General features: G+C 68.7%; 53 protein-coding genes and 1 pseudogene (1 of these 54 only partly in view). 24 read left to right on the top strand and 30 right to left on the bottom strand.

Annotated features, from left to right (window positions below):
• On the bottom strand, positions 1-703 hold the 5' portion of the coding sequence (locus tag AB0O34_RS02350) for an MFS transporter (RefSeq protein ID WP_363911706.1). Its footprint begins 578 nt before the window's first position; only the first 703 of its 1,281 coding nucleotides appear in the window; the start codon lies at positions 701-703; its stop codon lies off the left edge, out of view.
• 140 nt (positions 704-843) lie between these two features.
• Between AB0O34_RS02350 and AB0O34_RS02345 the strand changes: the two genes are divergently transcribed.
• Positions 844-1,332: an NUDIX hydrolase gene (locus AB0O34_RS02345; protein WP_363911704.1), complete on the top strand. Its 489-nt coding sequence runs from the start codon at positions 844-846 to the stop codon at positions 1,330-1,332.
• Positions 1,333-1,757: 425 nt separating this feature from the next.
• Positions 1,758-2,936: a UDP-N-acetylglucosamine--N-acetylmuramyl-(pentapeptide) pyrophosphoryl-undecaprenol N-acetylglucosamine transferase gene (locus AB0O34_RS02340; RefSeq protein ID WP_363911702.1), complete on the top strand. Its 1,179-nt coding sequence runs from the start codon at positions 1,758-1,760 to the stop codon at positions 2,934-2,936.
• 439 nt (positions 2,937-3,375) lie between these two features.
• Here AB0O34_RS02340 and AB0O34_RS02335 read toward each other — a convergent pair whose 3' ends face one another.
• A complete protein-coding gene (locus AB0O34_RS02335; RefSeq protein WP_363911700.1) occupies positions 3,376-3,954 on the bottom strand; it encodes a hypothetical protein in 579 nt (192 codons plus the stop codon).
• A 717-nt stretch (positions 3,955-4,671) separates the two neighbouring features.
• Here AB0O34_RS02335 and AB0O34_RS02330 point away from each other — a divergent pair.
• From AB0O34_RS02330 to AB0O34_RS02320, 3 genes and pseudogenes are all read left to right on the top strand, one after another.
• Positions 4,672-5,322 carry a hypothetical protein gene (locus AB0O34_RS02330; RefSeq protein WP_363911698.1) on the top strand — a complete coding sequence of 217 codons (651 nt, stop codon included), beginning with the start codon at positions 4,672-4,674 and terminating at the stop codon, positions 5,320-5,322.
• Positions 5,322-5,747 (top strand): hypothetical protein, encoded by a 426-nt coding sequence (locus AB0O34_RS02325; protein WP_363911696.1) that lies wholly within the window; start codon positions 5,322-5,324, stop codon positions 5,745-5,747. The genes AB0O34_RS02330 and AB0O34_RS02325 overlap by 1 nt, the downstream gene beginning before the upstream one ends.
• Before the next feature lie 521 nt (positions 5,748-6,268).
• Positions 6,269-6,409: pseudogene (locus AB0O34_RS02320) on the top strand (glycosyltransferase); the annotation flags it as partial.
• A 45-nt stretch (positions 6,410-6,454) separates the two neighbouring features.
• Here AB0O34_RS02320 and AB0O34_RS02315 read toward each other — a convergent pair.
• Positions 6,455-8,731: a cellulose binding domain-containing protein gene (locus AB0O34_RS02315; protein ID WP_363911694.1), complete on the bottom strand. Its 2,277-nt coding sequence runs from the start codon at positions 8,729-8,731 to the stop codon at positions 6,455-6,457.
• Positions 8,732-9,114: 383 nt separating this feature from the next.
• Between AB0O34_RS02315 and AB0O34_RS02310 the strand changes: the two genes are divergently transcribed.
• On the top strand, positions 9,115-11,007 hold the full coding sequence (locus AB0O34_RS02310; RefSeq protein WP_363911692.1) for an amino acid transporter: 1,893 nt from the start codon (positions 9,115-9,117) through the stop codon (positions 11,005-11,007).
• A gap of 19 nt (positions 11,008-11,026) precedes the next feature.
• Here the strand turns inward: AB0O34_RS02310 and AB0O34_RS02305 are convergent, their stop codons facing one another.
• From AB0O34_RS02305 to AB0O34_RS02265, 9 genes are all read right to left on the bottom strand, one after another.
• Positions 11,027-11,989 carry a UDP-glucuronic acid decarboxylase family protein gene (locus AB0O34_RS02305; RefSeq protein ID WP_363911690.1) on the bottom strand — a complete coding sequence of 321 codons (963 nt, stop codon included), beginning with the start codon at positions 11,987-11,989 and terminating at the stop codon, positions 11,027-11,029.
• The gene (locus tag AB0O34_RS02300; RefSeq protein WP_363911688.1) at positions 11,986-12,933 is read right to left on the bottom strand and encodes a glycosyltransferase family 9 protein; all 948 of its coding nucleotides are present in this window, start codon (positions 12,931-12,933) and stop codon (positions 11,986-11,988) included. Before AB0O34_RS02300 ends, AB0O34_RS02305 begins: the two co-directional genes overlap by 4 nt.
• The gene (locus AB0O34_RS02295; RefSeq protein WP_363911686.1) at positions 12,924-13,604 is read right to left on the bottom strand and encodes an SDR family oxidoreductase; all 681 of its coding nucleotides are present in this window, start codon (positions 13,602-13,604) and stop codon (positions 12,924-12,926) included. The genes AB0O34_RS02300 and AB0O34_RS02295 overlap by 10 nt, the downstream gene beginning before the upstream one ends.
• 66 nt (positions 13,605-13,670) lie before the next feature.
• Positions 13,671-15,017 (bottom strand): D-glycero-beta-D-manno-heptose 1-phosphate adenylyltransferase, encoded by a 1,347-nt coding sequence (rfaE2, locus tag AB0O34_RS02290; RefSeq protein ID WP_363911684.1) that lies wholly within the window; start codon positions 15,015-15,017, stop codon positions 13,671-13,673.
• Entirely contained in the window at positions 15,014-15,565 is a 552-nt protein-coding gene (locus AB0O34_RS02285) for an SIS domain-containing protein (RefSeq protein WP_363911682.1), read from the bottom strand. Before AB0O34_RS02285 ends, rfaE2 begins: the two co-directional genes overlap by 4 nt.
• A gap of 3 nt (positions 15,566-15,568) precedes the next feature.
• Complete coding sequence (locus tag AB0O34_RS02280; protein ID WP_363911680.1) at positions 15,569-16,771, bottom strand: glycosyltransferase; 1,203 nt, start codon at positions 16,769-16,771, stop codon at positions 15,569-15,571.
• Complete coding sequence (locus AB0O34_RS02275) at positions 16,768-17,886, bottom strand: glycosyltransferase family 9 protein (protein ID WP_363911678.1); 1,119 nt, start codon at positions 17,884-17,886, stop codon at positions 16,768-16,770. The genes AB0O34_RS02280 and AB0O34_RS02275 overlap by 4 nt, the downstream gene beginning before the upstream one ends.
• Positions 17,883-18,830: a glycosyltransferase gene (locus AB0O34_RS02270; protein WP_363911676.1), complete on the bottom strand. Its 948-nt coding sequence runs from the start codon at positions 18,828-18,830 to the stop codon at positions 17,883-17,885. Before AB0O34_RS02270 ends, AB0O34_RS02275 begins: the two co-directional genes overlap by 4 nt.
• The gene (locus AB0O34_RS02265) at positions 18,827-20,497 is read right to left on the bottom strand and encodes a carbamoyltransferase C-terminal domain-containing protein (RefSeq protein ID WP_363911674.1); all 1,671 of its coding nucleotides are present in this window, start codon (positions 20,495-20,497) and stop codon (positions 18,827-18,829) included. Before AB0O34_RS02265 ends, AB0O34_RS02270 begins: the two co-directional genes overlap by 4 nt.
• Positions 20,498-20,684: 187 nt before the next feature.
• Here AB0O34_RS02265 and AB0O34_RS02260 point away from each other — a divergent pair, with 187 nt between their 5' ends.
• Together AB0O34_RS02260 and AB0O34_RS02255 are read left to right on the top strand one after the other, a co-directional pair.
• Complete coding sequence (locus AB0O34_RS02260; protein WP_363911899.1) at positions 20,685-21,269, top strand: HAD-IIIA family hydrolase; 585 nt, start codon at positions 20,685-20,687, stop codon at positions 21,267-21,269.
• A complete protein-coding gene (locus AB0O34_RS02255) occupies positions 21,266-22,252 on the top strand; it encodes a glycosyltransferase (RefSeq protein WP_363911672.1) in 987 nt (328 codons plus the stop codon). Before AB0O34_RS02260 ends, AB0O34_RS02255 begins: the two co-directional genes overlap by 4 nt.
• 280 nt (positions 22,253-22,532) lie before the next feature.
• Here AB0O34_RS02255 and AB0O34_RS02250 read toward each other — a convergent pair whose 3' ends face one another.
• The 4 genes from AB0O34_RS02250 to AB0O34_RS02235 all read right to left on the bottom strand — a co-directional run bounded on the left by AB0O34_RS02250 (position 22,533) and on the right by AB0O34_RS02235 (position 26,130).
• Entirely contained in the window at positions 22,533-23,183 is a 651-nt protein-coding gene (locus AB0O34_RS02250) for a DUF6879 family protein (RefSeq protein WP_363911670.1), read from the bottom strand.
• A 136-nt stretch (positions 23,184-23,319) separates the two neighbouring features.
• Positions 23,320-23,919 carry an RloB family protein gene (locus tag AB0O34_RS02245; protein WP_363911668.1) on the bottom strand — a complete coding sequence of 200 codons (600 nt, stop codon included), beginning with the start codon at positions 23,917-23,919 and terminating at the stop codon, positions 23,320-23,322.
• On the bottom strand, positions 23,916-25,256 hold the full coding sequence (locus tag AB0O34_RS02240; protein WP_363911666.1) for an ATP-binding protein: 1,341 nt from the start codon (positions 25,254-25,256) through the stop codon (positions 23,916-23,918). Before AB0O34_RS02240 ends, AB0O34_RS02245 begins: the two co-directional genes overlap by 4 nt.
• An 88-nt stretch (positions 25,257-25,344) precedes the next feature.
• Entirely contained in the window at positions 25,345-26,130 is a 786-nt protein-coding gene (locus AB0O34_RS02235; RefSeq protein WP_363911664.1) for an ATP-binding protein, read from the bottom strand.
• A gap of 980 nt (positions 26,131-27,110) precedes the next feature.
• Here AB0O34_RS02235 and AB0O34_RS02230 point away from each other — a divergent pair.
• Together AB0O34_RS02230 and AB0O34_RS02225 are read left to right on the top strand one after the other, a co-directional pair.
• Positions 27,111-27,929 carry a helix-turn-helix transcriptional regulator gene (locus tag AB0O34_RS02230; RefSeq protein WP_363911662.1) on the top strand — a complete coding sequence of 273 codons (819 nt, stop codon included), beginning with the start codon at positions 27,111-27,113 and terminating at the stop codon, positions 27,927-27,929.
• Complete coding sequence (locus AB0O34_RS02225) at positions 27,920-28,132, top strand: DUF397 domain-containing protein (protein WP_363911660.1); 213 nt, start codon at positions 27,920-27,922, stop codon at positions 28,130-28,132. The genes AB0O34_RS02230 and AB0O34_RS02225 overlap by 10 nt, the downstream gene beginning before the upstream one ends.
• Before the next feature lie 71 nt (positions 28,133-28,203).
• On the opposite strand, the gene AB0O34_RS02220 is transcribed toward AB0O34_RS02225, so the two are convergent.
• The 8 genes from AB0O34_RS02220 to AB0O34_RS02185 form a co-directional block, all read right to left on the bottom strand.
• A complete protein-coding gene (locus AB0O34_RS02220; protein WP_363911658.1) occupies positions 28,204-28,632 on the bottom strand; it encodes a hypothetical protein in 429 nt (142 codons plus the stop codon).
• A gap of 14 nt (positions 28,633-28,646) precedes the next feature.
• Positions 28,647-29,324: a DUF433 domain-containing protein gene (locus tag AB0O34_RS02215; RefSeq protein ID WP_363911656.1), complete on the bottom strand. Its 678-nt coding sequence runs from the start codon at positions 29,322-29,324 to the stop codon at positions 28,647-28,649.
• A gap of 265 nt (positions 29,325-29,589) precedes the next feature.
• Positions 29,590-30,093, bottom strand: coding sequence for an NUDIX domain-containing protein (locus AB0O34_RS02210; protein ID WP_363911654.1), 504 nt, complete (start codon positions 30,091-30,093; stop codon positions 29,590-29,592).
• Between the two features lie 2 nt (positions 30,094-30,095).
• Complete coding sequence (locus tag AB0O34_RS02205; protein WP_363911652.1) at positions 30,096-30,929, bottom strand: protein phosphatase 2C domain-containing protein; 834 nt, start codon at positions 30,927-30,929, stop codon at positions 30,096-30,098.
• 7 nt (positions 30,930-30,936) lie between these two features.
• Complete coding sequence (locus AB0O34_RS02200) at positions 30,937-31,725, bottom strand: hypothetical protein (protein ID WP_363911650.1); 789 nt, start codon at positions 31,723-31,725, stop codon at positions 30,937-30,939.
• A gap of 568 nt (positions 31,726-32,293) precedes the next feature.
• Complete coding sequence (locus AB0O34_RS02195; protein ID WP_363911648.1) at positions 32,294-33,508, bottom strand: hypothetical protein; 1,215 nt, start codon at positions 33,506-33,508, stop codon at positions 32,294-32,296.
• An 83-nt stretch (positions 33,509-33,591) separates the two neighbouring features.
• Positions 33,592-33,915 carry a hypothetical protein gene (locus tag AB0O34_RS02190; RefSeq protein ID WP_363911646.1) on the bottom strand — a complete coding sequence of 108 codons (324 nt, stop codon included), beginning with the start codon at positions 33,913-33,915 and terminating at the stop codon, positions 33,592-33,594.
• 194 nt (positions 33,916-34,109) lie between these two features.
• Positions 34,110-34,901, bottom strand: a complete 792-nt coding sequence (locus AB0O34_RS02185) for a glycosyltransferase family 2 protein (protein ID WP_363911644.1) — start codon at positions 34,899-34,901, stop codon at positions 34,110-34,112.
• Between the two features lie 224 nt (positions 34,902-35,125).
• Between AB0O34_RS02185 and AB0O34_RS02180 the strand changes: the two genes are divergently transcribed.
• The 4 genes from AB0O34_RS02180 (at position 35,126) to AB0O34_RS02165 (ending at position 38,494) form a co-directional block, all read left to right on the top strand.
• Entirely contained in the window at positions 35,126-35,914 is a 789-nt protein-coding gene (locus AB0O34_RS02180; RefSeq protein WP_363911642.1) for a CPBP family intramembrane glutamic endopeptidase, read from the top strand.
• A gap of 113 nt (positions 35,915-36,027) precedes the next feature.
• Positions 36,028-36,831, top strand: a complete 804-nt coding sequence (locus tag AB0O34_RS02175) for a polysaccharide deacetylase family protein (RefSeq protein WP_363911640.1) — start codon at positions 36,028-36,030, stop codon at positions 36,829-36,831.
• 157 nt (positions 36,832-36,988) lie between these two features.
• A complete protein-coding gene (locus AB0O34_RS02170; protein ID WP_363911638.1) occupies positions 36,989-37,552 on the top strand; it encodes a type 1 glutamine amidotransferase domain-containing protein in 564 nt (187 codons plus the stop codon).
• Between the two features lie 126 nt (positions 37,553-37,678).
• A complete protein-coding gene (locus AB0O34_RS02165; protein WP_363911636.1) occupies positions 37,679-38,494 on the top strand; it encodes an alpha/beta hydrolase in 816 nt (271 codons plus the stop codon).
• A gap of 7 nt (positions 38,495-38,501) precedes the next feature.
• Here AB0O34_RS02165 and AB0O34_RS02160 read toward each other — a convergent pair whose 3' ends face one another.
• Positions 38,502-38,858: a nucleotide pyrophosphohydrolase gene (locus tag AB0O34_RS02160; RefSeq protein WP_363911634.1), complete on the bottom strand. Its 357-nt coding sequence runs from the start codon at positions 38,856-38,858 to the stop codon at positions 38,502-38,504.
• 159 nt (positions 38,859-39,017) lie between these two features.
• Here AB0O34_RS02160 and AB0O34_RS02155 point away from each other — a divergent pair, with 159 nt between their 5' ends.
• A complete protein-coding gene (locus AB0O34_RS02155; protein WP_363911632.1) occupies positions 39,018-39,716 on the top strand; it encodes an HNH endonuclease family protein in 699 nt (232 codons plus the stop codon).
• 4 nt (positions 39,717-39,720) lie between these two features.
• Here AB0O34_RS02155 and AB0O34_RS02150 read toward each other — a convergent pair whose 3' ends face one another.
• The 3 genes from AB0O34_RS02150 to AB0O34_RS02140 all read right to left on the bottom strand — a co-directional run bounded on the left by AB0O34_RS02150 (position 39,721) and on the right by AB0O34_RS02140 (position 41,607).
• Positions 39,721-40,344, bottom strand: coding sequence for a DJ-1/PfpI family protein (locus AB0O34_RS02150; protein WP_363911630.1), 624 nt, complete (start codon positions 40,342-40,344; stop codon positions 39,721-39,723).
• Between the two features lie 142 nt (positions 40,345-40,486).
• A complete protein-coding gene (locus AB0O34_RS02145) occupies positions 40,487-41,197 on the bottom strand; it encodes a haloacid dehalogenase-like hydrolase (RefSeq protein ID WP_363911628.1) in 711 nt (236 codons plus the stop codon).
• A 116-nt stretch (positions 41,198-41,313) separates the two neighbouring features.
• Positions 41,314-41,607: a hypothetical protein gene (locus tag AB0O34_RS02140; RefSeq protein WP_363911626.1), complete on the bottom strand. Its 294-nt coding sequence runs from the start codon at positions 41,605-41,607 to the stop codon at positions 41,314-41,316.
• Between the two features lie 383 nt (positions 41,608-41,990).
• Here AB0O34_RS02140 and AB0O34_RS02135 point away from each other — a divergent pair, with 383 nt between their 5' ends.
• Positions 41,991-44,219, top strand: coding sequence for a molybdopterin-dependent oxidoreductase (locus AB0O34_RS02135; protein WP_363911624.1), 2,229 nt, complete (start codon positions 41,991-41,993; stop codon positions 44,217-44,219).
• A gap of 100 nt (positions 44,220-44,319) precedes the next feature.
• Here the strand turns inward: AB0O34_RS02135 and AB0O34_RS02130 are convergent, their stop codons facing one another.
• The gene (locus AB0O34_RS02130) at positions 44,320-45,456 is read right to left on the bottom strand and encodes an amidohydrolase family protein (RefSeq protein ID WP_363911622.1); all 1,137 of its coding nucleotides are present in this window, start codon (positions 45,454-45,456) and stop codon (positions 44,320-44,322) included.
• Positions 45,457-45,661: 205 nt separating this feature from the next.
• Here AB0O34_RS02130 and AB0O34_RS02125 point away from each other — a divergent pair, with 205 nt between their 5' ends.
• Both AB0O34_RS02125 and AB0O34_RS02120 read left to right on the top strand, forming a co-directional pair.
• Positions 45,662-47,017 carry a glutamine synthetase family protein gene (locus tag AB0O34_RS02125; RefSeq protein WP_363911620.1) on the top strand — a complete coding sequence of 452 codons (1,356 nt, stop codon included), beginning with the start codon at positions 45,662-45,664 and terminating at the stop codon, positions 47,015-47,017.
• Positions 47,018-47,166: 149 nt separating this feature from the next.
• Positions 47,167-48,270: an acyltransferase gene (locus tag AB0O34_RS02120; protein ID WP_363911618.1), complete on the top strand. Its 1,104-nt coding sequence runs from the start codon at positions 47,167-47,169 to the stop codon at positions 48,268-48,270.
• Here the strand turns inward: AB0O34_RS02120 and AB0O34_RS02115 are convergent.
• Positions 48,249-49,028: a polysaccharide deacetylase family protein gene (locus AB0O34_RS02115; RefSeq protein ID WP_363911616.1), complete on the bottom strand. Its 780-nt coding sequence runs from the start codon at positions 49,026-49,028 to the stop codon at positions 48,249-48,251. The two genes, AB0O34_RS02120 and AB0O34_RS02115, sit on opposite strands and share 22 nt — an antisense overlap.
• 415 nt (positions 49,029-49,443) lie before the next feature.
• Here AB0O34_RS02115 and AB0O34_RS02110 point away from each other — a divergent pair, with 415 nt between their 5' ends.
• The 6 genes from AB0O34_RS02110 to AB0O34_RS02085 all read left to right on the top strand — a co-directional run.
• Positions 49,444-51,108, top strand: a complete 1,665-nt coding sequence (locus tag AB0O34_RS02110) for an ABC transporter substrate-binding protein (protein ID WP_363911614.1) — start codon at positions 49,444-49,446, stop codon at positions 51,106-51,108.
• 17 nt (positions 51,109-51,125) lie between these two features.
• The gene (locus AB0O34_RS02105; protein WP_363911612.1) at positions 51,126-52,109 is read left to right on the top strand and encodes an ABC transporter permease; all 984 of its coding nucleotides are present in this window, start codon (positions 51,126-51,128) and stop codon (positions 52,107-52,109) included.
• The gene (locus AB0O34_RS02100) at positions 52,106-53,029 is read left to right on the top strand and encodes an ABC transporter permease (protein WP_363911610.1); all 924 of its coding nucleotides are present in this window, start codon (positions 52,106-52,108) and stop codon (positions 53,027-53,029) included. The genes AB0O34_RS02105 and AB0O34_RS02100 overlap by 4 nt, the downstream gene beginning before the upstream one ends.
• A complete protein-coding gene (locus tag AB0O34_RS02095; protein WP_363911608.1) occupies positions 53,026-54,819 on the top strand; it encodes an ABC transporter ATP-binding protein in 1,794 nt (597 codons plus the stop codon). Before AB0O34_RS02100 ends, AB0O34_RS02095 begins: the two co-directional genes overlap by 4 nt.
• 4 nt (positions 54,820-54,823) lie before the next feature.
• Positions 54,824-55,261 (top strand): NUDIX domain-containing protein, encoded by a 438-nt coding sequence (locus AB0O34_RS02090; protein WP_363911606.1) that lies wholly within the window; start codon positions 54,824-54,826, stop codon positions 55,259-55,261.
• Between the two features lie 679 nt (positions 55,262-55,940).
• Positions 55,941-56,586 (top strand): cellulose-binding domain-containing protein (locus AB0O34_RS02085; protein ID WP_363911604.1); only part of this gene is annotated, 646 nt, incomplete at its 3' end.

The raw sequence follows: 56,586 nt of genomic DNA, 5'->3' as shown, positions 1-56,586 counted from the left end.
ACGGGTAGCCCCACAGCAGCAGGAACGCGGCGGAGGACGACTGGGTGGCGGCGTGGGTCCACATGCCGAGGCGGGTCCCGGGTTCGGCCCACGCCTCGCGAAGGCGCGGACGCTCGACCGCCTCCGCCGGGCGGGAGTCGCGCAGCAGGACCGCCACCAGCACCAGGGAGAGCCCGCCGATGGCGGCGGCGGTCAGGAAGGTCGGCGTCCAGCCGTAGTGGTGCAGGCCCTGGATGAGCGGTACGGCGGAGGCGACCGCGCCGAGCTGGCCGAGCAGGCCGGTGAGCTGGACGATCAGCGGGTTGCGCCGGTTGGGGAACCAGACGTTGACCAGCCGGATGACGCTGATGAAGGTCATGGCGTCGCCGCAGCCCACCAGGATCCGGCCGCCGATGGCGTCGGGCAGCCCGCCCGACACGGCGAAGACGAGCTGGCCGCAGGCCATGACGCCCGCCCCGATGAGCAGCATCCGCTTGGAGCCGAGCCGGTCGACGAGCATCCCCACGGGGATCTGCATCCCGGCGTAGACCAAAAGCTGGAGCATGGCGAGCATCGACAGCCCGGTCGCCCCGACACCGAGCCGCAGGCCCGCTTCGATGCCGGCGACGCCGAGCGACTGCCGGTGGAAGACGGCGACGGCGTACGCGAAGACGCCGATGCCCCAGATGATCCAAACTCGTCTAGGTACCCGCACGTCCGCCATGATGAAACATTTTACGGTTTGGCCGTTTCTGAACTGTTTCAGGGTTCTTTGTCCGGTAGGGCGCGGGCGGGCCGTACGCCTTGAGGTCTACGGGTCAGCCGCTTAGGGGGCGGGGCCGTTCTCGGCGCTACGGTCGGATCATGGCTGCGATCTCGTCTGACCTCTTCTACGAGCGGATCAACAAGACCCTCGCGGGAGCGGGGGCGCTCATCACCGATCCGTGCGGCCGCGTGCTGCTCGTCAAGCCCAACTACCGCGACCACTGGCTCTGGCCCGGCGGTCACGTGGACGAGGGCGAGACTCCGGACGAGGCGTGCGCGCGCGAGATCACCGAGGAACTGGGGCTCACCCTGCCGGTCGGCAGGTTCCTGGGCGTGCACTGGGTGCCGCCGTTCTCCGACCGCCCGATGCCTCTGGTGCACTTCCTGTTCGACTGCGGCAGCCTGCCGGGCGCCGAAGGCGTCATCCTCCAGGAGGAGGAACTGGACGAGTGCGGCTTCTTCGACGTCGACGAGGCCAAGGCCCTCATGCCCTCCTACCTGATCCGCCGCCTCCACGCCGCCCTCGAAGCGAAGGCCCAAGGCACCACCTTCTACCTGACCGGCGGCACCCCCGACTTCACCCTCTGAGCCAGAGGTGGTAGCGGCTCCGACTGGACTGTGTCCGGTGTCCGGGTCGTCTTGTCTTGCGTCTCCGAGATGGAGTGGTTTCGTTGTGTGGGGTGAGGACCTAAACGGTCAATTGCCCACCCGGCACCCACGTGACGGGTCAAGCAGTTGCTGCCCACCCAGCTGATGGACCTCCCGGCGCACGGCCGGGAAGGAGCGCGGTCTGGAACCCAAAAGGCGAGCTTCGGGGCGTGGCGACGGATGGTTGGACGGACTCCCTGTGTGATGACGGGAGCCGCGACCATGGAGCCGTGGACGGTGGGAGTTGATCACGATGCATCTATTGTCGCCTACGAAGATCAGATTCGCATCGCGGGTAAACGACGCTCGCGACAGGGTGTGAGCGGTGGGTTGAGTCCCCGGCGTAGCAGATTGGGAGCTTCTTTGTGAACAGTGCCGAGGATCTGGAGCGGCCCTTCCGTCTGATCGTCACGGGGGGCGGGACGGGTGGCCACACGTACCCCGCTCTCACCGCGGTTCGCACACTTCAGGCCAGGCTCGCGGCCACGGGCAGGACTGTTGACGTCCTGTGGGTCGGAGCGGCTGACGGCCTGGAGGCCCGCGTCGCCCCGGCCGAAGGGGTCGCTTTCGCCGCGGTCGCCACTGGCAAGGTGCGCCGCTCAAGCAATCCGCTGAAGATGATCTCGCCTGCCAATGTGGCTGACATGGGCCGTGTGCCGCTGGGCGTCGCTCAGGCCCGCTCGATCGTCGCCGATTTCCGCCCTGATGTGGTGCTGTCCACAGGCGGATACGTCGCCGTCCCGGTGGGCCTGGCGGCCAAGCTGTGCCGTCGTCCCTTGGTGGTCCACGAGCAGACGGTCCGCCTTGGCCTGGCCAACCGTCTGCTCGCCCGCGCCGCGACGCGGATCGCGGTGTCGTCGGAATCAACCGTGCCGCTGCTGCCGGAGTCTGCCCGCGCGATCGCCATCGTCACCGGAAATCCCGTGCGGCCCGAGGTGCTGCGCGGCCGTCCGGACCGGGCGGTGGAGGCACTGGGCATGGCGGGGTTCGACGGACAACGCCCGACCGTCTACGTCACCGGCGGCGCCCAAGGATCGCAGCAGATCAACGGCCTGGTGGCCGGCATCCTGCCGTGGCTGCTGTCCCACGCGAACGTCGTCCATCAGTGTGGGCCCGCGAATGTCGCGGACATGCGCCGGCGCGCCGCAGAACTCCCCGGGGATCTGGCGGCCCGCTATCTGCTCACCGGTTACGTCGGCGCCGAGTTGCCTGATGTACTGGCCCTGGCCGACGTGGTCATCTCCCGCAGCGGCGCGGGCACGATCGCCGAACTGACCGCGCTGGGCAAAGCCGCGGTCCTCATCCCACTGGCCAGTTCCGCCGGCGGCGAGCAGGCGCACAACGCGCGACACCTGGCCGAGGCCGGCGCCGCGGTCGCTCTCCTCGGCGAGGTATCCCCGGAGGCTCTGCGGGAGGCTGTGACCCCACTCCTCGCCTACCCCACTCGGCGAGCCGCCATCGCGGACCTAGCCCGGTCGCACGGTCGGTCTGACGCGGCCGACCGGCTCGTTGGCATCTTGCTGTCTGTCGCCGCCGACCGTTGACGCCCTCGGCACGAGGGCCTGGTGCAGGCTGTCGATCAGGTGCTGCCAGGGGGACAGCTCCCTGGTCCAGTCGCTGCGGTGGCCAAGAGCGGCGTTGTTCCGGCTGAAGTGGGTCCCCGAGCGGGTTTGGTCCTGGGGTCTGGGCGCGATCTGGTCGAGCCGGGGCAGCTTGTCCGAGATGAGAGGACGCCCGTACCTATGCCCACCTAATGTCGAAGAGGCGAGCAGGGGATGAAGCGCTTGGTAGTTCGGGCATGGCCATGGCCCCCTGATCGAGGCGTCAGGCCAGGGAGCCTGCCTCGGTGCCAGCGCGCCGAGCTTATGGCGACCGACCGAGAGAGCGGCTCCAGTTCGTGCGAGACGGCGAGTAGGGCAGCAGTCCCCGAGGGGCGAACACGGGCCTCCACCTCGGAGGCCTCCCGGGTCCACCTCACCATCGTCAGTCCACAGAGACCTCTTCGTGTACGACCCACGGCGCGTAGTCGGGATGGGTGCAGTGGAGCGCCAGACGTATCCGGGTGCCCTTGTACCTGTCCGCCCAGATCTCGGGGGTAGTCCAGCGCGGGTACATAGTCGGCGTGAGGGAGAAGGGCCGGCCGTCACCCATCGCCAGCTCGAACGGCGCGACGATGCGCCCGATCTTGTTCGCGCCGTCGGCGCTGTCGGCGAACCGATACGGCCCCCAGATCGTGGTGTCGATCTGCTCCTGGGTGGGTTCGCCGGCGGTGACGGGGGCTCGGTCGGGCCAGTCGTCGCGGATGCTCGCCCGGATGGTCAGCTTGTCCAAGGCGAGCGGACGCAAGAGTTGTATGCGTAGCTCCACTCGGTCGCCGTGCTCGGGGACGCACCTCACCTCGAAGTGAGGGTGGAGCTCAGAGTGCCAGCGGCGTTGCTCGATCGTCTTGACGATGTCGGCGAGTTCATTCGATTTCTCCGCAGTGCTGTTGGACTTGCTGGCGGCCCACCATGCTCCGCCGGCGGCGATGGCTGCGGCGAAGGTGCTGACAGCGGAGAGCACGTCTGGCCAGCTGGGGGGATCGGCTTGCAGGATCATGAAGGTGTGACGCCGAACCTGGCCGATCGGTTGCCGATGCGTGTCGCATCAGACCAGGACGGTAATACCCGCGGCGTGTTCTCATGCCTCCGTCGGTCCCACTGGGAGCCCGACGGGGAGGGAACTGGTGACGAACCCACCTGTTGACAAGGCTCGCGAGGTCTACAAGGCGCAGCAGACGCTTGCTGGTCTCTAGGGCGTATCGGAGGAAGAGGGTAGATGTTGGAGCTATGCGCCAACAGCCTTCCGTCTCGGCCTCCCGCCTCGACTCTTGCAACGCTACAGTCGCATGGGGGCACGGGGTGGAAGATCGTTCCATGGAGGGAGCGGGGATGACGGGTGCCGAGATTTCTCCGTCCGATCACCCAAAGCCTCCTGTGCGCCAGGTCCTGACCCGGCTCGTAAAGAAGGGGTGGACGCTACGCAAAGAAAATCACTGGGGCAAGCTCTATTGTCCCTGCGACGACAGCGGATGCACCACCATCCCGATCAGTGGCACCCCTAAAGACGCCGACTGGCACGCCAAACAGATCGCGAGACAAGCAGCTCGTTGTCCCCTCCCTCCAGACGACCCCCGGAGGAGTCGTACCGGCATGAACCGAGACCGGCAGCCATGATAGGACTGTTGACGTTCGTCAACAGATGGCGGAAGCTAGTCATAGGCGGACCGAGGAGAGTCTTGTGCAGTACGAGCTGTGCTTCGTAGTCGCTGGAGCCAACGTCAGTGACGATGCGGCAGTCTCAGTGCTAGCAGATCAGCTTGATGCCATCCTGTCACGAGCTGCTGGCGTGGAGCTCCTCACCCTCCTATCAGAAGGCACAAACGCCATCGATGCCGCCCGTCACGCCGTCGTGTCCTGCAGAGTTCATGTTCCCGAATTGATCTTCCTGCGCCTCGACCGTGACCTAGTGGGGATACCTGAGATCGCCGAGCGAACCGGACGATCTCGCCAGAACGTCACCCAGTGGGTCACAGGTAAGCGTCACAACGATCTCACCCCCTTCCCTGCGCCGGAAGGAACCGTGGGGCGAGCACGAGTCTGGCTATGGACAGAAGTCAACGCATGGCTGCGCCAACTCGAACTCGATGACGGCGTGGCCCACCCTTCGCGCGATGACATGACGGACATCGATTACATGCTGCGCCATGACCGTCTCCGTACGCTGGAGGGGCCGCCTCTGTTAGGCGGTGCCTGGCCGTACTCGCAGGTCAGGGATTCCGTTCTCTGTTGGGGCGATCAAGCCTCAATAGTGGTCGGAAAAGCGCTGACCCCACAGTCGGAGCCGACCACCACTACTGGTGCTGTCGACCTCCTCAGGGTGGGCCGTTAATGCAGGCTTTCATCGTGCTATGCGATGCAGCTCAACGCGACACAGGCACAGGCAAGGTGCACATACTAGGCGCCGACTGGTCTGTTACTGCACCATCTGCCGCTTCCACAGCCGTTGTCGTGTTTCTCCGCGTGCCCTGGGAGGAACTTGCCGTCGAGCGGACTTTCCATCTGCGGCTTGTGGACGAAGCGGGAATTGTGGTGAAAGTCAATGACGATCTGTCGATCGAGTTCGGGGGGCAGATGGGGAGCCTGGCTGACTCCGGTGTGCCCGAAGGCGATCCCAGCCGACTGACCGACATCCACAGCAGCATCGCCGTCACCGTCGCACCACTCCCCCTGGTCCAAGGTGCCACGTACACCTGGTGCTTCGATGTGGACGGCAAAGGCCTGGCTTCGACCACCTTCGTCGTCCGAGCGTCCTAAACCCTGATCTCACTTACAGCAAGAAGCGTCCGCACCTCTTTGAGGCGGAGCGGCGAGCGCTCAGCTCAGTCAGCCTTGGCGAGCTTCAGCAGTTCCATGTCCGCTTTCTATCGGTGGTCGACGTACCACCACGGGTGCCGGTGGATCTCCTCGGCCAGGCGCACACTTTTTCGCGCAGGCGTCAGCCCACTCTCTCCGCTGCGCCTCAGCGATCTCCGCCTCATGGCGGCCACAGCGTCGGACGGGCATCGCCTGACCAACCTCATGCCTTCGAACCTCTGCGGCGAGGAACGCTTTCTTGAACTCCAGCAGGTCGCCGGGTGGTTCGTAGTCGGGCATCGTGTCTCCCCGGGTCAGCCGTTTTTCGTGGCGTATCCGGGTTATATGCCCACCCGGCACCCATTTGACGGGTCAAGCGGTTGCTGCCCACACAGCTGAGGGACTTCCCGGCGGACGGCCGGGAAGGAACCCCTGTGCGGCCTTGAACCCAGAAGGCGGTGGGAAGGTGATCACGATCCACCGTTCTGGCCCTGGCCGACGTGGTCATCTCCCGCAGCGGCGCGGGCACGATCGCCGAGCTGACCGCGCTCGGCAAGGCCGCGGTCCTCATCCCACTGGCCAGTTCCGCCGGCGGCGAGCAGGCGCACAACGCGCGGTACCTGGCCGTGGTTGAGATCGTGGGCCAGGGGTTATTGAGTGTGTATGGGTTAGGGGATGTAGATGTTCGGCTGGGGTGGGGTTGTCATGCCGTTGCCGATGAAGAAGCTGGGGTGCGGGGGCTGGTTGTAGGCGGTGTTCTGCCAGGCGATGGCCTCGCGGTACTGGGTGTCGTGCATCAGGGTGAAGACGCGCCGGTCGGTCACCGACGTCGTCGTGTAGACGCGGAGCGCCGTGTTGTCGGTGGTCGGCCAGACCACCTCCTCACGCCAGTCGCCGAACAGGTCGGCCGACAGTGAGGGCGTCGCCTTGGTGCCGTTGTTGGAGTGGACCCCGGAGGCCGTGAGCAGGCGGCTCTCGCCGCTGGTCGTGTACTTGTCGACCTGGGTACGGTCGAGCAGCTCGCGCACCGGGTCGGCGTCCCACCAGGCCAGGAAGTTCATCGAGGACGGCTTGCGGCCCACGTTGGCGCCCTTGGTGTTCAGCAGGCCGTCGGCCGCGGCGGACCACGACTCGGCGCCCGCGCTGCCGGACCAGATGTCGTCGGAAACGCCGCGCCCGTTGTCGCCGTTCGGCGGGGTGGTCCACAGGACCTGGCCGGTACGGGCGTCGGCCATCCAGGAGCTGGGCTTGCTGCTGTCCTCGTCGACCTTGAACACCTCCAGCCCGGACCGCGACGGGTCGAGGTCGCCGACGTGCATGGCGTCGCCGTGGCCGTTGCCGGTGTTCCACAGGCCCCTGCCGGTGTCGTCCACGCACATGGCGCCGTAGACGATCTCGTCCTTGTGGTCGCCGTCCACGTCGGCCACCGACAGGTTGTGGTTGCCCTGGCCCGCGTACGCGCTGTTGCCTGAGCTGTTGGAGTCGAACGTCCACCGCTTGGTCAGCGTGCCGTTGCGGAAGTCCCACGCCGCGATGACCGTGCGGGTGTAGTACCCGCGCGCCATGACCAGGCTCGGCCTGGTGCCGTCCAGGTACGCCGTGGCGGCCAGGAACCGGTCGACCCGGTTGCCGTAGCTGTCGCCCCAGGACGACACGGTGCCGCGCGGCGGGTCGTAGTTCACCGTGGACATCGCGGCGCCGGTCTGGCCGTTGAACATCGTCAGGTACTCCGGCCCGGACAGGATGTAGCCGGAGCTGTTGCGGTAGTCCGCCGAGGAGCTGCCGATGACCCTGCCGGCGCCGTCGACCGTGCCGTCCGCGGTCTTCATCGCGACCTCGGCCCTGCCGTCGCCGTCGTAGTCGTACACCTGGAACTGCGTGTAGTGGGCCCCGGCGCGGATGTTGCGCCCTAGGTCGATCCGCCACAGGCGGGTGCCGTTGAGGCGGTAGGCGTCCACGTAGACGTCGCCGGTGTAGCCGGACTGGGAGTTGTCCTTGGAGTTCGACGGGTCCCACTTCAGCACGAACTCGTACTGGCCGTCGCCGTCGAGGTCGCCCACGCTGGCGTCGTTCGCGCTGTAGGTGTAGGCGACGCCGTCGGGCGAGGTGCCTCCGGACGGGGGCTGTATGCGCACGTCGAGGTAGTTGCCGCCTCCGAACCGCAGTGACGCCTCCGACGCGGCCTGCTCGGTGCCCCCGACGACCGGCCGCACGGTGTACGAGGCGTCCGCCGCGGCGCCGCTGTCGAAGTAGTTCGTGGACCCGGTGATCGGTGAGGAGTTCAGCTTGGTGGAGCCCCGGTAGAGGTTGAAGGCCACGCTCGCCGGATCGGTGCCGAGCATGCGCCAGGTGACGAAGTTGCCGCTGCCCGACCTGGCGCTGATGAGCCCCCGGTTGAGCCTCTCCGCCTGGCGCGCGTTCGCCGCCGGGGCCGTGGTCGTGGGGGTGGGCGTGGGGGTCACCGTCGGGGGCACAGTGGGCGTGACCGTCGGCGTCACAGTCGGTGTCGGCCCGGTCGAGCCCGTGCAGGTGACGCCGTTGAGCGCGAACGAGCCGGGGACCGGGTTGCTGGAGTTGTCCCACGAGCCGTTGAAGCCGAAAGAGGTGCCGGCACCGGTGGCGAGCGCGGCGTTGTAGCCGGCGTCGGCCGCGGTGACCTGCGTACCGCTCTGGGTCACGGTGGCGCCCCAGGCCTGGGTGACCTGCTGGCCCGCGGTGAAGTTCCACACGAGCTTCCAGCCGTTGACGGCGTCACCGAGGTTCGTCACGCTGACGTTTCCCGTGAAGCCTCCGGCCCATTGGGAGGCGACCGTGTAGTCCACCCGGCAGCCCGCGGCGGCGGCCTCGGCGCCGGCCGAGACGGCCGTGACCGTGGCGGCCAGCGTGATCGCCGCCGACCCCATGACCACCAGTCGACGCACCGGGGATTTGGCGATGTGGCGCATGACTCTCCCTTTCACGAGAGATTTATCGAAGCGCTTCGATTTTCAACGACCGGTAAAACCGCCTGGTCGGCGCCTTCGGATTCGGATCTGGTCGGAAGCTAGACGAATGCATACGAAACCGCCACAACAGCGGCCGCGCGGCCGCTGTTCCAATCGGTGAGGCCGGCGGGGTAAACCGGGGCTCACCTGGGGGTATCAATTCGACGCCGCGAGTCTCCGGCATGAGAGGTGCTGAAACTTTCAACGGCCGAGCGCATGTGCGACGGGGAGTGACGGTATTGGGTACGGGCCCCGGCACGGACGGGAACAGAGAATCCGGTAACGGAGACCCGGCACGCGGTACGGCCGGGGAGGAGCGGGGAAGGGACCGCTGGTGGCGGCCGTTGTCCCGATGGCTGGTGGAAGGGCCGCCGACCAAGGACGCGCACGCGACCCCCGCCAAGCAGCACCCCTGGTGGCGCGTCATGTGCCTCACCGGGGTGGACTACTTCTCGACCCTCGGATACCAGCCGGGCATCGCCTTCCTGGCCGCCGGCCTGCTGTCGCCCATCGCCACGCTGGTGCTGGTGGCCGTCACGCTGTTCGGCGCGCTGCCGGTCTACCGGCGCGTCGCGGAGGAGAGCCCGCACGGGCAGGGCAGCATCGCCATGCTCCAGCGCCACCTGCCGGGATGGCCGGGGAAGTTCCTCGTGCTCGTGCTGCTCGGCTTCCTGGCGACCGACTTCATCATCACCATCACCCTGTCGGCCGCCGACGCCACCGCGCACGTCATCGAGAACCCCCTCGCGCCCGGCGTGCTCCACGGGCACAGGATCGGGGTCACGCTGGCGCTCGTCGCCCTGCTCGGGGCGGTGTTCCTCGCGGGCTTCGGCGAGGCCATCGGCATCGCGGTGGGCCTGGTCACCGTCTACCTGGCCCTCAACCTGGTCGTCGTCACGGTGGCCCTCCAGCATCTGGTCACGACGCCCGGACCGGTGCTGCACTGGGAGGCGCTGCTGAGCGCCCACTACTCCAGCCCGCTGGTCATGATCGGGGTGGCGCTGCTGGTCTTCCCCAAGCTGGCGCTGGGACTGTCGGGCTTCGAGACCGGTGTGGCCGTGATGCCGCTGATCCGGGGCTCGAAGAACGACGACCCCGAGCACCCCGTGGGCAGGATCCAAGGCGCCAAGCGCCTGCTCACCACGGCGGCGTCGATCATGAGCTTCTTCCTCATCGCCAGCAGCTTCACCACGGCCGTGCTGATTCCCGCCAGGGAGTTCGCGCGCGGCGGCAGGGCCAACGGGCGTGCCCTCGCCTACCTGGCCCACACCTACCTGGGTCCGGGATTCGGCACCGTGTACGACATCAGCACGATCACCATCTTGTGGTTCGCCGGGGCGTCGGCCATGGCCGGCCTGCTGACGGTCGTGCCGCGCTACCTGCCGAGGTACGGCATGGCGCCCCACTGGGCCACCGCCACCCGCCCGCTCGTCCTGGTCTTCACCGCCGTGGCGTTCACCATCACGATCATCTTCAGGGCCGACGTGGACGCCCAGGGCGGCGCGTACGCCACTGGCGTGCTCGTCGTGATCCTCTCCGCGGCGCTGGCCGTGACCATCTCGGCCCACCGGCGGGGTGACCGGCGCGGGCTCGTCCACTTCGGTGTGATCACGCTGGTCATCGCCTACACCGCGATCGCGAACATCTTCGAGCGCCCCGAAGGCATCAAGATCGCCTCGTTCTTCATCGGCACGATCATCGTCACCTCCTTCGTCTCCCGTGCCACCCGGTCGCTCGAACTGCGGGTGGAGGAGGTCAGGCTGGACGAGCGTGCGCGGCGGTTCGTCCAGGAGGCGGCGGCGTCGGGGCAGCTCGTTCTCGTCTCCACCAACCCGGACGAGCGCGGCCGCGCCGACTACCACGGGAAGGAAAGGCGATCCCGTCGGCTGCACCGCCTCATGCCGGACGTGCCCGTGCTCTTCCTGGAGGTGACGATCGGCGACGCCTCGGAGTTCAGCAGCACGCTGGAGGTCAAGGGGGAGGAGCGGGAGGGCTGCCGCTTCCTCACCACGCGGAGTCCCTCGGTGCCCAACGCGATCGCCGCCATCCTCCTCCACCTGCGGGACATGACCGGTCTCATCCCGCAGGTCTACTTCCACTGGCCCGAGGGCAATCCTGTGCTCGCCCTGCTCGGCTATCTCATCCTCGGCGGAGGGGACGTCCCCCAGCTGACCCGGGAGATCCTCCGCAGGGCCGAGCCCCGCGCGGACCGCCGTCCCCAGGTCCACGTCGGCTGAACGCCCCAGGCGACGCGGGTCAGGAGGCCGGGCGGCTCGTCTCCAGCAGTTCGCGCTCGAACCACGTGATGGTCCGGAGGAGCCCCGCGGTCACGTCGACCTCCGGACGCCAGCCGAGCCGTTTGGCTGCCAGGGACGTGTCGGGGCGGCGCACACCGGGATCGTCCACCGGCCGGTCGACGAACGTGATCGGCGACGACGAGCCCGTCAGGTCGCGGATCATCGTGGCGAGCCGGAGCATGGACAGCTCCGACGGGTTGCCGATGTTGACGGGTCCCTCGAAACCGCTGTCGGCCAGGGTGAGCACCCCGTGCACGGTGTCGTCGACGTAGCAGATCGACCGGGTCTGGCTGCCGTCCCCCGTGACGGTGATGGGCTCCCCGCTGAGCGCCTGGCGGACGAAGGTCGGGATGGCACGCCCGTCGTGCGGGCGCATGCGCGGGCCGTAGGTGTTGAAGATCCGCACGATGGCCGTGTCCACGTCATGGGAGTTGCGGTAGGCCGTCGTCAGCGACTCGGCGAACCGTTTCGCCTCGTCGTACACGCTGCGCGGTCCCACAGGGTTGACGTTCCCCCAGTACGTCTCGCGCTGCGGGTGCTCCAGCGGGTCCCCGTACACCTCGCTCGTGGAGGCGAGCAGGAAGCGCGCGTTCTTCTCGCGCGCGAGGCCGAGCGCGTGCAGCGTGCCGAGGCTGCCGACCTTGAGCGTGGCGATCGGATGGCGCAGGTAGTCGGTGGGCGACGCGGCCGAGGCGAAGTGCAGCACCAGGTCCACCTGGCCCGGCACGTGGACGAAGCCCGTGAGATCACACTCGACGAGGCGGAACCTCGGGCGGTCCATCAGGTGCTCCACGTTGGTGGGCGAGCCGGTGAGGAAGTTGTCCATGCAGATCACGGAGGCGCCCTCGGCCAGCAGGCGCTCGCACAGATGCGAGCCGAGGAATCCCGCGCCTCCGGTGACCACCACTCGGCGTGCCGTCATGGAACGCTCACCCCCATCAGGTTCACGGCGGCATCCAGTACCGCTTCGGTGCCGATTTCCAGCAGGCCCGGGTCGGGCCGGCTGCCATGGGGGTCGCCGGACCGTCCAGCCCACAGGGCCACATGCCGTCCTGTGGGCGGTGGTCCCCACTGGTGGGGCGAGACCGGTCCGAACAGCACCACCGACGGTGTGGCGCAGGCCGTCGCCAGGTGGGCGACGCCGGTGTCTCCGCAGATGACCAGGCGCGCTCCCGCGACGAGCCCCGCCAGCGACCGGAGGTCCGTACGCCCCGCGAGCACGCTCTCGACGGGCAGCCCGGCGAGCGTGCCCACCCGGAAGGCGAGCGACCGTTCCGCCGCGTTCCCGGTGACCAGCACCCGATGCCCGGCGCGGGAGAGTGTGGCGGCCACCTCCGCGAACCGCTCGGAGGGCCAGCACCGCGCCCGCGACGCCGCGCCCGGATGGACGATCACATACCCGCCCGTACCGTCCCGCGCTGCCGGGCCGGTGTGGAGGAGGAGGTCGGCCGGGTCGGCGGCGATGCCGTACCACTCCAGCAGATCGCACCACCTTCGCACCTCGTGCGTCTTCTGGCGCCAGGGCGGGCCGTCGAGGCCGGGGAACTCCGGGTGGGCGTGCGTGAGCAGCCGCCGGGGGCGGATGCGGCTCAGCGCGGCGATGCTCTCGGGCCCGCGCCCGTGCAGGTTCACCGCGACGGCGGGCCGGTCGGCGGGCACCGGGCCCGTGCCGGAGACGTCGATCAGCTCGTCGACGGCCCCGACCAGCGGGACCAGGCCCGACAGGGCGACGGGCGCGGCCAGCGCGATCCGGTGATCGGGATGGGCCCGCCGCAACCCCCGCAGGGCCGGAACCGCCGTGAGCAGGTCGCCCAGTCCCAGCCCGCGCAGCACCAGCAGCACAGGCGCCGATGAGGTCACGGCCATGACGTCTCGGTCGACGGGCAGACGACGAGCTCACGGATCTCGCAGCCCCTGGGCTGGCCGAGCGCGAACACGACGGTCGCCGCGACATCCTCCGGCTGGTTCAGGTGGGCGTCCGGTCCTGGCTTGTACCGCTCGTCGCGCCCCTCGAAGAAGCTCGTGTGCATGCCGCCCGGCACCAGTAGCGTGACCCCCACCTCGCCGGCGAGCTCGGCGGCCAGTGCCCGGGTGAACCCGACGACGCCGAACTTCGCCGCGCAGTACGCCGTGGCGTCGCCCACCGCCCGGAGGCCGAGCGTCGACGCGCACGTCACGACGCGGCCTCCCGAGCTGCGCAGGTACGGCAGGGCGGCGCGGACCACCGACGCGGTGCCGAGCAGGTTGACCCGGATCACCCGTTCCCAGTCGGCCGCGGGCACCGCCGACAGCGGCCCGCACATGTCGATCCCGGCCGCCGTCACCACGCCGTCGAGACCGCCCGCGCGCTCGGCCAGCTCCTGTACGGCCCGTTCCGCCTGCTCGCGGTCGGCGAGGTCGGCCACCACGTGGTCGACGCCGTTCTCAGGAGGGTTGACGTCGATCACCAGTGGCCGCCCGCCGACCTTGCCGACGGCGGTGACCGTGGCCTTCCCCAGACCCGACGCCCCGCCGGTGACCAGGATGTTTCCGATCATCGATGCTGCTCCTCGTTCGCAAGGGGGGCTCCGGTTCTGATGAGCGGTTCCGTCCTCAGGAATGGCTCACATCACCTCCTGCGCGGCGGCGATCAGGCCGGTCGTGGAATGGCCGGGCACGCTGGGCAGGACGACGATCTCGCCGCCGCTGCGGCGCACCGCCTCGGCCTCGGGGAGTTCCCGCCCCGTGTAGTCGCCGCCCTTCACCCACACATCCGGACGAAGGCGCTCGATGAGCCTGGACGGGGTGTCCTCCGTGAAGACCACCACCGCGTCCACGCACCCGAGCGCCCGCAGGATCTCCACCCGGTCGCGCTCGGCGACGACCGGACGGCCGGGTCCCTTGAGCCGGCGCACGGAGTCGTCGTCGTTCACGCACACGATGAGCGCGTCGCCGAGGGCCCTGGCCTGCCGCAACAGGCTGACGTGACCGGCGTGGAGCAGGTCGAAGCATCCGCCCGTGGCGATCAGCCTGCCGCCCGTCGCCCGTACCAGGGCCGCCAGTTCCGCGGCCGTACGGGGGCGGTCGCCGAGCGCGGGTTCGGGAAGCCGGAGGGCCGCGGCCCCGCCGGCCTCGACGAACCGGGTGGCCTCGATCACCGCGACCGTCACCGCGTCCTGGATCGACGCCCCGTCGCGCAGCGCCAGCGTCGCCGCGGCGGCGAACCTGTCTCCGGCCCCGCAGGAGTCGCGCCCGGCGACCGGGCCAGGCGGCGGCACGCGCGCGGTCCGGCCGCCGCGGCTCGCCAGCACCGCGCCGCGCATGCCCAGCGTGACGGCGACCGCGCCCGCGTGGAGCTCACGCACGAGCTGGCGGGCGGCGGGTTCGGGGTCGCAGGGCCGCGCGCACAGCACGGCCGCCTCCGCCTCGCTCGGGGTGACCAGCGCGCAGCCCGGTACGGGAAGCGCGCCGGAGGGGTGGGGGTCCCAGACCACCGGCACGGTCAGGCCGTTGAGGAGGTGGCGGACGGTCTCACCGGTGCCGCGCCCGTAGTCGGACACCAGCACCGCGCCCGCGTTCCGCAGCACGTGGGCCGCCCGGTCGCCCTCGGGGCCGCGCCAGGCCCGCCCGTCGCCGGTGTCGATCCTGAGCAACGTCTGGCCGCGCGCGCGGACCCGCGTCTTGCGCGACGTCGTACCGCGGAGCGGCAGCCGTACGACCTCGGCGAAGCCGGACAGCAGTGCGCGCAGGCGCTGCCCGGAAGCGTCCTCGGCGAGGGCCGTGATCAGCACGACCTCGGCGCCCTCGCGCGCCGCGAGCAGTGCCGCGAGGCCCGCGCCTCCGGGACGGCGGTGCTCGGAGCGCCCGAGCACCACAGGGACCGGCGCGTCCGGGCATATCCGGTCCGCGTCGCCCTCGATGTCCACGTCGAGCAGCGAGTCGCCGACGACGACGATCGGCCGGGCCGTCATTCCCCGGACCCGTCGAGCACGTCGCAGAGCATGTGGATGACCGCGAGGTGGACCTCCTGAACGGTCGCGTTGTCCGGTGAGGGGACAGAGAGCGCGTCGTCGCACAGCCCGGCCAGAGGGTTCGGGGCCGGGCCGGTCAGCGCCCAGGTGATGAGCCCTCCCGCCCGGCCCGCGCCGGCCGCCGCGAGGACGTTCTCGCTGGCCCCGCTGGTGGAGAGGCAGAACAGCACGTCGCCGGGGCGCCCGTGCGCCCGTACCTGGCGGGCGTACACCTCCTCGGCGCCGAAGTCGTTGGCGATCGCGGTCGACGTCGAGGTGTCGGCGTGCAGGGGGATGGCCGCGTACGGGCGGCGGTCGGTGCGGAAGCGGCCCACCAGCTCGGCCGTCAGGTGCTGCGCCTCGGCCGCCGAGCCGCCGTTGCCGCAGGCGAGCAGCCGTCCCCCGCCGGACAGCACCTTCGCCAGCTTGCGGCCCCAGATGTAGATCTTCGGGGTGTCGGCGTTCACGGCGGACAGCGCGGCGCTCAGGCGCGAGAGATGTGGGTGCATGGCTCAACCTCCCGCCGTGGCGAGCCTGTTCAGGCGGTCGCCGATCAGGCTGCGGTAAACCGACTCGGTCTGGGCGGCCACGTGCGACCAGCCGTACCTCGACCGCGCGCGCCGCACCCCGGCGGTGGCGAGCGAGGTACGGAGGTCGGGCCGGGCGAGCAGGTCGCGCAGCACCTCGGCGAGCACCCGGGGGCGGCGCGGGGGCACCAGGATGCCGCAGCCGGCCACCGTGTCCAGGTGGCCCCCGACCGCCGACGCGACGACCGAGACCCCGCAGGCCATCGCCTCCAGCGGCACCATGCCGAACGGCTCGTACCACGGGGTGGTGACCACGACCTGCACGGACCGCATCAGCGCGGGTACGTCCGCGCGGTCGACGCTGCCGATCAGGCGCACCCGTCCGTCCAGGCCGGACGCGGTGGCCAGCCTGCCGAGCCGCAGCACCTCGTCGTCGCCGGGCTCGCCGCCCGCGACGATCAGCTGCGCTCCCGGCACGTGCCGCAGCGCCTCGATGATGGTGTCGACGCCCTTGCGGGGGACGAGCCTGCCGATGCTGAGGATCCGCACGTACCCGTTCTGGTCGGCGTGCCGCATGATGGGACCGTCGGGGCGGAAAAGCGCCAGGTCGACGCCGCAGGGGACGACTGCGACGCGCTCGATGGGCACGCCCATCGCCGTGAGCTCCTTGACCTCGTCGCCGCAGGTGGCGATGACCGCGGACGCGCGCTGCCCGATGTCGTACTCGATGGCGACGCGGCTCGGCGGGCTGGTGTCGGCCGTGCCCTGCCAGCGCCGTTTGACCGTGCCGAGCGCGTGAAACGTCTGGACGACCGGTATGCCCAGCTCGCCGGCCGCCGTGAGCGTGGCCATCCCGCTCATCCAGAAGTGGGCGTGCGCCACGTCGGGCCGTTCGGTCTCCCAGCGCCGTGCCAGGTAGGCGGCGAAGGCGGGCATGTGGGGCAGCAACTCGTCCTTGGGCACCGGCTCCGGCGGCCCGGCGGGCACGTGCTCGACGGTCACTCCCGGTGCCAGCGGGGCCATGACGGGCTCGTCCTTGTCCGTGCGCCGCGTGTAGACCCTCACCTTGTGCCCGAGCGTGGCGAGCGCGGCGGCCAGGCCCGCGACGTGGACGTTCTGCCCGCCCGCGTCCACCCCGCCGACCGCGGCCAGCGGGTTGGCGTGCTCGGACACCAGGGCGATCCTCATCGCGCTCCCTCCTTGACGCCGCTCGAACTCGCCGCGTGGCCCGGCCCGCCCCCGTTGGTGTTCGCGCCCCCGGCCTTGGCACGCGATCGCGCTTCGAACCGCCGGGACATCAGATCGAGGACGGTGTCGACGACCTGCTCGCTGGTCACGGACGACAGGCAGGGATGGCCGGGCACCGGGCACACGCGCGCCCTGCTCCCCCGGCAGGGGGCCTCCTGGTCGCCCAGCAGCACGACCGGCACGCGGTACGGCGCCCAGCGCTCCGAGGGCACGACGGGGGCGAACAGGCTGATCACGGGCGTGCCGACCGCCGCGGCCAGGTGGGCGGGGCCGGTGTTGGCGACCACGACCACCGCCGCTCCGGCGAGCACGGCCGCGAGCTCGGGAAAGGTGGTGACCCCGCCGAGGTCGGAGCCGTACGCCCCGGCGACCTGGGCGGTCAGCGCCTGCTCGTCCGGATCCCCGGTCACGACCACGCGCGCCCCCGCGAACACCAGGTCCCGCACCGTCTTGGCGTGCAGGTCCGCGGGCCACGCCCGCGCGGGCGCCGAGGTGCCGGGGTGGACGACCACGTAGCCGGGCGGCCCGGTGAACTGGTGCACCGAGGGCAGGGGACGGCGCACGGCGAGCGCGCCGTCGTCGCCGGAAGGCAGCTCGAACCCGGCGGCACGTGCCAGGTCGAGCATGCGCACGGCCTCGGGCACGTCGACGGTCTCGTCCACGATGTGCCTGACGTCGAGCAGCGACCCGGGGTAGTCCTCGCTGATCGCGGCGATCCGGGGGACGCCCGCGAGGCGCAGCAGCAGGGCCAGCGGCAGCGACGACTGGTGGAACGACGTGAAGATCAGGGCCAGCTCGGGGGCGGTCTTCTCGACCAGGGAGACGAGCCGGTCCACATGGGGGCGTTTCAGCGGCAGCGGGTCGGGGTCGATCCACGGGGCACGCCATTGCAGCACCTGGTCGACGCCGGGCAGCAACTGGGCGGCGGCGCCGCCGTGCGGGCCGGTGAGCAGTACCACTTCCCTGGCCCCCGCCGCGACCGCCCGGATCGCCGGCCCGGCCAGCAGGACGTCGCCCGCGTTGTCGAGCCTCGCCACAAGAACGGTCCCGGTCACCGGCGCACCCGCAGTTCTCCACGGAGGCGGTGCGCGCAGGCCACGGGTGGGATGATCACGCTGGTCACGGCCATCCGCAGGATCTCCTCAGGAGTACGGGGTCCGGGAGCGAGCCGAGCCCAGAGGAACTCGGCGGTGAGCACGAGCCAGGCCACCCCGGCGGCCACGCCGAGAGCGGGAAGGCGCCGGTCCCGCCGGCGGACGGCCGCGGCCGTGAGCAGGGCACATGACGCGAGCCCCAGCGCGGTGGTCACGGTGTGCTGGGCCAGGCGGCCGGGAACGCCTCCGACTGCGGCCCGCCAGCCCGTCCCGTGGAGCCGCCGCATCAGCGCGTCGTCGGCGTTGCCCCGCTGGGCGCGCACGCTGGTCCAAAAGCCGTCGTCGCGGATCGGGTGGCTGGTGACGCGCCTTCCCTTGGCGAGCCCGTAGCCCGCCTTGAGCAGCCGCAGCGCGAGGTCGGCGTCCTCGCGGTAGGCGTGCGGGAAGCGCTCGTCGAAGCCGCCGGCGGCCTCCAGCGCGGACCGGCGGTAGGCCATGTCGGCTGTGACCCAGCCCGCTTCCATCAGGCCGGCCGTGTTCCGCTCGGCGTCGGTGGGCCGCCGCCAGGGGGGCAGCCGCACCTCCAGGCGTCCCTGGCACCCGGCGACGTCCTCGGGAAGGTCGGCGAGGTCGGTGAGCAGTGCTTCCTTCCATCCGGGCAGCGGCATCACGTCGTCGTCGAGGAAGGCGATCCACGGCGTCCCGGCAGCTCGCCAGCCGAGGTTCCTCGCGGCGGCGGGCCCCCGCCCGCAGGTGCGCAGCACCCGGACGCCGTCCGGAACCTTGAGCGGCGGGCGGAACCGGGGACGGTCGTCCACCACGATGATGTCGAGGTCCGGCGCGAGCGCGGCCAGGGTCCGGTTCAGGCTCGGCCGGCCGATGGTGGGGATCACGACGGTGATCATGAGGCGAACACCTCCCCCCGGCGCACGAGGTACGGCCCGATGGCGAGCACGTCCACCGGCGAGGAGCCGAAGCACTCCAAGGCGTCACGCGGGTCGTCCACCATGGGCCGGCTCGCGGTGTTGAGGCTGGTGTTGACCAGCACGGGAAGCCCGGTGCGGGCGCAGAACGCGTCGAGCAGCCGGGCGAGCAGCGGATCGGTGCCCGGGTCCACGGTCTGGACGCGTGCCGTCCCGTCGGTGTGCAGGACGGCGGGGATCCGCTCGCGCCACTCGGGCCGCACGTCGTGGACGAACAGCATGTACGGGCTCGGCAGGGGGCCACGCTCGAAGATCTCGGGAGCGCGCTCGGCGAGCACCATCGGGGCGATCGGGCGGAACTGCTCGCGTCCCTTCACGGCGTTGAGCCGCTCGGTGTTGGCGGCCCGCCCGGGGTGGGCGAGCAGCGAGCGGCGCCCGAGCGCGCGCGGGCCGTACTCAGAGCGTCCCTGGAACCACGCGACGACGCGGTCGGCGGCCAGCTCGGCGGCCACCGCCTCCGCCAGGTCGGCGGGCCGCCGGTACGGGACCTGCGCGGCCGTGAGCCACGCGGCCAGCTCCTCGTCGTCCCATCCCCTGCCGAGGTCGGCGCCGGTCATCGGCGCCACCGGCTCCCCGTGCAGCTGCGACAGGTACAGCGCGCCGCCGAGCGCGGTGCCCGAGTCGCCCGCCGCAGGCTGCACCCAGATCCCGTCGAACGGTCCCTCGTGCAGCAGCCGGGTGTTGGCCACGCAGTTGAGCGCGACGCCTCCGGCCATCGTGAGGCACCGCTCCTTCGTACGCTCGTGCAGCCACCCGGCGAGCTCCAGGAGCACCTCCTCCAGGCGGGCCTGGACGCTGGCGGCGAGGTCGGCATGGTCGGCCGTCCAGCGGTCCTCCGCCGCGTGGTCGTTCCGGCTGAGCGCCTTGGCGTAGCCGCTCCAGTCGATCGGCTCGACGCGGAACCCGCCGTCGCCGGTCGTGTAGATGAGCTCCCGCAGCGCGCCGAGGTGGCGTGGCTCGCCGTACGCCGCGAGCGCCATCACCTTGTACTCGTCGCTGGACCGCAGGAAGCCGAGGTGCGCGGTGACCTCCTCGTACATCAGCCCGAGCGAGTGGGGCAGCTCTTGGGCGGCGAGGACGGTCAGCTCGCCGTCCCGGTAGTGCCCTGCCAGGTGGGACACGGCCTCGCCCCGGCCGTCGCAGACCAGCACGGCCGAGTTGCGGTACGGCGCGGCCAGCCCGGCGGACGCGGCGTGGGCCACGTGGTGGGGCACGTAGCGGACCTGCGCGGAGTCCAGGCCCGGCAGGGCCGTGGCGAGGAACGCCGGGGCGCGGCGCGCGTAGGTCGTGCGGAGCTCTTCCCAGTTCTCGTCCAGCCCGTGCTCGGCGGGATTCGCGAGGTCGAGCCGCACCAGCTCCGGGTCGTAGGAGTAGGCGACGCCGTCCAGGTCCTCGGGCCGCAGCCCGGCCTGCTCCAGGCACCACGCGGCCGCCCGCTCGGGCAGTTCCCACGCCGAGAAGGGCACCGGGCGCTTGCCATGCTTGCGGCGGCTGAACCGCTCCTCCTCCGCGGCCGCTACGACCTCTCCGTCCACGACCAAGGCCGCTGCCGGATCATGAAATATGGCGTTGATCCCCAGAAACCGCATCGGCTTACCTCCGTTGGGCCGCGGGAGTCTGGTTACCGACAGGAGCGGCTGCCAAACGCGGCTTTGCGTATAAGTCGAGGTAGAGAGGTGGGAATCTTGAACTTTGTCACGCTACGTAGCAGATGGCGGGGTTTTGTCGTCATGTAGCCCGGGTAGCCAACGCGTGGGGAGGTGCCGCTTGCCGAGCATGGACCACGCGCCCGCCGCGGTGCTGTTCGACCGTGACGGCACGCTGATCGAGGACGTCCCGTACAACGCCGAGCCCGCACGCGTGGAGGCCGTGCCCGGAGCCCGCGAGGCGCTGGACCGGCTGCGCGAGGCCGCCGTGCCGGTCGGCGTCGTGAGCAACCAGTCGGGCGTCGCCAGGGGCCTGATAGCTCCCGCCGCGCTCGCGGCCGTCAACGCGCGCGTGGAGGAGCTTCTCGGGCCGTTCGACGTCTGGGCGGTGTGCCCGCACGACGAGGCGGACGGATGCCCGTGCCGCAAGCCCGCGCCCGGCCTCATCCTGCGCGCCGCGGCCACCCTCGGCGTCCGGCCCGAGTACTGCGTCGTCATCGGGGACATCGGCCGTGACATGCAGGCCGCCCGCGCCGCCGGAGCGCGGGGCATCCTGGTGCCGACGGCCCAGACGCTGCCCGCGGAGGTGGCCGCGGCCTGGGAGGTCGCCGCCGACCTGGGCCTCGCCGTGGAGATGGCGCTGAGCGCGTGTCGCGCGCCCGGCTTACTTCCCACGGCTGAAGCCGGGCGCCTCCAGGTTCGAGGCCCTCGATGAGGATCCTGTTCTGGCACGTGCACGGGTCGTGGGCCACCGCGTTCGTCCAGGGCGCCCACGACTACGTCGTGCCACTGACGCCCGGCCGCTGTCCCGACGGCCGTGGGCGGGCGAGGACGTACCCCTGGCCCGGCACCGTGCGCGAGGTGCCGTGCGGACGCCTCGCCCGCGAGGAGTTCGACGTGGTCGTACTGCAGCGGCCACACGAGATCGAGCTGGCGGAGCGCTGGACCGGCCGCCGCCCCGGCCGGGACGTGCCTGCGGTCTACGTCGAGCACAACACCCCGGCCGGAGACGTCCCGCACACCCGGCATCCGCTGGCGGGCCGCGACGACATCCCCCTGGTCCACGTCACCCACTTCAACGCGCTGTTCTGGGACTCTGGCCTGGCCCCCCTCCACGTGATCGAGCACGGGGTCGTCGACCCGGGCTACCGCTACACGGGCGAGCTGGCACGCGCGGGCGTGGTCGTCAACGAGCCCATCCGCCGCCGCCGGGTGGCCGGCACCGACCTGCTACCCGGCTTCGCGGCGGCCGTCCCGCTCGACGTCTTCGGCATGAAGGTAACCGGCCTTCCCGCCGACCTGGGTACGGCCGGTCGGCTCGGCGTCTTCGAGGATCTGCCGCAGGGCCGGATGCACGCCGAGCTCGCGCGGCGCCGGGTCTACCTGCATCCCTACCGGTGGACCTCGCTCGGGTTGTCCCTGATCGAGGCGATGCTCCTCGGGATGCCGGTCGTCGCGCTCGCGACCACGGAGGCCGTCGAGGCCGTGCCACCGGAGGCCGGGGTGGTCTCGACGCGCCCGGCCACGCTGGTCGACGCGCTACAGGCCTTCGCGGACGATCCGCCGCGCGCGCGGCAGGCGGGCAAGGCCGCGCGCGCCTCCGCCCTCACGCGGTACGGCCTGGAACGCTTCCTCGCGGACTGGGACCGCCTGTTCCGCTTGAGCATCCGTCCGTCCTCAGGTACGCCACCGCCGTAGGCAGGCGGATCAGGCGCGCCAGGCCGTGCTTCTCCGCCAGGGCGAACGCCATGAGCACCGCGACGGGAGGTGGTCATCCTGATCGGCGGCGGGCTGACCGGCCGTTTGGCGAACACGCCGAGGAACGTCGCCTCCGCCTGCCGCTGCGGCATGCCCCGCAGGTCCACCACGCTGAGCTGCTCCGGCGTCCGCAGGTCACCCGCCAGGCGTACCCGCGCGGGGGGACACGCCATCCGAGAGGACATGGTCGGCGGCCCACCAGGCGTTCCTAGTGTGCGCGCTAGCCCTTGAACGTTTCGGTATGGGAGCCGTAATCGGGAAGCGCGTCGCGCATCTCGTCGGTGATCCGGGGCGGGGGCAGCGGCGCGATCTCGCGCTCGTGGAAGGTGAGCAACTCCTCGCCGCGCTCGTACAGACCCCTGACCAGCTCCAGCCACGGCCCGACCACCGCAGGGTCGGTGACCCGTCGACCGCCGAGGTGCCCGCCGACATTGTCGTACAGCACCTCGTACAGGAGGGAGTCCGACAAGACCAATAGCTCAGGCAGTGGCTCCAGGTCGCGCACGGCCTCCGCCGGGACCACCCGGATCCGCTCTCCCGCTCCCACCCTGGCCGCCAGAAGGTGCATCTCCCATTGCAGGTAGGGCGTGAACGGCCGCTCGGCGATTCTGACCCGATGGACGGCGGGCCGCGCACCGTAGAAGCCCTTCAACGCCGCGCCCATCTCGGCCGCGAGTGCCAGCGCCCTGTCCCAGTCGCCGTCCATCATGGCCCGCCAGCTCGCCACGTCAGGCTCATAGAAACTCTGCGCCCGCTCCAGCTTCCACAGCGACCCCGTGGCCGCCTCGAACGCGGCGCCGAACTCCTCGCCGTATTCGTCAGCCGACAGGACCACGCCGACCTCCCTGAGACGCTCAACATTGACGCTCACGAACTCTCCACTGATTTCCAACGAGCCAGACCATCACGAACTCGGTGTCCATGCCTGCGCCACCAGAGCCGAACCCACAGCACCTGCATGCCGAGAACCGACGTGAACACGACGAGCCGAGGTCGCGATCACCGCCCTACAGGCCGAGCATCCGGGCTAATTTCCCTACCGAGCTGCCCGGGTTGGCAGGCACCTCGTAGTCATTGCTAGCGCTGTATGTGTCGGCGCGTACCGTCGCTGACCTGTAATTCGAATAGGGAAAATTTTCTGGCAGGTTCTTGTCGTGAACGCCGAAATCCCTCAGTCTTCTCCTCAGAATGCTCTGGCTGGCATGTGAGCGGTGGTCGGCGAAGTGCCAGAGCAGCCACACCTCGAAACAGGGATTGCTGATGGCGACCTTGATGGATGCGTGTTTGGCTGCGGAAATCGCCTTTTCGAGAGTCTCGTGGTCGTCCACGTCGACCACGCACCATACATGTTCGTACTCGTCGCCGGCGGGAGCCTCCGACGCGATGGCCACGGCCTTCTTCACGACTCTCTCCGGATCGCGGCCGATGCCTTCCACGCGCAGCCTGTACACCTCTACGCCAGTCGCCCGGAGCTCTTTGGCCAATCCCTTGAAATACTGAGGTTCCGTGTTGATGCCCTCGGTGACGATGAGGATGCGTGGCTTCTCTTGCTTTGTTCTGAGGCGTCGACGTAGATCGCTCGAACCACGTGAAAGTCGGCCGCTCACGGCCTCTCCTGGAGTACGACCGCCCGGAGTTCTTCGGGCGAAACCATGGGAACTGCACCGTAACGGCCCTGGAGATAACGTTTCTCGTAATTGTCTGTCGGCCTTACGGGAAACTCGGCAAGAGAGAACAGTTCGGTCCCGCCATCGGGGGCCTTCTCAGTGAACCAGATCTCGTCTTTTGAGAGATGGACTCCCGTCATATGCCCGAGTAGGGTCGTCTCGTGCGACGTGAATATGAGTTGGGCGCCTTTCGGGTTCAGCTCAGGGTCCTTGAACATCTCCACGAGCGCGGCGGCGAGGCGTGGATGAAGGCTGGCGTCGAGCTCATCTACAGCCATGACATGACCGTTGTGCAATGCGAGGAGTGCGGGAACTCCCAGCGCCAGCCAAGAGACCGTCCCGCTGCTCTCCTCCTCCAGCGACAGAAGAAAAGGTCCGTTGGGACCTGCTCCGGAGTGTGTGAATCTGAGCCTCTTCTTCAGTTCAGCGAGAATCTCTTCCATGGCAGGAGCGAGGGGAGGGGTACTTTCTGAGTGCGGGTATGCGTCGAAGGCGCCTTTTATAATTCCCACGATGCCTTCATCGAGGTCTACTTCGTCCAGAACCATTCCGGTGATCCCCAGGTCGGCAAACCTGAGCAGGCCTATCGCCTTCGAAAGCAGGCTTTCGTCCTCCATGATGTTACGCGCCCAGGTGATGCGTGCACGCCGATCTGCCTCGGTGTACTGGGCGTACCGTAGGTGATTCGTGATCCACCGGTAGACATCACCGAGTGACTTATGGTTACTGTTGGTGGCGGTTGAGAGGTAGAGGGCCGTGGGGCGAAGAAGGCGAGCGATACGCGCGTTCTCTCCGTGAAGGAAGCGTCCGAACTCAATGTCATCGCCGCTGGGTCCGTTGCGCTCGAAGAGCATCCTTTTTCGCCCGGTCGGGTAGCTGTAGAGCCATTCCTTCTGAACACCTGTCACCGACGACTCGAATCCGTAGGTGAAGCGCACTCCATCGAGGACGAAGTCGATCTCATACAGGGATGTGCGGGTCCTGGAGGCGGCGTCGAGGGTGAATGGGTGACTGGGGAAATGGTTTCTGCTGCCCCAGGTGGTGGCGGAGTGCGTAACGGCCTGGACCATGAAGTCCAAAGCTTCGAGAAGTGTCGACTTACCGGAGGCGTTCGCACCGTATATCCCAGCAACGCGAGTCGTGACCGCGATCCAATCCTGATCGACCGGCTTGGAGCCGCTGAAGCTGCTGCGGACCAGTGAGAACTCGGCGCTATCGCGGATGCTGCGGTGGTTCGCGACTCGAAACCTTAGCAGCATGAGAATCGCCTCCAGCACTCTCTACGCACTTCTAGGTCCACTAGAGGTGATCATGAACAGTTTCGACACTGAAACTGTAGCCTGCCTGCAGTTATACATCGAGGTCTTAGGACTGACCGTAAGGATCGCCCAAACTCCGGGCGATGCTCTGGGGGCCTTCCGCAGCTCGCGATGGGAGTCGCCAGTAGGCCCAGACGGTCTTGCCAGGGGTGTCGGGGAGTTGGGTGACGCCGGAGGCATGGGCGAGTGCCTCGACGATGGTGAGGCCCCGGCCGTGTAGGGCTTCGAGGCCGAGGTCGAGGTGGCGGGGCTGTTCGGGTCCGTGGTCGGTGACTTGGAGGTGGAGTTCGCCATTCCCGACGCTCAGGGTGAGCCTGACCGGGGGCTCGCCGTACATGATCGCGTTGGCGATGAGCTCGCCGGTCACCAGGACGATGTCGTCGGCGAGGTGCTGGAGGTCCCAGGTGGTGAGGATCTCGTTGACCATGCTCCGGGTCTTGCCGACCATCGACAGGTCGTGGGGCAGGTCCCAGCAGACGGAACGCGGTCCGTCCGGTGTTTCGGGCATGGTCGCTCCTCGGGGTGGCGGTGGGGTGTGTACGGGCGGGTGGGGGCGCGAGAGCGTTGCCTGTTCGGCCTCGCGCATGAGGTCGCGTAGCTCGTCGGCGGTGTGGGCCTGCACGATGAGCGGTTCCGGTGCGGGCCAGGTCGCGGCGGCGTAGAAGCGTCGCGCGCCGACGCCGTACCAGACGGCCCACACGGGCTCCATCTGGTCCAGGTGCCGGGCGGAAGCCCGCTTGGCGAGGTCCCATTGCCGAGGAGGGACCTGCGTGACGGGCGCCCTTCGCCGGTGTCGCCCGCGCGGCCGTGCCTCGGTGTCGCGCCCGTTCATGCCGCCGCCCCTTCTCGGTACGGCTCACGCCCGCCGGACGAAACCCCCGCGCCCGGCGGCCATCCGCGCCGGTACGGCACGGCGGTCGCCGTCGCAGGCTGTTCCTGTCGACGGTGGGGCACGGTGCTGGTCGCCCCTGGTCGTTCCTGTCGCGCGTACGGCATGGCGGTTGCTGTAGCGGGGTGTTCCTGTCGACGATGGGGTGCGGCGGATACGGTCGCGGGTTGCTCGTGCAGCCGGTGCCGGCCGAGGGAGACAGCCGGGGGCTCCGGTCGCAGGAGGGGGCGTACCGGCATCGGGGCCGGCAACCGGTCGCACAGGCCGAGACGCCGCCGTGCCCGCAGGCGGGCGTCGACCTGCGCGTGCGTGGGCTGTTCCCACTGGTGGTGGCGCCTGTGGGGCAGGGTCGTGGCCTCGTGGGCGTACGGCGGGTGCCCGCACCAGCGGCAACCGAGCGGCATCGGCGGCTGATCGGCATGCCAGCGGACCCGGATGGCGCGGAAGCCTCTGCTGGGCCTGGAGCCTCTACTAAGGTTGTGCATCGGGTCGGACCTCCTTCGTCCGGTCAAGGGGCTTGTCCCGGCGTCGAGTGCCGTGGCGAGCCCCGCTTTTCGTGTGTGGCCGTTCGTCACCGGTTGCGGGTCGGTGATGACGGACTGGCTTGCGAAGCGGTGACAAGTCGGTATCCGGGAGACACGTCAATCACCCGTGAGGGCTACGGCTCCTTTCGGCTCGGCATTCATTTCTCACCCCTCTTATCCAGACATATCCGGTGATTCTTCTGATGGCAGCAGAGACACACGTCGGTAGGTAGGAGCAGGCGCCTCGGGCAGATTTCCGATTTCCCGAAGCCCTTCACAGGGTGCCTTTGTGCGGCTACGTTTTGCAGCGAAAGTTCAGGCACACTGTGGCGACAGTTCGTGCCGTAGGTGTGTCATTTCTGTGCCGGTGTAGCCTTGCCTTCTTGAGACGGAGTCGAAATGTCCGCATCTTCCAGGAAGAACTCGACTGCAAATTTGGATCATTTCGGCGCCGAGCTTCGGAAGTGTCGGGAAAGGGCTAATTTCACGCAAGATCGGCTAGCTGAGATAACGCGGTTCAGTCGAAGCTTGCTGGGCTTCATCGAGCGAGGTCAGCGCACCCCCAGCCGCGATCTCGCGCAAAGATGTGACGATGCTCTAGGGGCGGGCGGCGAGCTTGTCCGCCTGTGGGTACACCTGAGCGGTGAGGTAAGTCCCCATTGGTTCCGTGGTTGGCTGGGTGTCGAGCAGGAAGCGCATACCCTGCACACCTGGCAGCCGATCGTGGTGCCCGGGCTCCTGCAGACCGAGGAATATGCTCGGGCGATCCTACGAGGAAAAGCTGGTATACGAGATCACGAGGTAGAGGGGTTTGTAGCGGCACGAATGGAGCGGCAGGCGATCCTTGCCCGCGAGGCACCGCCGATGCTCTGGGTGGTGTTGGATGAAGGCGTTCTACATCGTCCGGTTGGCGGACAAGAAGTTATGCGGCGCCAAATCGAACGACTCCTGAAGGCTGCAGCGTCTCCCAGGATCGCCATCCAGATTCTCCCTCTGGCGCTGGGTGTGACCACGGGGGTCCTTGGTGGCTTCGTCATCGCGCAGCTTCCCGGATGTCCGGATACCGTGTATCTCGAATCCGCGCTAAACGGGCAAGTCACCAGTCGGGCCGAGGATGTCGGGGCCATCAACGCTACGTACGACACGATTCGAGCTCAGGCACACCCCCAGCATGTGTCGATCGAGTTGATCAGAGAGGCGGAGAAAGTATGGACCTGAGCGACGAGCTGAGGACCGCGGTCTGGCGTAAGGCGACCAAAAGTGGACCCAACGGAGGCGACTGCCTGGAGGTCGCACCGCTGTCCGGTGGTCGGGTCGGGCTGCGGGACACCGAGGCTCCCGAGCGGGCGCCCTTCGTGGTGAGCGCGAGCGTCTGGGACGCCTTCGTCGACGGAGCCAAGAAGGGCGAGTTCGACTTCTAGCCCCTGTTCCAGAAACATGAGAAGCCCTTGGCAGCAGCCAAGGGCTTCTCGTTGACGAGCAGGACAGCAGTTCAGTGCGCCTGATGTCTGAGTTGCATCTCACTGAGCTTGGTCTCGTTGATCGCCATGAACCATGGGCCAGGTCCGCGTTCCTTGATCTCCCGCTCGATGTCATCCCATCGGCGCGTCAGCAGACACATGGTGTCCCAATTGGACAGGTCTTTCTTCCCTGCGATCCAGAAGACACGCAGCCCGTTCTCGGCATAGTGCATGGCCTTCGCATGCTTGGTACGGATGCGCTTGTCGCGCGTGATCACCACCAGCTCCCTGGCCGCCACCTCAGGGATCCAGTCGTCATCCAGCGTGCCGAGTGGCACTTCAGGGATGAGCTTGTGGTTGGTATGGATGACGTCCCGGCGAAGTATGGCCAATGCTCGGCCGACGCCCAGGGAGGTTTCATCAACGAAAAAGCGCAGGCTCTGCGGATCTATGGGGGGCACGACTTTCCAGAAGTTCAGGCGCTGCGGCGCTTCTCGAACAGGACTGCGGCACGCACCTGTTCAGGCGACAGTTCGTATAGCTCAGAGATCAGCTCTTCGGAGTCGCCCGCCCTGACCTGCTCAGCGATCACCTCGGTGGGGACGGCTCGAACTGAGGGCTCACCGAAGGCCCGCAGTGGATCGATCTTGATCTCGGGAAACTTCGGATCGGGACGCATACGCACGGCCGTCCCATTGGTGAACTCCACGGCGTTGACGAAGATCTCGACGGGGTCGGCCATGACGAGTTGGCCACTCCGCATGACCACGAGCAGAAGCTCACTCTGCAGACCGACCTGCTCCTGGATCCTCTGGACGAGCTCCTTGCCATGCGGGGTCACGAAGTTCGCCGAGAGGGCGAGAGGATACTGCGATCGGGTCTCGCCCCGCAGCTTCGCTATGGCTGGTCGCATGTTGATGATGGGGACGCCCGCGTTGCGGTAGCCGGCCAGCAAGCGAGTCTCGACGAATTCGCCCCACGTCGCCAGATCTTCGCCGGTATGGCGCTGCCGGACAACCGGATCGTAGGAGCGCCCATTGCGGGTATATCCGTCAATCCAGCGTCGTGCGGTGCCTGGTCGCAGGCCGAGCAAGCGATCGACCTGCGACATCGTGTAGGTCGGCCGTGCGAGGAGGTCGACGACGACGCTCATGTTGCGCATCATCCCATCGGTGCGCTCTGCGGAAACCCAAGTCCCTCAACAACTTGAGGATTAGATCACGAAATCGAGATTGCCGTGAATGAATTGAATTAAAGCTAGTCCGATTTATGGCTTATCGGACAGGGTGCCATTAACCTAGCGCGCCCGCTTTTGGGATTCATGTCCGTTATGGACCAAATGGCGATCCTGCTCTCGCTCAGGCCAGATCGCTCAGGCCGTTTCCCGCGAGCGTCCCGTGACCTCCTCCTCGGCCTTCCTACGCACGGCGTTCAGCTCGGTCCCCTGTGAGGTCACCGCTCCGCGAGGGGAGACTCTCCCACCTCTGTATCGTTCGCTTGTAGGGTTCCGGCATGGGAAGAACCGGCACGTCGGCGTAGTCGAAGAGTCCGAGCTTTTTGTGCTCGTTGGAGCTGCGCACCTGCTCGTCGCCGCTGTAGGCGGCTCCGTAGCTGACGATGAAGGTGTGCCGCAGTGGGGTGATCTCGTAGACCCAGGTGTCCAGGATCTCTTCGACGGTCACGGTGATGTTCAGTTCCTCGAAGACCTCCCGGCAGACGCACACCTCAGGTGTCTCCCCAACTTCAAGCTTCCCACCGGGAAGTTCCCACTCGTCGCGCTCGTTCATGAGCAGCGGAACCTTTCCGCCCATGTCGATGACAAGTTTGACCGATATCGGAAGCTGATACTCGAAATAGCCGGGGTTTCGCTCGACAAGGTACTCTGGCATGCCATTACTACGGAGGCGGTCAGGGCCGTCCATGTTCATCTCCTGCCTTCGTTGCCTAAGAGAATGGCCGCCACGTCGTCAGCGCTCTTGAACTTGTTGCCTGACGACACGCCGGCCGAAGTCGCTTCGTACTGCCTGATCAGGGACGTGATCCTGTCAAGGCCCTCGTCGCGGGCACGCCGGCCGAGGCCTTGCCAGTCTGTGAATATCCGATAGTCGGCGATCGCTCGGGCGAAGCCGTCGGTACAGATCAGGACGGTGTCCGCCTCTGTTAAGGGAACGGTTGCCCGGTGAACTTTGAAGACCGCTTCGGGGTGGCCCGAGAAAACGGACTCCCCGTGAACGCCCTTGATGTACTCCGCGCGCCGGGCAGATATCCCAGCCATAATCGCCGGCCTGGTCTGCAGGGACGTCCGTGACCGCTCGACTGCTTGTGCCTCGCGCGCGTCGAAGAAGTCCGTACTGACCTCCCTGGTGACGCGTTCTTCCTGATAAGTGACCAGAGTGGCGTCACCGATCCGGCCGACTTCCACGGAATCGGCGTCAAAGGCGGCCAGGCCGATCGAGCAGCAGGGATGGTTGCGCAGGTCATCAGGGGCAAGAGAGGCAAGCTCAGCACGGACCGTCTCGCCCAGGCGGTCGAAGACCTCGATGACCCTCGTGTACTTGTTGACCGCTCCGAGATCGTGCAAGCTCTGGTCCACGAGTCGCACCAGCCACTGGACATTCGAGCTGCCGGGCAGGGTGCTCTCGTTGCTGAAGTCGGTCGCCCCGTCGATCACCCAGGCCAGATTTCCTGATGAGCCCGCCCTGTCCTCGGTCGGCTTTGCAGGGGAACCTGGGCTCTCTGTGATATCCAGAACCTTCACAATGGTGTCACCGTCCGAAGATGTGCGGGATCAATATCAGGGCCAGGCCCGCGGCGAACGAGACCAGCACGCGCCACAGTGAGCGGGCCGCCATCAGCGAGAACGCCGAGAACACGATGACGACCGCCCCGGCCATGACCTCTATGAGCAGGACGCCGTCGGAGGGCTTGCTTTGACTTGCGATGTTCGCCCCGGCGGCGATGAGGGCGACCACCGCGGCGAGCAGTCCCAGAAGCTGCAGTTGCTGGTTCTTGAACTCCGTCAGCTCCCGCTTGTTGCTCTCCTGCATCTCATGACAACGTGCCTGCTGCTCAACCATGTCGATGCGCATCCGTGTGGTGTGATACTGCATCAATCGCCTGTGGTAATCGCGGCTCTGGCGAGGCTCCAACTCGATGGCCTGAGTAAGGGATATGCGCGCTGAGTCGAATTCATGTCGAAGTGTAAGAATGCGTGCTTTTGTCTCGTGATAGTGTGCGATCCGCCCATTGGTCGATGTTATGGCCGCGTCTGCGCAACGCTCCGCTTCTTCGACCTCATTGATCGTCGGAGGCTCCGCTCTTCGCTCAAGATATTCTGCCATGAAGGCGGCCACCTGATGTACGACCCCGGCGGCGTCCGGCATGTCGCCTGCCGCGCGACGCGAATATTCGACGGCCTTTCTAAGGCTCGCCACATCTCCCCGGTTACGCTCTATTATCGCGAGGAAGGTGGGGAAATAGGGTTCTTTCTGGAATTGCTTGGCATGGCGTACGACCGTGTGCTCGTACTCGCTGTGGCGCTCCTCTCTGCGCAATCGGAGCAGTAATCCGTATAACGCGCAGAAGCGGATCGAGTGCTCAACCCTGGGCAGTCGCAGGATGCCCTGCAGCGTCTCCTCCGGGTCGGGGATCTGCTCGATGACACCACGGATCGCCTGCGGAAACTCCGGAGATCTCTGTTCGGGCAGGGCTTTGAGGTGCTGTCTTGCGGGCCGCCTCGGACAGGTCCTGGTAGAGGTCGCCGAGGAAGCGGGTGTCCCAGTCCTCGGAGACGAAGTCATGGACCAGCCGGCCGTCCTCGCCGCGCCGCCGCCTGCCCGCGGTGGACGGTTCCGCCAGCTTCACAGCGTTTCCAATTCATGGCTGGACAAGCGCTGTCCGGGTCGGGCTGCGGGACACCGAGGTCCCCGAACAGGACCCCCTACTGGTGAGCGCGAGTGTGCGGGACGCCTTCATCGATGGGGTGAAGAAGGGTGAGTTCGATTTCCAGCCTCGGTTTCGGAGACGTCGAAGAGCCCCCGGCAATGGCCAGGGGCTCTTCAGTGCACGCGTGCTGTTGGGACGCTGGCGAGTAGGTCGTCCACTGGTGATCGTGCCAAGCGGCTACGGCGACGATTCGACCGGGTTGTCGACGGGCGTCGCCTCGCTGAAGGCGGGGTACCCGGGCAGCGGAGACGCGTTCCATTCGTCCGCCACCTCCGCCAGGAGCAGTCGCATGGTCTCCGCGAACGCGGGGAACTCCTCCAGCGTGCTCGCGATCTCCCAACGGTGCCTGAGGAGCTGGCGCATCGTCGGCGCGGGGCGCCGGGTGCGGTGCAGCGGTGCGTCCTCCACCGTGCGCGGCAGCAGCCGTACCGTCACGTCGACCGTCCAGACGGCGATCGCCTGGCCGACACCGGCGTGCCACACGGCGTCCTCGGCCAGCGCCGGGTACGCCGCGGTGACCTCCGTCCGGTAGGCCTGCTCGATCTCCTCCGCCACCCCGGCCGGCAGAACGAAGACACACCAGCAACTGGAGAACGGCATCCGGCAGTACGCGGCCGTCATGAAGACCGACTGATAGGACGAGCCCTCGAAGTCGATCAGCCGCAGGCCGTCCGGCGTGAGCAGGTTGTTGTCGGGACAGGTGTCCCCCGGGGTGAAGGCCGGGTACTGCTCCCCGCCGGCCGTACCGATGCGCGCCAGCTCCTCGGGCAGCCCCGGCGGCACCGTGATGCCGAGCGCCGGCAGCAGACTGAGGAACGCGGTGGCGTTCCGCGCGATCCACGGGTCGTCACCCCAGGACGGCATGCCCTTGTCGTACGTGGTCCACAGGCGTGTGAGATCCGCCCGCCGGTGCGCCGATCCGGCGCCCACCCGTCCAAGCGCGCGCGCCCAGGCGAGGAGGCCGTCCATGGCGGCCTTCGGATCGTCCCCCAGCAGTACGTCCGCAAGCGTCGGCGCGTTCCCGAGGTCCGTCATCACCAGCACCCTGGCCGAGGTGTCCACGCCCAGCAGCTGAGGACCGGCGAGCGGGTCGGCGCCGGTCAGTGGGCGGGAACCGTTGAGTGGGTGGGAACCGATCAGTGGGCCGGAACCGGTCAGTGGGCCGGAACCGGTCAGTGGGCCGGAACCGGTCAACCGCAGCGACAGCCCGGCCGCCTCCCCGGTGAAGGCGCGCAGTCCCTCCGGCTCGGCGGTGAACACCTTGACGACCACGCTGCCACCCGCCGCCGTACGGCACCGCAGAACGGTGCTACGCGAGCTTCCACCCAGATCGACCGGATCGCAGAGCTCGACGCCGACCACCTTGCCAGCGGCCCGAAGAATCGCTTCCATCCGGGCATCCTGGCACCACCGCATCAGCCGGTGCCTTCCATTAATCCTCCGGAAGCGCGCCGGGGGACGAGGACGAGCTTCAGTCACGTCTCGGGCGCTCGTGCCGCGTCCACGAGATCGGTGAGGCCGGACGGCTCCGGCCGCCACCATCTGGCGGGCAGCTTGATCAGGCCTTGGATGACGGCGGCCGCTCCGGCGCCGGGGGCGACGAAGTGCTCCGGTGACAGGGTCGAGGGCGGGTCGATGAGCAGGCGGACGGAGCCGGCGAGCAGGACCAGCCAGCCGACCATCATGACGAGCTGGCGGAGCAGGCCCGACATCTGCCTGAGCAGGCCGGTCGTGGCCCTGACGACCTTGGATGCCTCCTCCAGCCTGCGCACCAGCTTCGGCTGTCTCGATCTGGCCAAGCGACCCACCCCCCACCAAAATGATCTTTGATCCCTTTGGTGGGCTCGCTAGCGCAAGCAATATCAACTTCTCGAAGGCCTCGCAACCGATACCGCGCGCCGTGGCCAACTCTTCGAAGAGGCGTTCGAGTTCGCTCGCACCTCTTTGCCGTCTCCATCGCGAGTTCATCCCCGGCGCCCCGCGGGCCGGAGGGTCAGGCGGCGGCGTGCTCGGAGATGGTGCCGACCGGCCGGCTCTGGGGGTCGCTCGTACGGCCGGCCCGCTCGCGCAGGATGGTCTTGAGCACGCGCCAGCCGTCGCGTACGGCGCGCAGGTTGCTGGTCCCGTGGATGCGGCAGTGCTCGTGGCTCGGGATCTCGTGGATGGCGAGACCGGCCTGGGCCGCCCGTACGTTCATGAGCGTCTCGATCTCGAAGCCGTCGCAGTCGAGGGCCAGCGCGTCGAGGTGGCGGGCCCAGAAGGCGTTGTAGCCGTAGCAGAGATCGGTGTAGCGGGTGCCGTACAACATGTTGGTCAGCGTGGTCAGCATCGTGTTGCCGAGGGAGCGGGTGAGGCTGATGTCGTCCGAGCCCGCGCCGGAGGCGAAGCGCGAGCCCTTGGCGAAGTCGGCGCCGGCGACCAGCGCGGAGACGAAGCGGATGATCTCGCGCCCGTCCGTGGAGCCGTCGGCGTCGATCATGACGATGATGTCGCCGGTCGCGGCCGCGAAGCCCTCGGTGAGGGCGTTGCCCTTGCCTCTGCCGGTCTGCGTGACGACGCGCAGCCCTGGACGCAGTGCCCTCGCGACAGCCACCGTGTCGTCGGAGGAGTTGCCGTCGACCAGGACCACCTCGTCGATCCAGTGCGGCAGGGTCGCGAACACGTGCGGCAGGTTCTCGGCCTCGTTCATGGCGGGAACCACCACGCTGACCGTGGCTCCGATGGCCAGGTCGTCGCTGACCCGGGTGTACTTGCCCTGGGAAGTGGTGATTCCATACGTCGTCATACGCCCAGTGTGGACGCACCCGCCTGCACGTCACTTAACGCCTCCTTGCAAGACCATTTTCAGTTGGGTGTCAAATGGGTGCCCGGACGCGCCGTTAAGGCATGGTCACGCCTCGGACCTGGGCATTCACGCTGGCGTGGGGTCGCCTGCGTAGGTCGGGAGGGTTTTCCACAGGCAGGCGGTCAGGCCGCCCCGGTTTCCCGGCGCGGGTCTACGCTGCGGGCATGCGCGAGTCTCCACCTCTGCCGACCGCCGGCACGCGGGCGTTCACTCCCCGGCTCATCGGCGCCGAGATCATCGTCGTCTTCGCCGTTTCGCTTGGGGCCAGCGCCCTTCAGTCGCTGGTCTCACTGATCGCATCGCTGACGGCTCCGAAGGCGTTGAAGGGTCAGCACGCCGTTCTCGTGGGCACGATGGCGCCGGGTCGGCCCTGGCTCGATCTGACGCTCCAGCTTGTCGGCATCGCCGTCTCCGTCGCGCCCGTCGCCCTGGTGGCCTATCTCCTGGTGCGGTCCGGCGAGTCTCTGCGCACCATCGGTGTCGACCGGCGCGAGCCAGGGCGTGACCTGCTGAGGGGCGCGGTGCTGGCGGCCGTGGTGGGGGGCACCGGGCTGGCCTTCTACCTCGTGGCGTTCCACGCGGGCATCAACCTCGACGTCGTGCCCGACCGGCTCCCCGACACCTGGTGGCGGGTTCCCGTCCTGCTGCTGGCCGCCCTCCAGAACGCCGTGCTCGAGGAGGTGATCGTCAGCGGCTATCTGCTGCACCGGCTGTCCCAGCTGGGCTGGAGACCGTGGCGTGCCGTGGCCGTGTCGGCGGTGCTCCGGGGGTCGTACCACCTCTACCAGGGCTTCGGCGGCTTCATCGGCAACCTTGTGATGGGCCTGCTGTTCGGTCGGCTCTACCAGAGATGGGGGCGGGCGATGCCGTTGATCGTCGCGCACACCCTGATCGACGCGGTGGCCTTCGTCGGGTACGGCATCCTGCGTGGCCGCGTGACCTGGTTACCCTGATCCGGTTCCGGCACTAATAGCGCATGGTTGCCATGACTCTTCTGCCGGTTATACCGCATGGTTACCGTCATCGCTCCTGTCGGTCAGTCAAATCCCCGAGGTGGCTGGGTAGCGTGAGATTGGAGGAAAGCGAGGTCGGCCGTCGCCGAGCGCTCTGGGCTCTGGGTGCTTTGACGCTTGCGTCCCTGGTGGTGGGAGACGCCGTCCGCTCGTCCTCACGGGTGCCGGCCGCCGCACCGGCACGGGCGCGAACGGTGGTGCACCCGCCGGTCGCCCCTCCGCCCGCCGCGTGGACGCCGGTCCGGCTGAGGGCCCGGCACCAGCCCGTGCACAGCCTGCACGACCTGGCCCCCGCCGCGCCGGGCAACGCCATCGCGCTCACGATCGACGACGGCCCCCATCCGGAGTGGACGCCGAAGATGCTCGACCTCCTCGCCGAGCACGAGATACGGGCGACGTTCTCTCTCATCGGCATGCAGGTGCAGCGGTTCCCCCGTCTGGCCGAGCGCATCGTCCAGGCCGGGCACCAGCTGTGCAACCACACGATGCACCATCCGATCCCGTTCAACCGCCTGCCCGCCAAGCGGATCACCGCCGAGATCGTGGAGGCGCAGGGGCGCATCTCGGACGCGACGGGCGTGGCCGCCAGGTTCTTCCGGTCACCGGGTGGTTCGTGGTCGAGCCGGGTGGTCCACACGGCCGATGACCACGGCATGATCCCCATAGATTGGGACATCGACCCCCGCGACTGGTCCCGCCCCGGCACCCGCCGCATCGCGCAGAGCATGCTGGCGTGCCGGCCGGGAAACATCCTGCTGTGCCATGACGGAGGCGGCGACCGCTCCGAGACGCTCAGAGCACTGCGCACCGTGATCCCCCGACTCAAGCACCGGGGGTTGGCCTTCGTCTCCCTCTGAACGCGCTGGTCAGGCCCAAGATCGAAGCTGGCCGGGTCTAGCATGGAGCTGATTCACAAGGGCGTCGAAGGTGGAGGCGGGTCACCCGTTTCCCCGCCGCCGACGGGTCGCGTACACCGCCACGGTATGGACGCCCCTCCATCGGAGGAGGAGTCGCATGGCTCACGAACTTCAGGGCCGGAAGATCGCCATCCTGGCGACCGATGGTGTCGAGCGAGTCGAACTGGAACAGCCACGAGGGGCGCTCTACGGAGCGGGCGCGAAGAGCGAGCTGCTGTCGATACACCCGGGTGAGATCCAGGCCCGCCAGTGGGACCTGAACGCCGCGGGCACGTTCGCCGTCGATCGGCTCGTCTCCGATGCGTCGGTGGACGACTACGACGCACTGCTCCTGCCCGGCGGCACCATGAACCCCGACCAGCTCCGCATGAACCGGGACGCCGTCAGCTTCGTCAAGAGCTTCGTGGCGTCCGGCAAGCCCATCGCGGCGATCTGCCACGGCCCGTGGACTCTGGTGGAGGCCGACGCGGTACGGGGACGCAGGCTCACTTCGTGGCCGAGCATCCGTACGGACCTTCGCAACGCGGGGGCGGAGGTCGTCGACGAGGAGGTCGTGATCGACGGGCAGTTCACCACCAGCCGCTCGCCCGCCGACCTCCCCGCGTTCTGCTGGGCGATCGTGGAGCAGTTCGCCAGATCCGAGCGCCGGGTCCCGGGGTAGCCCACCGTATTCGTCCACGGTGAACGCCCCTTCGCCTGCCGAGAGATGGTGGCCGCCGGCCGGTCGCAACGGCACCCCGTCAATGTTGGTTGACATCCACCTTGGTGTCAACTTACATTGACATGCATGAAGACATCCACTCTGCAAGTGCCCGGTGCGAGCATCTACTACGAGGTCTGGGGGTCGGGTCCGACGCTGCTGCTCATTCCCGGCGGCAGCGGTGACACCACCTCGTACACCCGTGTGGCGCGCGTTCTCGCCGATCGTTACACGGTGGTGACGTACGACCCGCGTGGCAACTCCCGCAGCGAGATCAGGGAGCCGCGTGGTGAGCGGCAGGTCGAGGAGTACGCGCATGACGCGCACCTGCTGCTGAAGGAGATCGGCGCCGAGCCCGCCTACATCTTCGGCAGCAGCTCCGGCGCGCAGGTCGGTCTCGACCTGGTAATACGGCACCCCGAGCAGGTGCGCACCCTGATCGCCCACGAGCCTCCCGCCGTGTGGATGCTGCCCGACGGCGAGCGGTGGGCGGCGTTCCTCCAGAAGGTGCAGGACACCTACAACAGCGAGGGCGCCGGCCCGGCCATGCGGAGGTTCGCCGAGGGGGTCGGCCTCAGGCCACAGTTCGATCCACAGGGTGAGCTGCCTCCGGGGGCGAAGGAACTGATCGCGAGGATCACCGCCAACCTGGAGCACTTCTTCGCCCACGAGCTGCGGTCGTTCGCCGAGTACGTGCCCGACGTCGCCCGGCTGCGGGGGGCGCCGGTCGTCCTCGCGGGCGGGGAGGAGTCGCGCGAGCACATGCCCTACCTCGCCGGCGCGGCGCTCGCCGAGCGTCTCGGCATCCAGGTGGTGGACTTCCCGGGCGATCACGTGGGTTACGTCGGCTCTCCGCAGGCGTTCGCGGAGCGACTGCACGAGGTGCTCCTCAAGAACCACTGAGCGGCCGTCACGGGGACAGTGGTGGAGCCTTCCTCGCGGAGCCGCGGTAGAGCTCAGGGTCGTAGCGCCGCTCGTTCTCGTCGAGCTTGGCGTGGGCGGCCTCCACCACATCCACGTGGAGCACGTCGGCGAGCCTGACGAGGTAGTTCGTCACGTCGCCGAGCTCCGACCGCACCCGGGCGAGCGTCTCCTCGTCGAGGTTCGCCGCCTCGGCGGGCGTCAGCCACTGGAACTCGGCGACCAGCTCCCCGACCTCGCCCGCCAGAGCCATCGCCAGGTTCTTCGGCGTGTGGAACTGCTCCCAGTCGCGCTCTCGCGCGAACTCACCCAGCCTGGCCGCCAGCCGTTCCACCTTGTCGGTCACGCCTCACGACCCTACCGGTGGGCGATCGGCGGCTCCGGCGTCATGTCCACGCCGGGTCAGCCCGGTGTCAATCAAGAGATTTATGGGGATTGATAGACCGACTTAACACCCGTACATGGCCGGGAGGCGGCGCTGAGCACGCGCGGGACCGTTGCTGTGGTGGCGGGGGCCATAATGCTCGTCTCCCTCGCCGCCCGTGGAAACACCCACAGCCCTACGCAGGCCGTCCACCGGGCGAGCCCGTTGCAGAACCCGGACGGGACGAAGCCCGGACTGGTGCCCGTCTCCTCCCATCCGGACAGGGCGACGGCCATCAGACTGATCAAGAAGGTGCGGGTCGGGGCGCGGGGCTCCAAACAGGGCTACACGCGCACCCGGTTCGGCGAGAACTGGGCGGACACCGCCAAGGGCATACCGTATGCCCGCAACGGGTGCCGTACGCGCGACGACCTGCTGGCGCGGGACGGCGAGCACCTGAGATACCGCAGCGGATCGAAGTGCGTCGTCGTCGCGATGACGCTGGAGGATCCGTACACGGGCAAGACCATCCAGTGGCGCAAGGGCGACGCGGACCGCGTGCAGGTCGACCACGTGGTGCCGCTGTCGTACGAGTGGCAGATGGGCGCCTCGAAGTGGAAGAAGGCCAAGCGCGTGCGCATCGCCAACGACCCCCTCAACCTCATCCCCGTCTACGGGCCCGTCAATGAGGCCAAGGGCGGAGCGGGTCCCGCGTCCTGGCTTCCTCCGGTACGGAAGATCCGCTGCGCCTACGTCGCCCGCTTCGCGCAGGTCGTGGTCAAGTACGACCTCCCGGTCACGAGGGCCGACAAGGCCTCGATGCTCGCCCAGTGCCGCTAGACCTTCAGAGGCGTCCCGAGGTGAGCAGGTCCCTGGCGGCCTGGGGGGCCTTGGCGAGGGAACCGGCGTCGAAGGGCGGCTGCGGGTCGTACTCGATCGCGAGCTGGATGGCCTCGGCCGTGGTCTGGTCGGTGAGCCGCGCGGCGAGCGCGAGGGCCATGTCGATCCCTGAGGAGACCCCCGCGGCCGTCACGATCTTCCCCTGGAACACGACGCGCTCCGCGGTGTAGGTGGCGCCGAAGGATTCCAGCAGGTCGACGGCGCTCCAGTGGGTCGTGGCGCGAAGGCCCCGGAGCAGGCCTGCGGCGCCGAGCAGCAGAGATCCCGTGCACACCGAGGTCGTCCACGTCGCCGCCGCGTCGATCCGCCTGATCCACCCGGTGAGGGCCTCGTCGTGCAGCAGCTTCCTGGTTCCCGGCCCTCCGGGGACGAGCAGCACGTCGCATGTCTCGATGTCGCCCAGCGCGGCGTCGGCCGTGATGGCCAGCGCGCCCACCCCGTCCCGCACCGGCCCGGTCCCGGACGCGGCGAACACCACCTCGGCGCCGGGGACCATCCTGAGCACCTCGTACGGCCCGACGGCGTCGAGCGCGGTGAATCCCTCGAAGATCGGTATGACAATGCGCATGGCGAGTTCCTTTTAGTTGGAGCCGCACGAATCCACCCCCCCGGGGGGCATCGCAGATACTGATCAAGCGGTTAATTCAAGGTCGTTTTCAACAACGATCATGATGTCGAGAATGATCGAATTCGCCGAAGCCGCGAAGGATCTAGGAATCACTCACCGCGAGGATCGCGCGGACCACGGCCTCGGTGTCGGAGAGATCGTCGAGTATGAGCTCCGCGCCGGCGTCGCGCAGCGTCTGCCGGTCGCTCGCCCCCGTGGCCACGGCCACGACACGGGCGCCGCCCAGGTGGCCGGCCCGCACGTCGTGGCGGGTGTCGCCGATCAGGACGGTGCTCGCCGAGCCGAAGGCCTGACCATATTTGCCGGTCGCCCGGCCCTGCGCCAGCCGTACGAGCTCGGGACGCTCCTCGTGGTCCATGCCGTAGGCGCCGACCTCGAAGTCCATGAACCGGTCGAGATCGAGGGCGGCGAGCTTGCCGATCGCGATCGGCTCGATGTTTCCCGTGAGGACGGACTGGACCACGTCGTCACGGCGGGACAGCGCTTCGAGCGCCTCCCGCGCGCCTGGCAGGACCCGGCCGTGCTCCCTGACGGCCGCCTCGTAGGCGGTGAACGCCTCGGCCAGCGCCGCGCCGAAGGAGTCGAGCAGGTCGCCGGACGCCTCGATGCCGTGCATGCGCAACGTCTCGACGGTGATCGCCCAGTCGGTGCGGCCGGCCATCTCGGCGACGTGCTCAAGAGGACGCTTGGCGATCACCTCGAAGGCGTCGGCGTACGCCTGGCGACCGGCGCCGGCGGCGTTGATGAGGGTGTGGTCGATGTCCCACAGGACGAGGGTGCGCGGCAGGCTCACGGGCCGAGCATACGGAACGGCTCCGGCCCAGGCTCTCACCCCGGCACACCCTGTGGAAAACCGGAACGCGCCTCGTCCGGCGCCCCACCTGCGGCGTCGAGGCGCGTGTCGTGCGATCAGAGCCTTGCCGGCTCGCGGTGGTGCTGCGGGTCGTCCATCGGAGCCTGGGCGGGGTGTGAGGCCTCCTGCGCGGGGGCTTGCTGCCTCGGGGCCGCGCCCGACATGTGACGTACGGCCTCCTCCAGCTCCTCGGCGGTCTCGGCCTCCGCGAGCCGCGCGCCCGCCGGAGCGGCCGTCCGTGGCATGGCCCAGAATCGCCGGGTGTGCTGGCCGTACCAGACCGCCCATCCGGGCAGCCGTGCCGCCAGCTCCCGTGCCGCGGCCTTTCCCTCGGTGACCTCGTTCGTCATCACGACCTTCTTCCCGTGCTCTCAAACCCGTCGTCATCGGCCCGGACGGCTGCTCTCACCTCGGCGTGCCAGGGGAGGCGAGCGTCGTTCGGCGGGCACCTGTCTTCCTTTTCGGGCGGTAGATCGGCCGGCTCGAACCAGACCGCACTGCCCGCAATATCGCGATAGAAACCCCCGGGCTCCCACGGTACGGGACGAAAGCCATTTTTGGTCATTAAAACGTTCCCTGATGAGGGACGAAGCCTTTTATCGATCTTGATAAGGCATTTCGGCGCATGCCGCGTCAAGACCCGTATCACACCCCTAGGAGCCTGATTCCTGGGGTTCCCCTTGTCTCCGGCACCTGCTCATGATGAGTCCATTCGACGATCTCAGGAGTGCCGATGAGAACCGTGCACCGGACCTGTCCCCTCTGCGACGCCGTCTGCGGCTTGCGGCTCACGCTCGACGACACCGGGCATGTCACGTCGGTCAAGGGCGACCCGGACGACCCCTTCTCCAAGGGCTTCATCTGCCCCAAGGGGGCGAGCCTCGGACGCCTGGACGAGGACCCCGACCGGCTGCGCACGCCGCTGGTGCGCAAGGACGGCGAGTGGCACGAGGTCAGCTGGGACGAGGCCTTCCAGGAGGTCCATCGGGGGCTCAAAAGCGTCGTGGACGCCCATGGACGCGATGCCGTGGCGGCCTACTTCGGCAACCCGACCTTCCACACCATGGCCGGCTTCATGTACCGGATGCCGCTCAGCCAGTCGCTCGGCTCCCGCAACATCTACTCCGCCAGCACCATCGACCAGATGCCGAAGCACGTGGCCTGCGGCTACCTGTACGGCAACCCGATGGCCATCCCGGTGCCCGACCTGGACCGTACCGACTACCTGCTGGTGCTCGGCGCCAACCCCGCGGAGTCGAACGGGTCGCTCTGCGCCGCCCCCGACTTCCCCGGCCGGCTCAAGGCGCTGCGCGGGCGCGGCGGAAAGCTCGTGGTCGTCGACCCGCGTCGCACCCGTACCGCCGACCTCGCCGACGAGCACCTGTTCGTACGGCCAGGCACCGACGCGTTCCTGCTGTTCGGCATCGTCCAGACCCTCCTCGCGGAGAACCTCACCGCCATCGGCGTGGAGGTGGAGGGGCTGGAGGACCTCCGGCGGCTGGCGGAGGACTTCACTCCGCAGATCGTGTCGCCGGTGTGCGGCGTACCCGCCGAGAAGATCGTGCGGCTGGCGCGGGAGCTGGCCGCGGCTCCGACGGCCGCCGTGTACTCCCGCATCGGCGCCTCCACCGTCGAGTTCGGCACCGCGGCGCAGTGGCTCATCGAGGTGATCAACATCCTCACCGGGAACCTCGACCGGCCCGGCGGCGCCATGTTCACCAAGACCGCGACCGTCGACCTCTTCAAGCCGTCCGAGCCGTACAGCACCGGGCACTTCCACAGCCGCGTGCGGGGGTTGCCGGAGTCGCTCATGGAGCTGCCGGTGGCCACCCTCGCCGACGAGATCGAGACGCCGGGGGAGGGGCAGGTCAGGGCACTGGTGTCGGTGGGCGGCAACCTGGCGCTTTCGGCGCCGGGCGGGCCCCGGCTGGAGCGGGCACTGGAAGACCTGGAGTTCATGGTCTGCGTGGACCCCTACCTCAACGAGACCACCCGGCACGCGAACGTCATCCTGCCGCCGCCGCGCATGCTGCAGATGCCGCACTACGACTTCCTGCTGCTCACGGTGACGGTGCGCAACTACACCAGGTTCTCCCCGCCGATCCTGCCCCTGGAGCCCTGGCAGCTGTCGGAGGCCCAGATCCTGGCGCGTCTCACGATGATCGTCTCAGGGCAGGGGCCGGACGCCGATCCGGCCGCGCTGGACGAGCTCATCGTCGGCCAGCTGCTCACCGGGTTCACGCAGGTCCCCGGCTCGCCGGTCGAAGGCATGGACGTGGACGAGCTGCGCGCCTCGCTGCAGGGCGACAGCGGACCCGAGCTGATGCTGGACACCATGCTCAGGCTCGGCGGCTACGGCCTGTCGCTGGCCGACCTGCTGGCGAACCCGCACGGCATCGACCTCGGCGCGCTCGTGCCCCGGCTGCCGGAGCTGCTGACCACGGCCTCGGGCCGCGTGGAACTGGCCCCGCCGAGGCTGGCCGAGGAGGCGGCACGGCTGCGCGAGCGCCTGGCCGTACCGGCGCCGGAGATCCTGCTGATCGGACGTCGCCAGCTGCGCTCACTCAACAGCTGGCTGCACAACGTGCCGACGCTGACGGGCGGGAGCAACCAGTGCACCCTGCACATCCACCCGGACGACGTGGCGCGGCTCGGGCTCGGTGAGCAGGTGATCGTACGCTCGGCCAACGGGGAGCTCGTCGTGCCGCTCGAACCCAACGACGCGATCATGCCGGGCGTGGTGAGCCTGCCGCACGGATGGGGACACGCCGGGACCCGCCAGCGGAACGCGTCGGTACACGCGGGCGTCAACGCCAACGCGCTGACCGACGAGTCGGTGGTCGACGTGCCCTCCGGAAACGCGGTGTTCAACGGCGTCCCGGTCACGCTCATCCCCATCGGGGCGGAAGGCGGCGAGCTGGACGTCGCGCAGGTCCGCGTCCCCTCCTCGGCGCACGCCTAGCGCGGGGCCGGAGACGATGCGTCAGGACGGGTACGCGGCCGTCTTGACGAACGCGACGCGGTCGAGGGGTACGGCCTCGCCGTCGTCGTCGAGGCGCCGGTCAGCGCTCGTCCAGGCGGTAGACGCGACGGGCGTTCTCGACGCCGACCATGCGTGCGATGTGGTCGGCGTCGTCCCGCGTCCACGCCCCCTCGTCCAGCCCTGACCGCAGGAAGTCCGAGAGGCCCTGACGGAACAGCAGTGACCCGAGATGGTAGAGCTCGGCCAGCCCGAACGCGTCCGAGGAGAACAGGAACTTGCCGAACGGCGCGAGCTCCAGCGTCTCGGCGATCAACGCCCGCGCCCGTTGCCCGACGTTGTGGGTGGCGAGCCCGACGTCCACGAAGACGTTCGGGAACACCTGCGCGAGGTAACCGGCCTGCCGGTGGTACGGATAGTTGTGCAGCAGCATGATCGGCGTACCGGTCGGCGCGACCGCGCGCAGCAGGTCGGTCAGCAGCAGCGGATCGCACCGGTACAGGTCGACGTCGGCGTCGCCGTATCCCACGTGGAACTGGATCGGCAGCCCCCGCTCGACCCCGCACCACACGAAGAAGGCGTGCAGGGTCGCGTCGGCCAGGCGGGGCGGGGCGCCCGCCTCGATCGAGGTGAGCCAGCGGCCGGCCGCGTTGGCGACCTCCGCATCGCTCGGCCGCTCGCCGGGCAGCGCCAGCCCGACCCGGTAGGCGGCGATCGACTTGAGCGCCACCGCGCCGATGGAGCGCTCGTCCAGCCGCGCGCGGAACGCGTCGGCGAACCCCTCCGCGCCCGGCCCCTTCGCGGCCACCTCCTCCGCGACCTGCTCCAGCCGTACGATCTCGTACGTCTCGGCGCCGGCGAGGGCGCCCATCTCGGGTGGCGCCAGGATGGCGCCGGGGGCGAACCCGGTGTCCAGGCAGAGCGCCGCGGCGCCGGACGCCTGGAGGAACCTCCGGTTGACCTCGCCGGATCCGAGGTCGGCGCGGCGTGCCAGATACTCTTCGGCGGGCGCGTGAGCGGGCAGGTCGAGGACCGGCGCGCACCAGCGGCGTACGGCGAGGCCGATCTGGGAGTCGAAGAGCGTGGTGCCAGGGCTCGGGGCGTCCGCCTCGGTCAGCATGGATTCGAACGCGGTGCGGTCGAGCTCGCGGTCGACCACCCCGTGACAGTGGTGGTCGACGAGGCGAAGCGTCTCTACGCAGGGCAGGAGCGAGGGCACGCGGCCGCTGGTCCTTTCGGGTATGGGCGCCCCACCACGACCGAGGTCACGGCGACGAGCGGGCGGCCCTATGTGAACACCGGGAACCTCGCTCCGGGATGGAGAATGACGTTGCGCTAGAGCGTATAACCCGTCCCCAACAGCGCGGTGACCGGGCCGTACGGCTCCACCGCGGCGCCGGACCGGATGAAGGCAGGGGAGCGGAATGGACCAGCGGGAACGCGCGCGACGCGCGGCCTCGGCCCGGAAGGCGACCGGAGGCCTCGTCGCCAGAGGCGTGACCGCCGTCGCCGTCACCTGGGTGGACACCAGCGGCATCAGCAGGGTCAAGGCGGTGCCCCTTTCGCGCCTGGAACACGCGGCGGCCTGGGGCATCGGCGCCTCTCCGGTGTTCGACGCGTTCCTGCTCGACGACTCGATCATGAGTGGCCGGTTCGCCGGCGGGCCGGTCGGCGACCTGCGGCTGCATCCGGACCTCGACCGCCTCGCCGTGCTGACCGCCCTGCCCGGCTGGGCGTGGGCGCCCGCGGACCGGTACGACCAAGATGGCATGCCGCATCAGCTGGACGCCCGCTACCTGGCCCGCCGCGAGGTAGATCGGCTCGCCGCCGGCGGCTTCTCCGTCCGGGCGTCGTTCGAGGTCGAGTGGGCGGCCTCCGTCGGTGACGGCGATGACTTCGTCCCCGCCTGCACCGGCCCGGCGTACGGCATGACCCGGCTCACCGAACGGTCCGGCTACCTGCGCGACGTGGTCGGGGCGCTGACGGCTGCGGGCATCGCGGTGGAGCAGATCCATCCGGAGTACGCGGCCGGGCAGTACGAGGTCTCCGTCGCCGCCGAGGACCCGATCGGGGCCGCCGACACGACCGTCCTGGTTCGCGAGACGATCCGCGCGGTCAGCCTGAACCACGGCCTGCGCGCGACCTTCTCCCCGAAGGTGCTCGCGGGCGGAGTCGGCAACGGCGCGCACGTCCACCTGAGCCTCTGGCGCGACGGCGCGAACCTCATGGCGGGCGGCGACGGCCGGTACGGCCTCACCGGCACGGGTGAGGCGTTCGCCGCCGGCATCCTGTCCCGGCTGCCGGCCCTGCTGGCGGTCGGCGCGCCGTCCGTGGCGAGCTACCTGCGGCTCGTCCCCTCGCACTGGGCCGGCGCTTTCGCCTGCTGGGGGCTGGAGAACCGCGAGGCGGCCATCCGGTTCGTCACCGGGTCGGCCGGCGACCGGTCCCGGGCGGCCAACCTGGAGGTGAAGTGCTTCGACGCCGCGGCCAACCCGTACCTCGCGGTCGCCGTCCTCCTCGCCGCCGGCCGGGCGGGGGTCGCCGAGGGGGGTACGCTCCCCGAGCCCGTCGAGGTCGATCCGCGCTCCTTGGGCACCGTCACGCCGTTGCCGTCCTCGCTCGGTGCGGCGCTCCAGGCGTTCGAGACCGACGCCGTGCTGAAGGACGCGCTGGGCGAGGCGATGATCGACACGATCGCCCTCGTGCGCCGGGGCGAGATCGCGCTGTTCGAAGGAGCGGACCCCGAGGAGATCGCGGCCCGTACCCGCTGGAAGCACTGACCCGCCTGTTGCATCCCGGCCGGGCCACAGACTCCCGCCCGTCGCTCATCTCGGCTGAGCACTGATTTCCGCCCGTCGCTCATCTCGGCGTATTGGGCCCCCTGAGCATTTGTAGGTTCTTAGCGATCTTTGTAGATATATTCCTGCTTATGCTGGTTTCGGCCCCCCGCATTTCCGATTCGCCGGTCATAATTCCTGACCCGCGACGGCTGCGCGTTCTCGATCTGCTGCGGTTTTGCGCGGCGCTTGCGGTGGTGCTCTTCCACTACGGCGACACGCGGGCATGGGGCACGCCGAACGCGTTCCCCGCCCTGAGCTCGGTGACCATGTTCGGCGTGTACGGCGTCCGCATGTTCTTCGTGATCAGCGGGTTCGTCATCCTGATGAGCGCGTGGGGCCGGACCCCCGGCGCGTTCGCCTCGTCGCGGATCGCCCGGCTGTACCCGGCGTACTGGGCGAGCGTGATCGCCCTTGGCGGGCTGGCGGTCGGGGGCCTCATCACCGACCACCGGCCCACTTTCAGCGAGCTGCTCGCGAACCTCACCATGCTCCAGCACGGCCTGAGGATCCGCGACCTGGAGATCGTGTACTGGACGCTCTGGCAGGAGCTGGTCTTCTACGCCCTCATCGCGGTGTTCGCCACGGTAGGCATCACCTACCGCCGCTGCCTGGCCTTCCTCGGGGGCTGGCTGCTGCTCCTGGCCATCGCCGAGCGCGTGAACGCCGATCTACTCCAGGCGTTCCTCATCCCGTTCAGCGCGCCGTACTTCATCGCCGGGATGGCCCTTTACCTCATCCACCGCTTCGGAGGGTCGCTGTACCCCTGGTTGTTCGTGGGCGCCGGCTGGGCGCTCGCCCTCGTTCAGGTGCTGGGGGAGAACCCTCCGGCCGTCGGGCGGTTCGGCACGGCGCTCGGATCCGCCCTCGTGGTCGGAGTGATCTCCCTCATCTTCCTGGTCATGATCCTGGTGGCCCTCGGCAGGCTCGACGGGATCGACTGGCGCTGGCTGACCTGGCTCGGCGCGCTGACCTACCCGCTCTACCTGTTCCACCACCACGTCGGGTTCCTGCTCATCGGCAGGCTCCACACGCCGCTGGGGAACCGGCTCACGCTGCCGCTGGTCGTGGCGACGGCGCTCGCCGTCGCCTACGGCGTGAACCGGCTGGTGGAGGTGCCCCTGCAACCAAGGCTGAGGGCCGCCCTCGACCGCTCGCTCCACGCCGACGACGGCTACTTGGAGCGCGGAGGATAGATCTCGCCGCCACGCAGCTCCCGGCCCTGCAGCAGGGTCGTGATCGTGACGAAGCGGTAGTGCTGCTTCTCCAGCGTCTTCAGCACGGTCGGGATGGCCTTGACGGTCTCAGGGACGATGTCGTGCAGCAGGATGACACCGTCGCGCTTGGCCAGCTTGAGCGTCTTCTTGGTGATGACGGCGGTGTCGCGGGACTGCCAGTCGAGGGTGGACCCGGTCCACAGGATCTGCGGCAGCGCCAGCTCGGCCATCAGCTGCGTGACCCGGTCGTCGGTGGCGCCGTTCGGCGGGCGCATCATGGTCGGCGCCCTGCCGATGGCCTCGTCGATGACCTCCGAGGTCCTCGTCATCTCGTCGAGGATCTCCTCGTTGGACAGCGTGGTGAGGTCCGGGTGGTCCCAGGTGTGGTTGCCGACCTCGTGACCCTCGTCCACGATGCGCCGCGTCAGCTCGGCGCGGCTCCCGACCTTCCTGCCGAGAAGGAAGAAGGTGGCCTTGGCCTTGTGCTTCTTCAGCGTGTCGAGCAATTGGGGGGTGTACGGCCAGGGGCCGTCGTCAAAGGTGAGCGCGATGCACTTGTACCGAGCGCAGTACGGTTTGGTCGCCTTCCTCACCTCTGCGGCAGCGGTGGCCTGACCGGTGTCGCCGGTCGACCTGGCCTCCGCGGCAGCGAGAGTCGGGGCGGCCTTCTGGGTCTTCTTCGCCTCGGCGGCCACCGGGACACCGAGAACGCCGACCGCGCAGACACTGGCAACCATAATTCTGACTTTCCGCCACATGCCGCCGAATCTTAGTGAAACCTCGCGCCCGCGGCGATCTAGACAAGCTCGGCCCCGTTCCCTCCCTGGTCAGGGCTCGGTGAGTTGTCCATGGAGATTCGGTCTCTGAGGTAAAGAACACGCACACGCGTGTTAGCGGACAGTAATGAGGGCATTACTGTCGGCAAGGGTCGTGCGGCTCAAGCTTGCTCCATCCGGTCAGACCGCCGGTTCGGCTCTCCCCAGACGAACGACAACACCGAGTTGATGGAGCCGCGCCAACCGCTTTCATCGTCACCGATCTCAGTTCAGCGCCGGGCGATCGTCATTCACCGACCGCCCGTTCTGAAGCGTTCCCCCGATCAGCCGAACGAGGAGAAGTGTGCGTTCACACGGAAGAATATCGAGCGCTGTCTTGGCCATCGCCCTCATATTGACGACTTCGGCGTGCACCGGCGGCGACCTGGCCGGCGGCGAGACCGACGCGGCCACGTACCGGAAGGTGGTCGACGACGTCTCCGGGCGCATTCCGGTCCAGACCATCCAGATGCTTACCAAGACCGCGGCGGAGGATCCCCGCTGGTTCGAGGAGGCCCGCCTGATCGTGGAATCCTGGCAGCGGGCCGGGATCCCCGCCGAACTGCTGGCGGTACGCGGCGCCGAGGTGGCTCGGCGTGCGTTCACGAAAAAGGACTTCGACGCGTCTCTGTTGGTATACGGCCCGATGCCGGACCGCATCGACCCCGACAACATCCTGTCGAAGTTCACCTCTGCCCGTGCCGGCGTCTCGGGGTGGAACATATCCGGCTATCGCAATGCCGAGTATGACGCGATCTATGACGCCCAGCAGCTCGCGATGAACGAGGCCGACCGGATCGCCGCGGTGAAGAAGGCGCAGAAGCTCCTGTACGAGCAGCAACCGGCGCGGCCGTTCGCCTATCCCGTGGTGGGCGGGGCATACCGATCGGACCGCTGGGACGGTATCCAGCACGCGTTGGGTTATCCGGTGTTCAACATCTGGAATTCGATCGGAGCCACTCCGAAGACCGGAAAACGCACCCTGGTGGTCGGCACCGTCTCCGAGCCCCTGTCCCTCAACCCGGTCGCGCTGGAGTCGCCCGCGGCGCAGTTACTCCTGTCGCATGTTTACGACAGCCTCGTACGGATCGGCCCGGCAGGTGAGTTGCGGAACTGGGCGGCCGAGTCGGTACAGGTCGACGGCACCCGAGTCACCGCGAAGCTGCGGCACGGCATGCGGTTCAGCGACGGGCATCCGGTCACCGCCGCCGATGTGGCGTTCACCATCAGATACCTGATCGACAAGAAGTCCCCCCTGTTCGCTCAGAAGCTGGCCGCCGTGCGCGACGTGCGCGCCATCGGCGACTCGGTGGAGATCACCCTTGCCAAGCCGTCGCCGAGCTTCGTGCCCACGACGCTGGCCCAGCTGCCGATCTTGCCGAAACATGTATGGGAGAAGGTGGCGAACCCGGCGAAGTTCGCCAACGCCGCCCCTGTCGGCTCCGGGCCGTTCGTCTTCGCCGGCCGCAAGCTCGGCGCGGAGATCCGGTTCAGAGCGAACAAGGAACACTTCTCGGCACCCAAGATCGACGGCCTGGTGATGATCGTGCTGGGCGGCTTGGACGCCGAGGTCGGCGGGCTCGCCCAAGGCGACCTCGACATGCTCGGGGACGTACAGAACGTCGCCCAGCTCGCCTCGGTTCGCGGCAAGAGCGGGATCACGGTGCTGTCCGCCGAAAGCATCGGCTGGGCGGGGCTGCACTACAACATGCGCAGGGAGCCGTTCGACGACCGGCACTTCCGGCGCGCTCTGTCCCTGCTCATCCCCGTACGGGACATCATCGACGTGGTCCTTGACGGCCACGGCAAGCCCGCCGGGTCGCCGATCGCCTCCTCGCTGACGAAGTGGCACGACCCGTCGCTCCGGCCGTTCCCGTACGACACCCGGGCCGCGATGAAGGAGCTGCGGGAGGCGGGATACGTGTTCGACCGCCGGGGCGTCCTCTACTTCCCGGCCGCACACGACGACAAGCGCCTCCGTGACAACAACGTGCCGTCCTGACCGAAAAGGGAGGCGCCATGACGCTGCTGCGATTCTCGATGAGACGTGTCGCGCGGATGGTGGCGACCATCGCGATCCTCGTGCCGTTGACCTTCTTGCTGTTCAGGGCGGTACCCGGGGATCCCAGTGCGGCGGTGGTCGGGCCCGACCTCGATCCGGCCGTGGCCGCCATGCTGCGGGCGCGCTACGGCGTGGACCAACCGCTCGGAGTTCAGTTCCTCAGGTACATGGCCAACCTGGCACGAGGCGACCTCGGCGTCTCGTTCCACTACAAGCAGTCGGTCGCCGACATCCTGCTGAACAAGCTGTTCAACACCGCCGTCCTCGCCGTGCCCGCCATCGTGCTGGCCCTGGTGCTCGGGACGGCCCTCGGCGCGGTCGCCGCGGCCACCAGCCGGCGCGGGGTCGTCGATGCCGTACTGCGCAACGGCGCCTTCGTCGGCAGGGCCACACCCATCTTCTGGACGGCGACGCTGGCGCTGCTGCTGTTCAGCTACCGCCTGAACTGGGTGCCATCGATCGGGATGACCACACCGGGTCGGGGCGTCGCCAGTACCGGCCTCGGCCTGTTCGCCTCACCGGACTTCTGGTGGCACCTCGCCCTGCCCCTCCTCATCATGACGCTCTACTTCATGCCGGAGCCGCTGCTGACCATGCGCACCTCGATGGCGGACGTGCTGCGGGAGGACTTCATCGCTCTCGGCAAGGCACAGGGACTGTCCCCGGCACGGATCATCTACCGGCATGCGGCACGGAACGCGCTGCTGCCGGTGGTCACCTTGATGCCGGCGCTCACCGGCACCATCATCGGCGGTCAGGTGATCGTCGAGACCATCTTCTCCTGGCCGGGCATGGGACGGGCGGTCGTCGATGCCGTCAACAACTTCGACTACCCGATGATGCAAGGCGTCTTCCTGCTGACCGCAGTGATGGCCGTCGTCGTCAACGGCGTCATCGACGTTCTCTACGCGTACCTCGACCCGCGTGTGAGGTTGGCATGACCACTCCGTATCCTCTGGCGAAGATCACCAAGCGGCGTATGTGGCAGGGCAAGGTGACCGCGGGCGCCCGGCGGGTCGCGCGGGACCTGTGGTCGACGCCAAGTGGCCGGGCCGCGATCGCCATCATCGGTGTCTTCCTCCTGACCGCGCTGCTCGCGCCGGTGATCGCACCGCACGGTCCTCTTGAGCGGGTACGTGCCGCCGACGGGGGACTGGCCAGGCTGCTGCCACCGGGCCTGGCGCATCCGTTCGGCACGACCAACTTCGGCCGCGACATCTTCGACCAGGTGGTCTGGGGCACCCGCCGGACCCTGTCGGTCGCCGGGATGGCCGCCCTGGCGACCGCGCTGATCGGGCTCAACGTCGGCCTGATCGCCGGATACCTGGGCGGCAAGGTCGACAGCGTGCTCATGCGGATCGCGGACACCGCGTACGCCATCCCCTTCCTGCCCCTGGCGATCGTGCTGGTCGGCATCCTCGGCCGATCCGACTTCGTGCTGGTCCTCGCCATCGCCGTGCTCTTCTGGCGTACGACCGCGCGGGTGGTCCGGGCGCAGGTGCTGTCACTGAAAGAGCGGGCGTTCGTGAAGGCGGCCGTCGTGGGCGGGGCCTCCCGGCGGCGCGTCCTGTACGTCCACATCGCCCCGAACGTCGCCTCGCTCGCCATTCTCTACGGAATGCTGCTCGTCGCCGAGGCGGTCCTGGCCGAGGCGGGCCTCAGCTTCCTCGGCATGGCGCCGACGAACGCGGTGTCCTGGGGCACGATCATGTTCGACGCGTTCAGCTCGCAGGAGATGAACCGCGCCTGGTGGTGGCCGCTGTTCCCGGGGCTCGCGATCATGCTGTTCGTCTTCGCCGTCTCGCTGCTCGGACGGGCGCACGAGTCCCTGCAACGGCGCCACCTGGAGGTGCAGTCGTGACCCCGATCCTGGACGTGCGCGGATTGAAAGTGGTGTTTCCCAGCCACAACGGTCCGGTGCAGGCAGTACGCGATCTTTCGTTCTCCATCGCGCCGGGCGAGGTCCTCGGCCTGATCGGCGAGTCGGGATCGGGCAAGACCACCGCCGCCAAGGCGGTCCTGCGCCTGCTCCCTCCCGGCGCCCAGGTGTCCGGCCAGGTGACGTTCGAGGGAGCCGACCTGGCGACGGTCCCCGCGAAGAAGCTGCGCGGGTTCAGGTGGGAGCGACTGGCGCTGGTCCCGCAGGCGGCGATGAACTCCCTGGACCCGGTACAGCCGGTGGACCGGCAGATCGCCGAGGTGGTCCGGGCGCATCGCGACATGTCACGCGAGGAGGCGTTCGCGCTGGCCCGGCAGGCGCTTGACCGGGTGGGCATCGGGGCGGACCGCTCCGGAGGTTATCCCCATCAGTACAGCGGTGGCATGCGGCAACGCGCGTTGATCGCCATGGCCACGGTGCTGCAGCCGACCTTGCTCATCGCGGACGAGCCCACCACCGGACTCGACGTGGTCGTGCAGGACCGGATCCTGGCGCTGCTCGCCGATGCCAAGCGCGAGCTGGGCCTGTCCATGTTGCTGGTCACCCACGATCTGGGCGTCGCGGGAGAGATCTGCGATCGCGTCATCGTCCTCAAGGACGGGGAGGACATCGAGTCCGGGCCGGTCGGCACGGTGTTCCGCGCGCCCCGCCACCCGTACACCCGTGGGCTCCTTCACGACGAACCCGTCCGCCCAGAGCGGCGGTCCCGCGACGGCGAGCGGTCCCTGCCGGCGGTGTCTCTCGACCGGGTGTGCGTGCGCTACGCGACCGGCCGCGGGCTGGCCGCGCTGCGGCGGCCCCGGTACGTCTCCGCGGTCGATGACGTCTCGATGCTGGTACGCGAAGGGGAGATCCTCGGACTCGCCGGCGAGAGCGGCTGCGGCAAGAGCTCCGTCGTGTCGGCGCTGGTAGGACTGGCCGACATCGCCGCCGGCACCGTGCGAGTCGGCGACATCGAGCTCGGCGGCGACGGGAAACCCGACTGGCGGGCGCTGCGGTCACAGGTACAGCTGATCTTCCAGGACCCGTACCAATCGCTCAACCCCCGGCTCACGGTCCACAGGGAGGTCGCCGAACCGCTGCTCGCCCAACTGCGGCTCCCCGACGACGAGGTCCACCGCCGGGTCATGGCGGCGCTGGAAGCGGCCGAACTGAAGCCGGCGGAAAGATACGCCGCACGGCGGCCCCACGAGCTCAGCGGAGGGGAGCGCCAGCGGGTGGCGATCGCCCGCGCACTGGTCCTCCAGCCTCGGGTGCTGCTCGCCGACGAACCGGTGTCGATGCTCGACCGGTCCACCGGCGGGGAGATCGTGAGCCTGCTGCGCCGGCTCGCCGACGATCTGGGAGTCGCCGTCATCCTCGTGTCCCACGACCTGTCGGTCCTGCGCCAGATCTGCGACCGGATCGGGGTCATGTACCTCGGCCGGGTGATCGAGACGGGGCCGGCCCACGAGATCCTCTCGCATCCCCGTCATCCGTACACCCGCGCGCTCATCGACGCGGTGCCCGTGACCGATCCGACCGTGCGCCGTACGCGAGTGCTCCTGCCGGGCGAACCGCCGTCCGCCGTGGATCGCCCCGACGGCTGCGCCTTCCACGACCGCTGCCTGGTGGCCCGCCAGTCGCGCTGCCACCACGACGTGCCCCCACTGTCGCGAGAAAGGCACGCGGTCGCCTGCTGGTACCCCCTGGCCTCCGGCAACGGGCATTAGATCTTTGTCCGACGACCGATCCTTCCGCCTGCTTCGGGCACCTCTAACCCAGCCACTCCTCGGTGGCTCCGCTGACACCGGCGGCCACGAGACCTACCGTCAGGCGGCGGTACGCGAACTCCACGAGGAGACGGGCATCACGGTCGATGACCACCAGATAGGGGCGCCGACCTGGACCCGCGACGGTTCGTTCCGGCATCGCGACGTCCGCCACCTCCAGCACGAGGTAGTCGTCGAGATCCAACTGACCCACCCCGGACCGGACGTCGAGGAGCGCAACCGGCTGGACTACGAGCTGGAGGATTACTTCGGCTTCCGCTGGTGGCCGATCGCGCAGGTAGTCACCAGCACCGCCCAGTTCTACCCCCGCAGCCTTCCCCGCCTGCTGGAACCCTTCCTCGGCGGCGAGACGATCACCGAACCACTCGAACTCTGGGCCTGACATGGCACGCGGCCGGCCTCTGGCGCGCTCCGCGTACCTCGTGCCCTCTGTCGCTGCGAACCTCCTGTCACATAACCGACGACCGGCCAGGACGTGGTGTCGGCCCAGGTCGGTCCCGCGCTATCGCCACCGGGCGGGAGTCCCGATTGTTAGCGCTAACAAATTGCTTTCGTAATGGTTCCTTCTCTGCCGCAGGGTCAGTGGTGGCAGAGCGGAGCCAATACGAAACAAGGAGCCGATGTCAAGGACGGTCACGCGTTCCCGGCGAGAGACCGGAGACCGCGTGCGGGTTCATCAGGTGTTATCAGGGGGCGTCGCACGTGATCGATAAGAGCGCCGACTGAAACTTTCGCGGCAGGGTTGACATGTTTCGCGATGATTTCCACACTGTGTCCCCAAGGCGGTTTCCTCGTGCCAAGTGGTGGCCCACGGCAGGGACCGTCGTCTGCGACGCCCTTGTGGTGTGCGTTCCACGATCACGGGACGCGGCGTCGATCGCGTGGAGCTACCTCCCCGCATGTCCGCTTTCGTGACTCAGCCTGGAGCGTTCAGTCATGCGCACGAACGCCGAGTTTTCCGCCTGCACCCCCATCGCCAACCGCGAGTTCACCAGGGTGACGCCGGCGAACGAGATGACACCAGCCCCTGACGGCGGCTGAACACTATGAGGAGAATTCACATGCGTCTACCCTGGCGAACGGGACGCCCCGCCGCCGTAACCCCCACAGCGACCCCCCGGCCCGCTGTCCGCCGCAGCCTGGCGATCGGCGCGATCCCCGTCCTGGTGGTGGCGGGCGGGCTGCTCGCCACGCAGCCCGCGCAGGCCGCCGTCGCCTGCCGGGTCGACTACAGCATCACTTCGAGCTGGTCGGGAGGCTTCGGCGCCAGCGTCACCATCAACAACCTCGGTGACGCGGTCAACGGCTGGCGGCTGACCTGGTCCTTCGGCTCCGGCCAGCAGATCACCCAGATCTGGAACGCCACCAACACCCAGTCCGGCTCGTCGGTCACCGCCACCAACGTCAGCTACAACGCCGCCATCCCCTCCGGCGGCAGCACCAACTTCGGGTTCAACGGCTCCTGGAACGGCAGCAACCCCGCACCCACATCGTTCTCCCTGAACGGCGTGGCCTGCACCGGCAACCCCGGCAACCCGAGCCCGACGCCGACCCCCACCCCCACTCCCACGCCGACCCCCACCCCCACCCCCACACCGACCCCCACCCCCACACCGACCCCCACTCCCACTCCCACGCCGACGCCGACGCCGACGTGCGCTCTTCCGTCGACGTACCGCTGGACATCGACGGGCTCGCTGGCGAACC

It is taken from the genome of Sphaerisporangium sp. NPDC088356, from assembly GCF_040685555.1.
In the GTDB taxonomy this organism is placed as follows: domain Bacteria; phylum Actinomycetota; class Actinomycetes; order Streptosporangiales; family Streptosporangiaceae; genus Sphaerisporangium.
This window is presented reverse-complemented; position numbering and strand designations above follow the sequence as displayed.

Coding starts and splice junctions, on each gene's coding strand:
- AB0O34_RS02230 (WP_363911662.1), top strand. CDS start 27,111: ATGTCCGCATCTTCCAGGAAGAACTCGACTGCAAATTTGGATCATTTC.
- AB0O34_RS02100 (WP_363911610.1), top strand. CDS start 52,106: ATGACCACTCCGTATCCTCTGGCGAAGATCACCAAGCGGCGTATGTGG.
- AB0O34_RS02260 (WP_363911899.1), top strand. CDS start 20,685: ATGGACCACGCGCCCGCCGCGGTGCTGTTCGACCGTGACGGCACGCTG.
- AB0O34_RS02265 (WP_363911674.1), bottom strand. CDS start 20,497: ATGCGGTTTCTGGGGATCAACGCCATATTTCATGATCCGGCAGCGGCC.
- AB0O34_RS02325 (WP_363911696.1), top strand. CDS start 5,322: ATGCAGGCTTTCATCGTGCTATGCGATGCAGCTCAACGCGACACAGGC.
- AB0O34_RS02170 (WP_363911638.1), top strand. CDS start 36,989: ATGGCTCACGAACTTCAGGGCCGGAAGATCGCCATCCTGGCGACCGAT.
- AB0O34_RS02235 (WP_363911664.1), bottom strand. CDS start 26,130: ATGAACGGGCGCGACACCGAGGCACGGCCGCGCGGGCGACACCGGCGA.
- AB0O34_RS02140 (WP_363911626.1), bottom strand. CDS start 41,607: ATGACGAACGAGGTCACCGAGGGAAAGGCCGCGGCACGGGAGCTGGCG.
- AB0O34_RS02210 (WP_363911654.1), bottom strand. CDS start 30,093: ATGGACGGCCCTGACCGCCTCCGTAGTAATGGCATGCCAGAGTACCTT.
- AB0O34_RS02135 (WP_363911624.1), top strand. CDS start 41,991: ATGAGAACCGTGCACCGGACCTGTCCCCTCTGCGACGCCGTCTGCGGC.
- AB0O34_RS02300 (WP_363911688.1), bottom strand. CDS start 12,933: ATGGCCGTGACCTCATCGGCGCCTGTGCTGCTGGTGCTGCGCGGGCTG.
- AB0O34_RS02255 (WP_363911672.1), top strand. CDS start 21,266: ATGAGGATCCTGTTCTGGCACGTGCACGGGTCGTGGGCCACCGCGTTC.
- AB0O34_RS02345 (WP_363911704.1), top strand. CDS start 844: ATGGCTGCGATCTCGTCTGACCTCTTCTACGAGCGGATCAACAAGACC.
- AB0O34_RS02120 (WP_363911618.1), top strand. CDS start 47,167: ATGCTGGTTTCGGCCCCCCGCATTTCCGATTCGCCGGTCATAATTCCT.
- AB0O34_RS02285 (WP_363911682.1), bottom strand. CDS start 15,565: ATGCACCCACATCTCTCGCGCCTGAGCGCCGCGCTGTCCGCCGTGAAC.
- AB0O34_RS02270 (WP_363911676.1), bottom strand. CDS start 18,830: ATGATCACCGTCGTGATCCCCACCATCGGCCGGCCGAGCCTGAACCGG.
- AB0O34_RS02165 (WP_363911636.1), top strand. CDS start 37,679: ATGAAGACATCCACTCTGCAAGTGCCCGGTGCGAGCATCTACTACGAG.
- rfaE2 (WP_363911684.1), bottom strand. CDS start 15,017: ATGACGGCCCGGCCGATCGTCGTCGTCGGCGACTCGCTGCTCGACGTG.
- AB0O34_RS02280 (WP_363911680.1), bottom strand. CDS start 16,771: ATGAGGATCGCCCTGGTGTCCGAGCACGCCAACCCGCTGGCCGCGGTC.
- AB0O34_RS02150 (WP_363911630.1), bottom strand. CDS start 40,344: ATGCGCATTGTCATACCGATCTTCGAGGGATTCACCGCGCTCGACGCC.
- AB0O34_RS02315 (WP_363911694.1), bottom strand. CDS start 8,731: ATGCGCCACATCGCCAAATCCCCGGTGCGTCGACTGGTGGTCATGGGG.
- AB0O34_RS02215 (WP_363911656.1), bottom strand. CDS start 29,324: ATGAGCGTCGTCGTCGACCTCCTCGCACGGCCGACCTACACGATGTCG.
- AB0O34_RS02305 (WP_363911690.1), bottom strand. CDS start 11,989: ATGACGGCACGCCGAGTGGTGGTCACCGGAGGCGCGGGATTCCTCGGC.
- AB0O34_RS02115 (WP_363911616.1), bottom strand. CDS start 49,028: ATGGTTGCCAGTGTCTGCGCGGTCGGCGTTCTCGGTGTCCCGGTGGCC.
- AB0O34_RS02295 (WP_363911686.1), bottom strand. CDS start 13,604: ATGATCGGAAACATCCTGGTCACCGGCGGGGCGTCGGGTCTGGGGAAG.
- AB0O34_RS02225 (WP_363911660.1), top strand. CDS start 27,920: ATGGACCTGAGCGACGAGCTGAGGACCGCGGTCTGGCGTAAGGCGACC.
- AB0O34_RS02105 (WP_363911612.1), top strand. CDS start 51,126: ATGACGCTGCTGCGATTCTCGATGAGACGTGTCGCGCGGATGGTGGCG.
- AB0O34_RS02180 (WP_363911642.1), top strand. CDS start 35,126: ATGCGCGAGTCTCCACCTCTGCCGACCGCCGGCACGCGGGCGTTCACT.
- AB0O34_RS02125 (WP_363911620.1), top strand. CDS start 45,662: ATGGACCAGCGGGAACGCGCGCGACGCGCGGCCTCGGCCCGGAAGGCG.
- AB0O34_RS02195 (WP_363911648.1), bottom strand. CDS start 33,508: ATGGAAGCGATTCTTCGGGCCGCTGGCAAGGTGGTCGGCGTCGAGCTC.
- AB0O34_RS02185 (WP_363911644.1), bottom strand. CDS start 34,901: ATGACGACGTATGGAATCACCACTTCCCAGGGCAAGTACACCCGGGTC.